At 64.4% G+C, this 57,040-nt stretch carries 54 protein-coding genes (1 of these 54 only partly in view); 35 read left to right on the top strand and 19 right to left on the bottom strand.

What is annotated here, in order from left to right; translation table 11 throughout:
• The first annotated feature begins 5 nt into the window (after window positions 1–5).
• The 6 genes from RBB42_RS11285 (at window position 6) to RBB42_RS11260 (ending at window position 6,840) form a co-directional block, all read left to right on the top strand.
• Window positions 6–1,409 (top strand): nucleotide sugar dehydrogenase, encoded by a 1,404-nt coding sequence (locus tag RBB42_RS11285; RefSeq protein WP_305967813.1) that lies wholly within the window; start codon window positions 6–8, stop codon window positions 1,407–1,409.
• Window positions 1,410–1,461: 52 nt separating this feature from the next.
• Window positions 1,462–2,700: a calcium-binding protein gene (locus RBB42_RS11280; protein ID WP_305967812.1), complete on the top strand. Its 1,239-nt coding sequence runs from the start codon at window positions 1,462–1,464 to the stop codon at window positions 2,698–2,700.
• 127 nt (window positions 2,701–2,827) lie between these two features.
• Window positions 2,828–3,331 (top strand): Lrp/AsnC family transcriptional regulator, encoded by a 504-nt coding sequence (locus tag RBB42_RS11275; RefSeq protein WP_305967811.1) that lies wholly within the window; start codon window positions 2,828–2,830, stop codon window positions 3,329–3,331.
• Between the two features lie 140 nt (window positions 3,332–3,471).
• On the top strand, window positions 3,472–4,611 hold the full coding sequence (locus RBB42_RS11270) for a glycine cleavage T C-terminal barrel domain-containing protein (RefSeq protein ID WP_305967810.1): 1,140 nt from the start codon (window positions 3,472–3,474) through the stop codon (window positions 4,609–4,611).
• Between the two features lie 163 nt (window positions 4,612–4,774).
• The gene (locus RBB42_RS11265; protein WP_305967809.1) at window positions 4,775–6,175 is read left to right on the top strand and encodes a selenium-binding protein SBP56-related protein; all 1,401 of its coding nucleotides are present in this window, start codon (window positions 4,775–4,777) and stop codon (window positions 6,173–6,175) included.
• Between the two features lie 2 nt (window positions 6,176–6,177).
• A complete protein-coding gene (locus RBB42_RS11260) occupies window positions 6,178–6,840 on the top strand; it encodes a hypothetical protein (protein WP_305967808.1) in 663 nt (220 codons plus the stop codon).
• Window positions 6,841–6,917: 77 nt separating this feature from the next.
• Here RBB42_RS11260 and RBB42_RS11255 read toward each other — a convergent pair whose 3' ends face one another.
• Complete coding sequence (locus tag RBB42_RS11255; RefSeq protein WP_305967807.1) at window positions 6,918–7,808, bottom strand: LysR family transcriptional regulator; 891 nt, start codon at window positions 7,806–7,808, stop codon at window positions 6,918–6,920.
• A gap of 98 nt (window positions 7,809–7,906) precedes the next feature.
• Here RBB42_RS11255 and RBB42_RS11250 point away from each other — a divergent pair, with 98 nt between their 5' ends.
• Together RBB42_RS11250 and RBB42_RS11245 are read left to right on the top strand one after the other, a co-directional pair.
• Window positions 7,907–9,466 carry a proton-conducting transporter transmembrane domain-containing protein gene (locus RBB42_RS11250; protein WP_305967806.1) on the top strand — a complete coding sequence of 520 codons (1,560 nt, stop codon included), beginning with the start codon at window positions 7,907–7,909 and terminating at the stop codon, window positions 9,464–9,466.
• On the top strand, window positions 9,463–11,820 hold the full coding sequence (locus RBB42_RS11245) for a YbcC family protein (RefSeq protein ID WP_305967805.1): 2,358 nt from the start codon (window positions 9,463–9,465) through the stop codon (window positions 11,818–11,820). The genes RBB42_RS11250 and RBB42_RS11245 overlap by 4 nt, the downstream gene beginning before the upstream one ends.
• Window positions 11,821–11,856: 36 nt before the next feature.
• On the opposite strand, the gene RBB42_RS11240 is transcribed toward RBB42_RS11245, so the two are convergent.
• The 3 genes from RBB42_RS11240 to RBB42_RS11230 form a co-directional block, all read right to left on the bottom strand.
• Window positions 11,857–12,024 (bottom strand): hypothetical protein, encoded by a 168-nt coding sequence (locus RBB42_RS11240; protein WP_305967804.1) that lies wholly within the window; start codon window positions 12,022–12,024, stop codon window positions 11,857–11,859.
• A gap of 148 nt (window positions 12,025–12,172) precedes the next feature.
• The gene (locus RBB42_RS11235) at window positions 12,173–12,835 is read right to left on the bottom strand and encodes a flavin reductase family protein (RefSeq protein ID WP_305967803.1); all 663 of its coding nucleotides are present in this window, start codon (window positions 12,833–12,835) and stop codon (window positions 12,173–12,175) included.
• A complete protein-coding gene (locus RBB42_RS11230) occupies window positions 12,832–13,518 on the bottom strand; it encodes a GntR family transcriptional regulator (protein WP_305967802.1) in 687 nt (228 codons plus the stop codon). The genes RBB42_RS11235 and RBB42_RS11230 overlap by 4 nt, the downstream gene beginning before the upstream one ends.
• Window positions 13,519–13,685: 167 nt before the next feature.
• On the opposite strand from RBB42_RS11230, the gene RBB42_RS11225 reads away from it, so the two are divergent.
• Genes RBB42_RS11225 through RBB42_RS11190 form a run of 8 tightly spaced genes read left to right on the top strand, consistent with a single transcriptional unit; the run spans window position 13,686 to window position 22,305 of the window.
• Complete coding sequence (locus tag RBB42_RS11225) at window positions 13,686–15,260, top strand: ABC transporter substrate-binding protein (RefSeq protein WP_305967801.1); 1,575 nt, start codon at window positions 13,686–13,688, stop codon at window positions 15,258–15,260.
• Between the two features lie 58 nt (window positions 15,261–15,318).
• Window positions 15,319–16,311 carry an ABC transporter permease gene (locus RBB42_RS11220; protein WP_305967800.1) on the top strand — a complete coding sequence of 331 codons (993 nt, stop codon included), beginning with the start codon at window positions 15,319–15,321 and terminating at the stop codon, window positions 16,309–16,311.
• Complete coding sequence (locus RBB42_RS11215; RefSeq protein WP_305967799.1) at window positions 16,304–17,281, top strand: ABC transporter permease; 978 nt, start codon at window positions 16,304–16,306, stop codon at window positions 17,279–17,281. The genes RBB42_RS11220 and RBB42_RS11215 overlap by 8 nt, the downstream gene beginning before the upstream one ends.
• A 4-nt stretch (window positions 17,282–17,285) precedes the next feature.
• Window positions 17,286–18,461, top strand: coding sequence for an amidohydrolase family protein (locus RBB42_RS11210; RefSeq protein WP_305967798.1), 1,176 nt, complete (start codon window positions 17,286–17,288; stop codon window positions 18,459–18,461).
• The gene (locus RBB42_RS11205; RefSeq protein ID WP_305967797.1) at window positions 18,458–19,888 is read left to right on the top strand and encodes a chlorohydrolase family protein; all 1,431 of its coding nucleotides are present in this window, start codon (window positions 18,458–18,460) and stop codon (window positions 19,886–19,888) included. The genes RBB42_RS11210 and RBB42_RS11205 overlap by 4 nt, the downstream gene beginning before the upstream one ends.
• Window positions 19,885–20,853, top strand: coding sequence for an ABC transporter ATP-binding protein (locus RBB42_RS11200; protein WP_305967796.1), 969 nt, complete (start codon window positions 19,885–19,887; stop codon window positions 20,851–20,853). Before RBB42_RS11205 ends, RBB42_RS11200 begins: the two co-directional genes overlap by 4 nt.
• Complete coding sequence (locus RBB42_RS11195) at window positions 20,850–21,812, top strand: ABC transporter ATP-binding protein (RefSeq protein WP_305967795.1); 963 nt, start codon at window positions 20,850–20,852, stop codon at window positions 21,810–21,812. Before RBB42_RS11200 ends, RBB42_RS11195 begins: the two co-directional genes overlap by 4 nt.
• Window positions 21,805–22,305 carry a nucleoside deaminase gene (locus RBB42_RS11190; RefSeq protein WP_305967794.1) on the top strand — a complete coding sequence of 167 codons (501 nt, stop codon included), beginning with the start codon at window positions 21,805–21,807 and terminating at the stop codon, window positions 22,303–22,305. Before RBB42_RS11195 ends, RBB42_RS11190 begins: the two co-directional genes overlap by 8 nt.
• Before the next feature lie 3 nt (window positions 22,306–22,308).
• On the opposite strand, the gene RBB42_RS11185 is transcribed toward RBB42_RS11190, so the two are convergent.
• From RBB42_RS11185 to RBB42_RS11160, 6 genes are all read right to left on the bottom strand, one after another.
• Window positions 22,309–23,637, bottom strand: a complete 1,329-nt coding sequence (locus RBB42_RS11185) for a TRAP transporter large permease (RefSeq protein ID WP_305967793.1) — start codon at window positions 23,635–23,637, stop codon at window positions 22,309–22,311.
• Entirely contained in the window at window positions 23,634–24,197 is a 564-nt protein-coding gene (locus RBB42_RS11180; RefSeq protein WP_305967792.1) for a TRAP transporter small permease subunit, read from the bottom strand. Before RBB42_RS11180 ends, RBB42_RS11185 begins: the two co-directional genes overlap by 4 nt.
• A 75-nt stretch (window positions 24,198–24,272) precedes the next feature.
• Window positions 24,273–25,325, bottom strand: a complete 1,053-nt coding sequence (locus tag RBB42_RS11175; protein WP_305967791.1) for a C4-dicarboxylate TRAP transporter substrate-binding protein — start codon at window positions 25,323–25,325, stop codon at window positions 24,273–24,275.
• Window positions 25,326–25,367: 42 nt separating this feature from the next.
• A complete protein-coding gene (locus RBB42_RS11170; RefSeq protein ID WP_305967790.1) occupies window positions 25,368–27,749 on the bottom strand; it encodes a xanthine dehydrogenase family protein molybdopterin-binding subunit in 2,382 nt (793 codons plus the stop codon).
• A complete protein-coding gene (locus RBB42_RS11165; protein WP_305967789.1) occupies window positions 27,746–28,246 on the bottom strand; it encodes a (2Fe-2S)-binding protein in 501 nt (166 codons plus the stop codon). Before RBB42_RS11165 ends, RBB42_RS11170 begins: the two co-directional genes overlap by 4 nt.
• Window positions 28,243–29,076 (bottom strand): FAD binding domain-containing protein, encoded by an 834-nt coding sequence (locus RBB42_RS11160; RefSeq protein WP_305967788.1) that lies wholly within the window; start codon window positions 29,074–29,076, stop codon window positions 28,243–28,245. Before RBB42_RS11160 ends, RBB42_RS11165 begins: the two co-directional genes overlap by 4 nt.
• 137 nt (window positions 29,077–29,213) lie before the next feature.
• Here RBB42_RS11160 and RBB42_RS11155 point away from each other — a divergent pair, with 137 nt between their 5' ends.
• On the top strand, window positions 29,214–29,858 hold the full coding sequence (locus tag RBB42_RS11155; protein WP_305967787.1) for a TetR/AcrR family transcriptional regulator: 645 nt from the start codon (window positions 29,214–29,216) through the stop codon (window positions 29,856–29,858).
• A 9-nt stretch (window positions 29,859–29,867) separates the two neighbouring features.
• Here RBB42_RS11155 and RBB42_RS11150 read toward each other — a convergent pair whose 3' ends face one another.
• On the bottom strand, window positions 29,868–30,758 hold the full coding sequence (locus tag RBB42_RS11150) for a DMT family transporter (RefSeq protein WP_305967786.1): 891 nt from the start codon (window positions 30,756–30,758) through the stop codon (window positions 29,868–29,870).
• Window positions 30,759–30,902: 144 nt separating this feature from the next.
• Between RBB42_RS11150 and RBB42_RS11145 the strand changes: the two genes are divergently transcribed.
• Window positions 30,903–31,799, top strand: coding sequence for a LysR family transcriptional regulator (locus RBB42_RS11145; protein WP_305967785.1), 897 nt, complete (start codon window positions 30,903–30,905; stop codon window positions 31,797–31,799).
• Between the two features lie 285 nt (window positions 31,800–32,084).
• On the opposite strand, the gene RBB42_RS11140 is transcribed toward RBB42_RS11145, so the two are convergent.
• Window positions 32,085–32,963, bottom strand: a complete 879-nt coding sequence (locus tag RBB42_RS11140; RefSeq protein ID WP_305967784.1) for a MurR/RpiR family transcriptional regulator — start codon at window positions 32,961–32,963, stop codon at window positions 32,085–32,087.
• 151 nt (window positions 32,964–33,114) lie between these two features.
• Here RBB42_RS11140 and RBB42_RS11135 point away from each other — a divergent pair, with 151 nt between their 5' ends.
• The 11 genes from RBB42_RS11135 to RBB42_RS11085 all read left to right on the top strand — a co-directional run bounded on the left by RBB42_RS11135 (window position 33,115) and on the right by RBB42_RS11085 (window position 44,907).
• Window positions 33,115–33,876 (top strand): N-formylglutamate amidohydrolase, encoded by a 762-nt coding sequence (locus tag RBB42_RS11135; protein WP_305967783.1) that lies wholly within the window; start codon window positions 33,115–33,117, stop codon window positions 33,874–33,876.
• Window positions 33,869–34,465, top strand: coding sequence for a TRAP transporter small permease subunit (locus RBB42_RS11130; RefSeq protein ID WP_305967782.1), 597 nt, complete (start codon window positions 33,869–33,871; stop codon window positions 34,463–34,465). The genes RBB42_RS11135 and RBB42_RS11130 overlap by 8 nt, the downstream gene beginning before the upstream one ends.
• The gene (locus RBB42_RS11125; protein WP_306043684.1) at window positions 34,465–35,787 is read left to right on the top strand and encodes a TRAP transporter large permease; all 1,323 of its coding nucleotides are present in this window, start codon (window positions 34,465–34,467) and stop codon (window positions 35,785–35,787) included. Before RBB42_RS11130 ends, RBB42_RS11125 begins: the two co-directional genes overlap by 1 nt.
• Window positions 35,788–35,837: 50 nt before the next feature.
• On the top strand, window positions 35,838–36,875 hold the full coding sequence (locus RBB42_RS11120) for a TRAP transporter substrate-binding protein (RefSeq protein ID WP_306043683.1): 1,038 nt from the start codon (window positions 35,838–35,840) through the stop codon (window positions 36,873–36,875).
• Between the two features lie 41 nt (window positions 36,876–36,916).
• Entirely contained in the window at window positions 36,917–38,266 is a 1,350-nt protein-coding gene (locus RBB42_RS11115) for a glutamine synthetase family protein (RefSeq protein WP_306043682.1), read from the top strand.
• A gap of 31 nt (window positions 38,267–38,297) precedes the next feature.
• Window positions 38,298–39,680 (top strand): aldehyde dehydrogenase family protein, encoded by a 1,383-nt coding sequence (locus RBB42_RS11110; RefSeq protein ID WP_305967778.1) that lies wholly within the window; start codon window positions 38,298–38,300, stop codon window positions 39,678–39,680.
• The gene (locus RBB42_RS11105) at window positions 39,677–40,822 is read left to right on the top strand and encodes an iron-containing alcohol dehydrogenase (protein ID WP_305967777.1); all 1,146 of its coding nucleotides are present in this window, start codon (window positions 39,677–39,679) and stop codon (window positions 40,820–40,822) included. The genes RBB42_RS11110 and RBB42_RS11105 overlap by 4 nt, the downstream gene beginning before the upstream one ends.
• 165 nt (window positions 40,823–40,987) lie before the next feature.
• Window positions 40,988–42,049 (top strand): extracellular solute-binding protein, encoded by a 1,062-nt coding sequence (locus RBB42_RS11100; protein WP_305967776.1) that lies wholly within the window; start codon window positions 40,988–40,990, stop codon window positions 42,047–42,049.
• Window positions 42,050–42,105: 56 nt separating this feature from the next.
• The gene (locus RBB42_RS11095; protein ID WP_305967775.1) at window positions 42,106–43,197 is read left to right on the top strand and encodes an ABC transporter ATP-binding protein; all 1,092 of its coding nucleotides are present in this window, start codon (window positions 42,106–42,108) and stop codon (window positions 43,195–43,197) included.
• Window positions 43,197–44,054, top strand: a complete 858-nt coding sequence (locus RBB42_RS11090) for an ABC transporter permease (protein ID WP_088714327.1) — start codon at window positions 43,197–43,199, stop codon at window positions 44,052–44,054. The genes RBB42_RS11095 and RBB42_RS11090 overlap by 1 nt, the downstream gene beginning before the upstream one ends.
• A gap of 4 nt (window positions 44,055–44,058) precedes the next feature.
• Window positions 44,059–44,907 (top strand): ABC transporter permease, encoded by an 849-nt coding sequence (locus RBB42_RS11085; protein ID WP_305967774.1) that lies wholly within the window; start codon window positions 44,059–44,061, stop codon window positions 44,905–44,907.
• A gap of 107 nt (window positions 44,908–45,014) precedes the next feature.
• Here RBB42_RS11085 and RBB42_RS11080 read toward each other — a convergent pair whose 3' ends face one another.
• The 7 genes from RBB42_RS11080 to RBB42_RS11050 form a co-directional block, all read right to left on the bottom strand.
• Window positions 45,015–45,218: a formate dehydrogenase subunit delta gene (locus RBB42_RS11080; RefSeq protein ID WP_305967773.1), complete on the bottom strand. Its 204-nt coding sequence runs from the start codon at window positions 45,216–45,218 to the stop codon at window positions 45,015–45,017.
• The gene (gene fdhD / locus RBB42_RS11075; protein WP_305967772.1) at window positions 45,208–46,029 is read right to left on the bottom strand and encodes a formate dehydrogenase accessory sulfurtransferase FdhD; all 822 of its coding nucleotides are present in this window, start codon (window positions 46,027–46,029) and stop codon (window positions 45,208–45,210) included. Before fdhD ends, RBB42_RS11080 begins: the two co-directional genes overlap by 11 nt.
• Entirely contained in the window at window positions 46,026–48,923 is a 2,898-nt protein-coding gene (gene fdhF, locus RBB42_RS11070; protein ID WP_305967771.1) for a formate dehydrogenase subunit alpha, read from the bottom strand. The genes fdhD and fdhF overlap by 4 nt, the downstream gene beginning before the upstream one ends.
• Window positions 48,920–50,428, bottom strand: coding sequence for a formate dehydrogenase beta subunit (locus RBB42_RS11065; protein WP_305967770.1), 1,509 nt, complete (start codon window positions 50,426–50,428; stop codon window positions 48,920–48,922). Before RBB42_RS11065 ends, fdhF begins: the two co-directional genes overlap by 4 nt.
• Window positions 50,425–50,898, bottom strand: a complete 474-nt coding sequence (locus RBB42_RS11060) for a formate dehydrogenase subunit gamma (protein WP_305967769.1) — start codon at window positions 50,896–50,898, stop codon at window positions 50,425–50,427. The genes RBB42_RS11065 and RBB42_RS11060 overlap by 4 nt, the downstream gene beginning before the upstream one ends.
• 89 nt (window positions 50,899–50,987) lie before the next feature.
• Window positions 50,988–51,872, bottom strand: a complete 885-nt coding sequence (locus RBB42_RS11055; protein ID WP_306043681.1) for a LysR family transcriptional regulator — start codon at window positions 51,870–51,872, stop codon at window positions 50,988–50,990.
• A 69-nt stretch (window positions 51,873–51,941) separates the two neighbouring features.
• Entirely contained in the window at window positions 51,942–52,538 is a 597-nt protein-coding gene (locus tag RBB42_RS11050; protein WP_305967767.1) for a TetR/AcrR family transcriptional regulator, read from the bottom strand.
• A 184-nt stretch (window positions 52,539–52,722) separates the two neighbouring features.
• Here RBB42_RS11050 and RBB42_RS11045 point away from each other — a divergent pair, with 184 nt between their 5' ends.
• From RBB42_RS11045 to RBB42_RS11020, 6 genes are all read left to right on the top strand, one after another.
• On the top strand, window positions 52,723–53,271 hold the full coding sequence (locus RBB42_RS11045) for a carboxymuconolactone decarboxylase family protein (RefSeq protein ID WP_305967766.1): 549 nt from the start codon (window positions 52,723–52,725) through the stop codon (window positions 53,269–53,271).
• A gap of 86 nt (window positions 53,272–53,357) precedes the next feature.
• The gene (locus RBB42_RS11040) at window positions 53,358–53,822 is read left to right on the top strand and encodes a nuclear transport factor 2 family protein (RefSeq protein WP_306043680.1); all 465 of its coding nucleotides are present in this window, start codon (window positions 53,358–53,360) and stop codon (window positions 53,820–53,822) included.
• Between the two features lie 11 nt (window positions 53,823–53,833).
• Window positions 53,834–54,430, top strand: coding sequence for a pyridoxamine 5'-phosphate oxidase family protein (locus RBB42_RS11035; RefSeq protein WP_305967764.1), 597 nt, complete (start codon window positions 53,834–53,836; stop codon window positions 54,428–54,430).
• Window positions 54,431–54,503: 73 nt separating this feature from the next.
• A complete protein-coding gene (locus tag RBB42_RS11030) occupies window positions 54,504–55,598 on the top strand; it encodes a helix-turn-helix domain-containing protein (RefSeq protein WP_305967763.1) in 1,095 nt (364 codons plus the stop codon).
• A 184-nt stretch (window positions 55,599–55,782) separates the two neighbouring features.
• On the top strand, window positions 55,783–56,073 hold the full coding sequence (locus RBB42_RS11025; protein ID WP_305967762.1) for a hypothetical protein: 291 nt from the start codon (window positions 55,783–55,785) through the stop codon (window positions 56,071–56,073).
• A 177-nt stretch (window positions 56,074–56,250) separates the two neighbouring features.
• Window positions 56,251–57,040, top strand: the 5' portion of a protein-coding gene (locus RBB42_RS11020) for a cysteine hydrolase family protein (RefSeq protein ID WP_305967761.1). Its footprint extends 59 nt past the window's final position; 790 of the gene's 849 nt are visible here — the first part of the coding sequence; it begins with the start codon at window positions 56,251–56,253; its stop codon lies off the right edge, out of view.

Genomic DNA, 57,040 nt, shown 5'->3' with positions numbered 1-57,040 from the left:
GACAAATGTTGGACACCCTTTCTGAGACTGTGCAGCCAGACGTATCGCAGGGGTTCCAGCCCTACCTGGTGCCGGACAACAAACCCCGTATCAGTGTCGTGGGCCTCGGCTATGTCGGGTCAGTGACCGCCGGATGCCTTGCATCGCTTGGCCACCAGATCGTTGGCGTGGATGTCGATCCGCTCAAGCTCGCGAACATCATGGAAGGCCGGTCGCCGATTCACGAAGCGGGCCTCGACGAACTGCTTGCCGAAGGTGTCAAACGCGCCGCGATCTCGGCCACCAGTGACCTCTGTGCCGCCGTTGCCGACACCGATGCGACCTTTGTTTCCGTCGGCACGCCAACTGCTCCGGATGGCTCCTGTGACTTGCGGTACATCGAAAGCGTGGCCGACACGATCGGTACCGCAATCGCAGCCAAGGAGACCTTCCACGTTGTTGTCCTGCGGTGCTCTGTCCCCCCGGGCACCACGATGAACGTCATGGCGCGCAGGATCGAACAGGCGTCGCGCAAGGCGGCGGGCGTGGACTTCGGCATTGCCTTTGTCCCCGAGTTTCTGCGCGAGGGCGTCGCGGTGGACGACTTCCGAACACCCCCCAAGACGGTCATCGGCGCATCGGACGAACGCTCGGTCGGGATCGTGGCCCGCATCTTCGAGCCGGTCGACGCCAAGCCGATCGTCACCGAGATCGAAACCGCCGAACTGGTCAAATACGTCGACAATGTCTGGCACGCCAACAAGGTCTGCTTTGCCAACGAGATCGGCCGCCTGTCCAAGGCGCTGGACATCGACGGGCGCGACGTGATGGACATTTTCTGCCAGGACACCAAGCTGAACCTGTCGCCCTATTACCTCAAGCCGGGCTTTGCCTACGGCGGTTCCTGCCTGCCAAAGGAAGTGCGGGCGATGAACCACCTGGCGCAGACCCGCAACGTGGACCTGCCGCTGATTGGCAGCTTGGACCAGTCCAACGTGGCGCAGATCGACCGGGCCGTGGCCATGCTTCTTGCCGCGCGGCCGCGCAAGGTGGCCGTACTCGGGCTTGCCTTCAAGCCCGGCACCAATGACCTGCGCGAAAGCCCGATCCTGGATGTGATCGCCCAATTGCAGGCGAAGGGCATCGCCGTCAGCGCTCATGACCACTTCGTGACCTCTGACAATGTCGCCGAAAGCGCGCGCCACGCGGCCTCGACGAAACCGGGGTTGCAAGACCTCTGCCAGCAGTTGCCGCAACTTCTGCACGAAGACATCGGCGACACGCTTCAGGACGCGGACGCCGTGATCGTGACCCACGCCCTGCCGGAATACCGCCAGGCGGCGCAGGACGTGTTCGTTCCGGTCGTCGATGTCGCTCGACTGTTCGCCGGACAGACCGAGCCCGCGAACTGCCAGGGCATCGGCTGGTAACCGGCTTGCGGCCCGTCAGGCAAAGCCGCGCAGTAAATTTCATTCGGAGTAAATGACCATGCCAGCACTCAAAGGCGCCAAGAATCTTGCGAAGTCGATCGGTTCGACGGGCAATGTCCCACGCGGACCAATTCCCGAGCTCGATCTTGCCCCGCCAACCGAAGCTCTCTTGCTGAAATGGGCGCGCTCGCTTGACGCGACCCGTCCCGGCAAAAAAGATCAAGGCAACTCGCTGCCCACGCCGGAGGAGATTCCGCAATCCTTCCTGGATCGCATTTCCAAGATCGGCGCGTCGATTGCCGTCAGCCCTTCGAGCCTGTTTCTGCGCACCGTCGATTTGCACAATGAACCGGTACAGGTTTCGATTGCTGCGAACGGAATAAGCATTGCCGACGACCGAGACCTGTTCACTGCCGAAGACGATTTCGTCTTCTTGTCTTCAACGGAAACGGAACTCGATGCCAGGGGCGGCGACGACACGGTCACCCTGCTTGCGGGGGGCGCGTCCGGGCCCGTCTTCGGCAACTCGGGCAACGACACGGTTCTTGGAAACGCGGCGGACGACAGCCTTTTCGGCGACTCTGGCGAGGATCTCCTGATGGGGGGTGCCGGGGCGGATGAATTGTCGGGCGGCAATAACGCAGACAGCTTGCAAGGCGGCGACGGCGCGGACCTGCTGAAAGGCGGCAAGGACAATGACCTGCTGGAAGGTGGCGCGGGCGAGGATCGGCTGTACGGCGATACGGGGGACGACAGCCTTGATGGCGGTGATGATGCGGACGTGATCTACGGCGGCAACGGCGATGACTCGATCAACGGCGGCGAGGGGGCAGACAGCCTTTTTGGCGGCAAGGACAACGACACCATGACCGGCTCTGCCGGCGATGACCTGCTCAAAGGCCAAAGCGGCAACGACTCCATGAACGGAGGCGATGGGGACGATACGATCATCGGAACCTCCGGAGACGACACCCTGATCGGCGGATCTGGCGCCGACAGCTTGTCGGGCGGCTCCGGGGCGGATTGTTTTGTCTTCGACGCCGGAACGAGCGACGGTTCCAGGGACACGATCGTCGATTTGCGTGCGGACGACCTCATACTTCTGGCCGGTTTCGATGAACTGTCTTTGGCAGCAGATCCCCTGACCCTGCTTGCCGATGCCTTCACCATGCAACCGTCGGGCAATGGCCTCCTGCAACTTGGCGACCTTGATATACTCATTGAGAACAGCAAAATGCTCGACGAAGCCGCCTTCGAAGAGCTTGTGATCGGAGCCATTCAGATCGCCTGACGCGACCGGTTTGGCAAAGGTCGCAATATTGCGGCCGCAGCTCTTGATAAAGACTATATTGTGGGCGTGGCGCCCGGTTCGGACGCCATGCCATGTTCAGTTTCGAAAGAGCGAGGGCGCCCCATCGGTGAAAAAGCTGAGCCTTGATGCCACGGATATTCGCATCCTGAGTGCCGTTCAGCAGCATGGGCAGCTGAGCAAGACACGGCTGTCGGAGATCGTGAACATCTCTCCCACGCCCTGCTGGGCACGGCTCGACCGGCTCAAGGCGGCGGGATACATCCGCGGCTACCATGCGGACATCGCGCTTGACCGGCTGTGCGACGTCACGCAGGTCATCGTGACCGTCTCGCTGACCCACCATCGCAAGTCCGATTTCGACCGGTTCGAGGCTTGGGTTGCCCGCCATGACGAAATCACCGAGTGCATCGCCACAGGCGGCGGCATGGACTACGTCATGAAGACCGTCTGCACGACGCTGGCCGCCTTCCAGGAGTTGATCCAGGACATGCACGACGCCGAACTGGCGGTCGACCGCTACATGACCTACATCGCGACCCGCGTGGTCAAGACCGGGCGCCCGAACATCGCCAGCCTGGCCCGTCGCCAACAGCGCGACCAAACGGTCTGACAGGGGGCGGAAATAAAGCCCGAACAGACCAGACGCAGCCCGTCATTTGGTCTGCGGACCGGTGGCTTTCGCACCTAGATAAGCGTCATCATCAACCGTGTTCCGAGCCGCCAGCCCGGAGACAGACAAGGACGCACGCTATGCACGCAGACGAGTTCGGCTTTGGCACGCAGATCCGCAAATCCCCCTATTTCGACGCCACCGTGCGCTGGGGGGCAAAGGGTTTCTCCGTCTACAATCATATGTATATCCCACGCGACTTCGGCGATCCGGAACAGAACTTCTGGAACCTCGTGAACGATGCGATCCTGTGTGACGTGGCCGTGGAACGGCAGGTGGAAATCACCGGCCCGGATGCCGCGCAATTCGTCCAGATGCTGACCCCGCGCGACCTGTCGAAGATGGCCGTGGGCCAGTGCAAATACGTCCTCATCACCAATGCGCAGGGCGGCATCCTGAACGATCCGATCCTGCTGCGCCTGGCAGAGAACCACTTCTGGATCTCCTTGGCGGACAGCGACATCCTGCTGTGGGCGCAGGGCGTTGCCGTGAATTCCGGTCTCGACGTGCATATCTGCGAACCCGATGTCTCGCCTCTGCAATTGCAGGGCCCCAAGTCGGGCGAGATCATGCGCGCCCTCTTCGGCGACGGCATCATGGATCTGAAATACTACTGGCTGCGCGAAATGGAACTCGACGGCATCCCGCTGATAGTCTCGCGCACCGGCTGGTCCAGCGAACTGGGCTACGAACTGTACCTGCGCGACGGTAGCAAGGGCGACGCCCTGTGGGAGCGGATCATGGCGGCCGGCCTGGAATTCGGGCTGAAACCCGGACACACCTCGTCGATCCGGCGTATCGAAGGCGGGATGCTGTCCTATCATGCCGATGCCGACATCCACACCAACCCGTTTGAACTGGGTCTTGACCGGCTGGTCGATCTCGAAATGGAGGCGGATTTCATCGGCAAGGCCGCGCTGAAACGCATCCGTGACGAAGGCGTCAAGCGGATGCAGGTCGGGCTGATCATCGAAGCCGACCCGCTGCGTGGACCAAACACCACCTTCTGGCAGGTTAACAAGGACGGGGCAGAAATCGGCAAGGTCACCTCGGCGGTCTACTCGCCCCGGCTGGACCGCAACATCGCGTTGGCGATGGTCGCCATCGAACATGCCCACCTGGGGATGCAGGTCGAGGTCGTCCTGCCCTCCGGCCCCAGTGTTGCGACCGTGGTGGAACGCCCTTTCTTCGATCCTAAGAAGTCGCTGGCCGCGGCCTGAGATGACAAGGCGCCGGTTGGCGCCCTGCACAAGGCAAGTTCCCGCCGGGGCCGGACGACGGACCCCGGCAAATTTCTTCGGCGACTCTGCAATTTATGGCAGAGTGATGGCCTGTATTCAGAGGACGCGCATAACGACCAGAATTTCCAAGGGAGGAGAGACCATGAACCTGAGACCGGACCCGACATTCCACGCGACCCCCAGGCTGGCGATGGAGGCGCCGGCCGAGACGCTGGCCTTCACGCTGATGCTGTCGCCCGACGGCAGCCAGCCCGACGGCCTGGCGGTGGTGGACGTGGACCCGAAATCCAAAACCTACGGCGAGATCGTGCACAAGCTGATCATGCCGAACAAGGGTGACGAATTTCACCATTTCGGCTGGAACGCCTGTTCCTCCTCCCTGTCGCCGCTCTCGGGCCACGCGTTCCTTGAACGGCGCTACCTCATCATCCCGGGCATCCGGTCGTCGCGCATCTACGTCATCGACGTGAAAGAGCCGTTGAAGGCCAAGATCCACAAGATCATCGAACCCGAAGAGGTGCTGGCCAAGACCGGTTATTCACGGCCCCACACCATCCACTGCGGCCCCGAAGGCATTTACGTCAGCACCCTTGGGGGCGGTGGCGCGGATGGCACCGACGGCCCTCCGGGCATCTTCATCATGGATTGCGAAACCTTCGAGATCTTGGGCCGCTACGAGATGGACCGCGGCAAGCAGGAAAAGCACTACGATTTCTGGTGGAACCTGCCGCGCGACTACATGGTCAGCAGCGAATGGGGCCTGCCACCGCAGTTCGAGAACGGGCTGGTGGCAGAGGACCTGCTGTCGAACAAGTATGGGCACCAGATCCACTTCTGGAACCTTCGGCAACGCAAGAACGTGCAGACCATCGATCTGGGCGAAAACCACCAGATGGCACTCGAGATCCGGCCCGCTCATGACCCGGCCAAGGACTACGGGTTTTGCGGCGTCGTGGTGGACACGACAAACCTGCAAGGCGCGATCTTCACCTGGTGGCAAAGGGACGACGGAACCTTCGAGGCGAAAAAGACCATCACCATCGACCCGCGCCCGGAAAAGGCGGAAAACCTGCCCCCGCTGCTGCAAGGGTTCGAGGCGGTGCCGCCCCTCGTGACGGATATCGACCTGAGCCTGGACGACAAGTATCTCTATGTCGCCTGCTGGGGCCTGGGCGAAATGCACCAATACGACGTCTCGGACCCGATGAACCCGACGCTGGCCGGCAAGGTCGAAATCGGCGGCATTGCGCGCGGCACTGCGCATCCGAACGGCAAGCCCTTTGCCTACGGGCCGCAGATGGTCGAGATCAGCCGCGACGGCAAGCGGGTCTACTGGACGAATTCGCTCTATTCCACGTGGGACGACCAGTTCTACCCCGACGCGAAAGGCGGGCAGATGGTCATGGCGCATGTGGGTGAAAACGGCGGCCTAACGCTGGCCGAGGATTTCTACGTGGAGTTCCCAGAAGGTTACCGCAGCCACCAGATCCGCCTGGAAGGCGGGGACTGTTCGACCGACAGCTTCTGCTATCCCTCCGCCTGAGAATGGACGGACTGACCACCACAACGGCCCTCTGGGGGGCCGTTGTCGCGTCTGGACTGTACCACGGCGCAAATCCGGGGATGGGGTGGCCGCTGGCCGTCTCCGCCGCATTGATGGATCGCAGCCGGCGCAGCCTGTTGCGGGCATTGGGCGCTTTGGCGCTGGGGCATGTGTTGGCCATCCTGGCGATCCTGTTGCCCTTTGGCGCGCTGATGTTCCTTGTCGAATGGCAGCGGGAAATCCAGATCGGCGCCGCCTGCCTGGTGATTGCCCTGGGCGTCTACCTGCTGATCAGTCCCCGCCACCCCAGGTTCCTGGCCCGCGTGCCCCCGTCGCGGCTGGTACTATGGTCTTTCCTGGCAGCTCTGGCGCATGGTGCGGGCCTGATGCTGGTGCCGATCTATCTCGGGATCTGCCGCACGGTCGAAACCGATTCCGGCCACGCCGCGGCGGCGGACCTTATGACCGGCAATACGGGGGTGGCGGTGCTGGTCGCCCTGGCGCACACGGTCGCCATGTCACTTGCGGGCGGTGCCTTTGCCTTTGCCGTATACCGCTGGCTGGGGCTCAAGGCGCTGTCCCGAAGCTGGTTCAACCTGGACAGGGTCTGGGCGCTCAGCCTTGTGCTGGTCGGAGGAATTTCCCTGCTGACGTTGCAGGGATAAAGGTTCGTGGCCCTGCGCCGTCAGCGCCATCGTTCGGGGTCGGGCCCACTTTTTCTGCCCCCGCGAACACCGGGACCTCACCCCGATGAGCCATCCCCGGCGAGGCCCTCCGATGCGATCAATCGCCCGACAAGCGGATGCGGAAAGGTGCGTGGCGCCGTGACCGCGTAAAAACTCTCGACGATGTCGAGTTCAAACGGGGCGCTGGTCAACAGGCCATGCGCCAGTTCGTCAGCCAGGACAACGGCGGGGGTTATGGCCAGCCCCACGTCGTCACGGGCCAACAGCCGGACCATCGCCATGTCATCGACGATTGCCGCGATCCGGGGCGTGACGCCAAGGCGGGCAACAAGGCTGTCAAATCCCGTGCGGATCGAGCTTTCGGTCGGCAGGATCACCGGTTCCGCGGCCAGAAGCTCTGCCAGCGTCCCATGACCAAGCCGACGCGCGGTTCCATGGATCGCCACGGGCTGTTCGTCGATGCGATGTGCCACAAGGTGGGGAAAGGAGTCGCGCGGCGGCGGGTCCGTCAGCAGGACGACATCAAGCGCCAGATCCTCCAGCGCGCGCAACAGCCGCTGGCTGTTGCCGGACGACAGGACCAGTTCTGCCCCGGCATCGGACAGAACCGGGCGCAGGAACTGCAACTGGAAATTCCGCGACAGGGTCGACAGGGCCCCGACGCGCAAGGGCGCCTTCACCCGACCGGTCCCGGTCATCGTGGCGACAAGGTCTTCGCCGACGTCGAAGATACGCTCGGCATGGTCCAGCGCGATCCGCCCTGCCTCTGTCAGGACCATTGCCCGGCTGGTGCGTTCGAACAGCGCATGCCCGAACCGCTCCTCCAGTTGCCGGATCTGGGTCGACAATGCGGATTGCGAAAGGTTCAGCCGCGCCGCCGCGTGGGTCAGGTTTCCTTCGCGCGCGACGGCCTGAAAATAGTGCAGATGACGGTAGTTCAGGTGCATCCATTCTACTTAATAGAACGCTATGATCCAAACAATATAATTTTTATTATACCGAGAGCCGTCTAGATCGACCGCCGACACGGAATCGGAGGTCCACGATGAGCTACCTGCTTCTTTTCTCTCCACTTGCGCTGGCCGCCGCCGCGGTTGCGATGGCTGTTATGCCGCCTGCCCGCGCCCATTGGCGCCTGCGCCTGCCGGAGATCGCCGCGCTGGCAAGCCTCGCGCTGGCTGTAGCGGCGGCAGTTGACCTTGCGCTGTCGGGTCCCGGCACAACTCCTCTCGTCGGTGTCGAGGGTGTGGGCCTGTCGGCACGGGTCGATATCGTCAGCGTGGCGATGACACTGACCGTTGCCTTCGTCGGCTGGATCGTCCTGCGTTTTTCGCGCGTGGCGCTGGACGGCGAGGCGCGGCAACCCGCCTTCATGGGCTGGATGGCCGCGACCATCGCCTGTGTCCTGCTGCTGGTCGGCGCGGGCAACGTCGTGCAACTGGTCGTCGGCTGGGTCGCGGTCGGGATCACGCTGCACCGCCTGTTGCTGTTCTACCCGGACCGCCCACGCGCCCGGCGCGCCGCCCGCAAGAAAGCGACCAGCGGGCTTGTGTCCAGCGCCGCACTGATAGCGGCGGCCGCCCTGATCGTGGTCAGCTTTGGCACATCGGACATTGCGACGATCAACGCCGCCGCGCGGGCTGGTGAGGGGTCCGGTCCGCTCTGGCTGGCCGCTCTGTTCCTGGCCGCCGCGACCATCCTGAAATCCGCGTTGCTGCCGACACATGGCTGGCTGACAGAGGTCATGGAAGCGCCGACGCCCGTTTCGGCCCTGCTGCATGCGGGGGTCGTCAATGCGGGCGGGTTCCTCTTGATCCGCTTTGCCGACGTGATGCTGGCGGCACCCGGGATGCTGGCCTTCCTGGCCCTTGTCGGCGGCTTCAGCGCAGTGATCGGGGCCGCCGTTGCCCTGACCCAACCCGCCGTCAAGACAGCGCTGGCCTGGTCCACCTGTGCGCAGATGGGGTTCATGGTGCTGCAATGCGGGCTTGCGCTCTTTCCCCTGGCACTGCTGCACATCGTGGCGCACTCGCTGTACAAGGCCCACGCCTTCCTGGCCTCGGGCGGCGCCGTGCGCGAGGTTGCCTCGATCCGCCGCCCCGGCCCGGTCGCCGTGCCCGGTCTTGGCGCCGTTGCAAGGGCATTTGGCCTCGCACTTTGTCTCTACCTCGTGGTCGGGCTGGCCTTCGGGATATTGTCGAAACCGCCGCAGACCGTGGCACTTGGCGCGATGCTGATCTTTGGCGTGGTCTACCTGATGGCCCAGGGCCTGGCCGACCTGGCCCCCCGCGCCCTGGCCTGGCGGACCGCCGCAATGTCGGTCAGCGCGACCATCGCCTATTTTGCGCTGCAACAGGGCGCGATCTGGCTCTCTGCCGGCACCCTGCCTGCCCCGCCCGCCCCTGACGGTCTGGTCTGGGCGACGATCGTTCTGGCCTTGGCGAGCTTTGCGCTGGCCGCCGTGGCGCAGACGACCTTTCCGCTCTGGGCCGGGCATCCGGCCACGGCGGGATTGCGCGTGCACCTGATGAACGGCCTTTACCTCAACGCGGTGTCCGACCGGCTGTCCGGCCGCTGGACGCCCAAGTCCGGAGCAACCCAATGAACGCCCATGTCACCTGGCCCGGCCAGACACTCGAACTCTTTGCCGCCGCAGAAAGCGCAATCCGGCAAATTCCCCCCGCCTTTCCCCTCGATGCCACCGTGGCCGTAAACCCCTGGCTGGGACAGGCCAAGGAGGACCGCAGGGCCGCCGCCGCAAGGCTGGCCCGCGTCGGTGGTGGTCGCATGTTCCTGCCCAGAGAGACGGTGGCCGCGATGATCGACGCAGGAGAGGTCAAGGCAGAGGATCTGCGGACCGCAGAGGCGGCTCATGGGATGGCACCCGGCACCCTGGCAAAAGCGGCACGGCAGACGGCGTCGAAGACCGCCGTGCTGCCCGCGTTGACGGACCTGGCACAGGACGACAGCGGCATCGACTGGCCCGCCTTTGTCGAGGATCGGATCGGGCTTTGGGCCGCGGCACATTTCGATCGCGGCCAAGCCTTCTGGCCTGCGCCCGAGGGCAGGGCATGGACGTCCTGGCGGACTTTCGCCAGCCGGGACCTGACCTCAGAACTGGCCGGGTTGTCGGGCTTTGCCGCGCGCGTTGCAGCGATGCCCACGGATGCGCGCGCGGCCTTTGCCGACGCCTGCATGGCCCTGGGGCTGACGCAGGACGCCGCCCCCGTCTATTTCCACAGGCTGCTGGTAACGCTTGGGGGATGGGCACAATATGCGCGTCATCTTGGCTGGATGGCAGAGCGCGACGGCGGGCGGGACGAAACGCTGTTCGATCTTCTGACGATCCGCCTGGTTTGGGAGGTTGCCTTGCTTGAGCAGGCCGCCGAAACACGGGCGGCGGCCTGGGACCAGGCACTGCAGGACTATGGGCGCCCTCTTGCCATCGACGAGGGCACCACCCTGGAGGCAGCCCTGCAAGAGGCCGTGGACCGGGCCGCGGAACGGCGTCTTGGCGACACGTTTTCGGGGCCAACCCGGGCAGAGCCCGATGCCCGGCCCGCGATCCAGGCGGCCTTTTGTATCGACGTGCGCTCCGAACGCCTGCGCAGGGCGCTGGAGGCATCTGACCCGGGGCTGCGGACCATCGGCTTTGCGGGCTTCTTTGGCCTTGCCGTCAGGCATCACGCCCATGCCTCGGACATTGCCGAGGCCCGGTCTCCGATCCTGCTGTCGCCCGGCGTCACAAGTGCGACCAGCGGCGACGACACCGGCCCCCGCATCCGTTTGCGGGCCGTCCGGGCCTGGGGCCGGTTCAAGCGCGCCGCGGTTTCGGCCTTTGCCTTCGTCGAAGCGGCAGGCCCGCTCTATGTCGGCAAGTTGCTGCGGGACAGCCTTGGCCGCCGGGCATTGCCCAAGGCTGATACGGCCCCGCATCTTGACCTGCCGCTGCCGGCACGCATCGACATGGCCGAAAAAACGCTCAGGGCCATGTCGCTGACGTCGGGATTTGCGCGGCTGGTGCTGATTTGCGGACATGGCGCCACCGTCACCAATGCGCCCCATGCAAGCGCGCTGCAATGTGGTGCCTGTGGCGGTCACGCGGGGGACGTGAACGCCCGGCTGGTGACCTCGCTGCTCAACGATGCCGCTGTCCGCGCGGGCCTGCAGGACCGGGGGATCGAAATCCCCGAGGACACCCGGTTCGTCGCCGGGCTGCACGACACGGTGTCCGACGAGGTTCGCCTGTTCCAAGACGGGCAGCCCGCCGCCACCGGAGAGGACCTGGACCGTTTGAGATCGTTCCTGTCGCGCGCCGCCGCCCTGGCGCGGGCAGAGCGGGCGGCCACGCTGCCTCGGGGTGAGGCCGAAACACTTGCCATGCGTGGGCATGACTGGTCGGAACTGCGGCCGGAATGGGGGTTGGCCGGATGTAAGGCCTTCGTGGCTGCCCCACGCACACGCACCGCCGGACGGGATCTGGACGGGTCCACCTTCCTGCATGACTACGACTGGCGGCAAGATTCCGAGGCCGCGACGCTTGAACTGATCCTGAGCGCACCCGTGGTGGTCGCAAGCTGGATCGCGCTGCAATACAACGGCTCGGCGGTTTCGCCAGAGACATTCGGCGCGGGCAACAAGCTGTTGCACAACGTGGTTGGAGGCATCGGCGTGCTCGAGGGCAATGGCGGCACATTGCGCGTCGGGCTGCCCTGGCAATCGGTACACGACGGGACGACTCTGCGTCATGTGCCCAGCCGGCTGGTCGTAGCAGTCGAAGCCCCCGAAGCCATGATCCAGCAGGTCCTGCACCGGCTACCGGATGTCCGCGCACTGTTCGACAACGGCTGGCTGACCCTTGTCAGCATCGACGGCAAGACAGGCGTCTTCCGGCGCTACGACGGCGGAACCTGGGTTACGGGCGCATCGTCCTTGCCGTCCGTTGCCATTGCTGCGTGACGCTGCAGATCACCGCGCGGGCCGTCCGCGCGGTGATCACAGTCGACTTTTCGCGTCCGAGCCATCGCGAAAACCACACCGGACCGCATGCGCCGATGAGGGCGATTCAAGCCATTTTTTCGGCGCCTCGGCGGGCCGCCCGTCTTGGCTGATGTCGAACAGCGCCCGGACATTTGGGACACTCTGGATGACGAGGATGATCATGCGGCCTGCCACGTCCCGCGGATGACCTCATGGGTGCCTTGAACAGGGTCATGAAATCGGGAACGGGCGCGCACAGGCCCCGGGGCACCGCAACCCGTCCATTCCAGCCAGAAGCGTCGGGAGAAGCAGACCATCGGGCCTGGCGTGATCAGGCCCGCCGCGCCTTGCGTGCGGACAGGACCCCCGCGGCCGAGGGGGTGGGAAGGTCGAAATAATCCAGCGTCCCGGCATACCCATCGCCGCCCATGCGGCCCAGCGCATCCAGCGCCGTATGGGTCGAATAGTAGGTGTCGAGGTCGATGATATCCTCGCGCACATGCGCCATGACGATCTGGCCAAGAATGATCTCGCGCGCCGAGCTGATCTCGATCCCAAGGTAGCGGCGGCATTCGAAGGCGACGGGCGCCTCCTTGATCCGCGGACAGGCGACCATCTCGCCCGGGGCCGCCGTCAGGCCCGCCATCTCCAGTTCATCCACCTCTGGCGCAAAGCCCGCCGCTGTAACGGACATCGCCTCGACATTGGCGCGATCGACGATGTTGACGGTGAAACACTCGGTCATGCGGATGTTGTAGGCGGTGTCTTTGAAACTGCGGTCGGGCTTGTTCTCGACGCCCAGCGCCAGGATCGGCGGATCGGCCGACAGGCAGTTGAAGAAGGAATAGGGCGCCGCGTTCACCACGCCCTGGGGCGAGATCGTCGTCACCCAGGCAATGGGGCGCGGCACGATGGTCCCGATCATGACCTTGTAGGCCTCGCGCGGCGTGAGATCCGCAAATTTCAGCGCGTGGTGTATCCGCGTGTCGGTCACTGTCCGAGTTCCTTGCCATAGTGAGACAGGATCGAAGAGACGCTGTCCGGTTGTTTTTCCAGCTCGGCCCGACCGGCAACCGCGCCAAGGTGGTGATCCATCAGGGTCATTGCCCTGTCCATGTCTGCAGTCCGGATCGCCTCGATGATCTGCGAGTGCTCGTCCACGGCACAGTCTGACGAATGGGTCCGGGCGTACATCGCCATGATCAGGGAGCAGCGCAGCACCACCTCTGACACGTAACGGGACAGAACCGCATTGCCGGTCAGTTCCGCCAGAAGCGTATGGAATTCGCCGGCGAGGCGAATCGACACCGGGCCGTCCTTGCCCTTGACGCTCTGCTCGCTGCGGACGTGCGCCTCCAGCTGGTCAAAGCCGCTTTCCGGCAGCCGCTCGACCAGGATCCGGATCACCTCGCGCTCCAGCGCGCGGCGCACCTCGAAGATCTGCTTGGCCTCTTCCAGCGAAGGTTCGGCGACAAAGGCCCCGCGATTGCGTCGCGCGACCACCAGCCCCTCGTTCTGCAACCGCACCAGAGCGTGACGCACGATCGTGCGCGACACGCCGAACTGTTCGCCCACCGTATCCTCGGGCAGGCGCATCCCTGGCTTCAGGGCCTGTTCGATGATCGCCCGCTTGAGAAGCGTGTGAACGGCATCCGTCAGGGTGGTCTGGTCACTCATGACTCGTCTTCTTGTCTGTTCTTTGTGCACTTGGGATAGCGTATCCACTCAGCTGCGTCAATTGGATACAATTAGCTTGCCAAAATAGAATCAATCCCGCATCAAGAGTATATCGTATCCAATCCTACCGATTCCCAAGTACAATCCAACAACAGGGACCAGACGATATGACGATCAGAAAACTCCTGCTTGCTTCTGCGGCACTTGCTTCTCTCGCGGGCGGTGTGCAGGCCGAGAATGTCCTGAAATGGGGCGCCAATCGCGACATCGGCTCGCTCGACCCCTACTCCTATGGCGACAGCTTCACGATCAACGTGCTGAACCACGTCTACGAGGGGCTCGTGCGCTATGATGCCGACCTCAAGATCGAGCCTGCGCTGGCCGAATCCTGGGAGATCCTCGACGACCAGGTGACATGGCGCTTCAAGCTGCGCGAAGACGTGACATTTCACGACGGCGCGCCCTTTACCGCCGATGACGTCGTCGCCTCGCTGGAACGGGTGAGCCACGAGACTTCGCCGCTCAAGGGCAACCTGCCGGCCTATGTCTCGTCCGCCGTGGTGGATGCCCACACCGTCGACATTACCCTGAACGGCACCTATCCCCTGCTGCTCAACGACCTGACGAACATCCATATTTTCGACAAGGAATGGATGGAGGCGAACGACTCGCTGCTGCCGACCGATATCGGTTCGGGCAAGGAGGGCTATGCCACCTACAATGCGAACGGCACCGGACCCTTCATCGTCGAAAGCCGCCAGCCGGACGCCAAGACCGTCTTTGTCGTCAATCCCGACTGGTGGGACGACCCCCGGCACAATCTCGACCGGATCGAGCTGACGCCGGTGACATCGGCCGCGACCCGCGTGGCCGCCCTGCTTTCGGGCGAGATCAACTTTACCAATGACGCGCCGGTGCAGGATCTTCCGCGCCTCGAAGCGGCCCCGAACGTGAACGTGCTGGAAGGCGTCGACCTGCGCACCGTGATGATCGGCTTTCCCTTCCGCGACACCCTGACAACCGGTGAACCCAACCCGTTCAAGGACAAGGCCGTGCGCGAGGCGCTGTACAAGGCCATCGACCTGGACCTGATCCACCAGCGCGTGATGCGTGGCAAGTCCCGGATCGCGGGCGCAACCGTCGCCCCGCCGATCCCCGGATACGCCGAGAAACTGGATACGGTGCCGGGATACGATCCGGACGCCTCGAAGAAACTGCTGGCCGAGGCGGGCGTGCCCGAGGGGCTGACCTTTGAATTCAACTGCCTGTCCGACGGGCTGGTGAACGAGGAACAGTTCTGCCAGGCCATCGCGTCGATGTGGTCGCGCATCGGGCTGGCGCCCAAGCTGGACGTGGCACCGCGCGCGGTTCAGACGCCCAAGCGCACCCAGGGCAAGACCGACATCTACACCCTAGGCTGGGCCACCCTGCCGATGCTGGACGCCTATTCGCCGCTGCTGCAGATCTTCCACTCCAAGGAAGGCAACTCCGGCGTGTTCAACTGGGGCGGCTGGTCCTACCCCGAGCTTGACGGGCTGATCCAGCAGGCCGGCATGGAACTGGACCTCGACAAGCGCCTGTCGCTGGAAACCGAGGCCCTTGGCATCGTCAAGGACGAGATGATCATGATCCCGCTGCACCAGCAGCCGATGGCCTGGGCCGTGACCGAGGACGTGGCCGAGATGCCCCTGTTCCCCGACAACAAGCCGCGGCTCTGGTTCGCCCGCGTCGCCGAAGACTGATCCGACAGGACGGGCTGCGGGGGGTCTCCCCGCAGCTTCCCACAAGACCGGAGATCCCATGCTCGCCTTCCTTATCAAGCGCACGGCCAACGCCGCCTTCGTCATGCTGGCGGTGGCCCTGCTGGCCTTCATCATCTTCCGGTTTTTCGGCGACCCGGTCGAGATGATGGTCAACGAACAGGCGACACAGGCCGACCGCGCGGAACTGCGTGAACGCCTTGGCCTGAACGACGGGTTCGTCACGCAGTACACGCGCTTTGTGACCAACGCGGTCCAGGGGGATTTCGGCATCTCCTACCGCAACCAGCAGGACGTGATGGTCCTGATCGGAGAGCGGTTTCCCGCAACCTTCGAACTGGTCCTTGTGGCCACGATCATTTCCCTGGTCGTGGGCATCCCGCTGGGTGTCATCACCGCCGTGCACCGAAACTCGCCACTGGCCAACGCCCTGCAACTTGGGTCCATCGTCGGGGTGTCGCTGCCCTCCTTCGTGGTGGGCATCATGCTGATCCTCGCCTTTTCCGTCTCGCTGGGCTGGCTGCCCGCCTTCGGACGGGGAGAGACGGTGGACATCGGATGGTGGTCCACAGGTCTGTTGACGCCTTCGGGCCGGGCGGCCTTGGTGCTGCCGGCGATTTCATTGTCGACCTTCCAGATCACCCTTGTCATGCGGCTGGTCCGGGCCGAGATGCTGGAAACCCTGCGAACCGATTACGTCAAGTTCGCCCGTGCCCGCGGGGTGCCGGTCGGACGGGTCAACTGGGTGCATGCGCTGCGCAACTGCCTGATGCCGGTCATCACCCTGACGGGCATGCAGATCGGCAATCTGATCGCCTTTGCCCTCGTCACCGAGACGGTCTTTCAATGGCCAGGCATGGGTCTGCTCTTCATCCAGGCGGTGACCTTCGTCGATATCCCGGTGATGGCCGCCTACCTAATGCTCGTTTCCTTCATCTTCGTCGTCCTCAACACGGTTGTGGACGTGACATATGCCTGGGTCGATCCGCGCCTGCGCGACGACGCCGCCAAAGCCGGAGGGGCCAATGGCTAACCTGTCCATGACCACCGAGACCGACACAGAGACTGACACAGCCCCCCAACCCGCCCGCAGGGCGAGCCTGGCAGCGATCCGCGACAGCGACCTGTGGTATTCCTTCCGCACCCACCCCAGCGCGGTTTTTGCCGCCTGCCTGCTGGCGCTGGTGGCGCTGACCGCGCTCTTTGCCCCATGGATCACACCGCAGGACCCTTATGACCTGGCCGCGCTGGAACTCTGGAACTCCGAGATCCCGCCGATCTGGAACGAGGCCGGCCAATGGCCCTATATCCTTGGCACCGACACGCAGGGGCGCGACATCCTCTCGGCAATCCTTTACGGCTCGCGGATTTCGCTGATTATCGGTTTTGCCTCGGTCATCGCGGCGCTGTCCGTTGGCCTGAGCCTAGGGCTGATCGCAGGCTATTTCGGTGGCTGGGTCGACAACGTGATCATGCGTCTGGGTGATGTGCTGCTGTCGATGCCCTTCATCCTGATCGCCATCCTGATCACCGCGGTCGCCACCGCCTCCTTGCCGACGGGGCTGAAGGATGTGCTGGCCGCACCGATCCTGATCCTTGCCATCGCCGTGCCAAGCTGGGTCCAGTACGCGCGGACCGTCCGCGCCAGCGCAATGGTCGAGCGCAAGAAGGAATACGTGCAGGCCGCGCGGCTGATCAGGGTGAAACCCTGGCGGATCATGCTGCACCACATCCTGCCCAATTGCCTGACCCCGATCCTGGTCGCGGCCACGCTGAACTTTGGCCTGGCGATCCTGTCGGAGGCGACGCTGTCCTTTCTCGGCGTGGGAATGCCGCCGGATCAACCCAGCCTCGGCACGCTCATCCGGATCGGCAACCAATACCTGTTTTCCGGCCTGTGGTGGATCGTCGTGTTCCCCGCCGTCCAGCTTTGCCTGATCGTGCTGTCCGTCAACATGATCGGCGACTGGCTGCGCGATGCCCTCAACCCCAAACTGAGATGACCCCATGAAGACGCTCAAGAACTGCCGCCCGATGGGTGGCCCCGCAACGGACCTGCACATCGCCGATGGCGTTTTCGTCGAAACCGCCCCCGATGGCGCCGAAACCATCGACTGCGGCGGGCGCATCCTGATCCCGGGCCTGGTCGAGGCGCATACCCACCTGGACAAGTCCCTGCTGGGGATGCCCTGGTATCGCAACGAGGTCGGCCCGCGCCTGATCGACAAGATCACCAACGAGCGCGAGGTGAAGGCCTCGCTGGGGCTTGATCCGCAGGTCCAGTCAGAGCGGCAGGCGATCCTGTCCGTCAGCCACGGCACGACACAGATCCGCAGCCACGTCGACGTCGACACCCATCACGGACTGGCCGGCATCGAAGGCGTCATGGAAACCCGCGACAAGCTGAAGGACATCGTCGACATCGAGATCGTCGCCTTTCCGCAGTCCTCGATGATGCCGCGGCCCGGCACGGTCGAGATGATGGACGAAGCGCTGGCCCTGGGGGCCGATATCGTCGGCGGGATCGACCCCTGCGGGATCGAACGCGACCCAAAGGGTCACCTCGATGCCGTGTTCATGCTTGCGGAAAAACACGGCAAGCCGGTCGATATCCACCTGCACGAACGCGACGCCCTGGGCGGTTTCTCGATGGAAGAGATCATCAGCCGGACCAGGGCGCACGGGATGCAGGGCAAGGTCACGATCAGCCATGCCTTTTGCCTGGGCATGATGGACCGCGCCTATGTGGCCGACCTGCAGGCACAACTGGCGGAAAACCGCATCCACATCATCACCACGGCCCCCGCCTCGGCCCCGGTTCCGGCGGTCAAGGAACTGAAGGCGGCGGGCATCCTGACCGGGTCTGGCTCGGACGGCATCCGCGACACCTGGGGCCCTTACGGTAATGCGGACATGCTGGAACGCGCCATGTTCATCGGCCAGCGCAACAACCTGCGCCGGGATGACGAGGTCGAGCTTGCGCTGGACATCTGTACCTTTGGCGGTGCCGCGATCATGGAAACCAAGGGCTATGGCCTTGGCATCGGCGACCGCGCCGACGCCCTCCTGGTCGAGGGCGAGACACTGGCCGAGGCGGTCGCCCTGCGCGCACCCCGCAAGCTGGTGCTCAAGGCCGGCGCCGTGACGGCACGGGACGGTGCCTGCGTGGTGGCAGCCCCGTGAGCCGGACCTGTCTTTCCGCACGGTGGGTCGTCGGGCACCGGGACGGCGCCCATGTGGTCTTCGAGAACGGCTGTGTCGTGATCGAGGGCACGCGCGTCCTGCATGTCGGCAGCGGCTTCGACGGCGAAGCAGAGACGCACATCGACTATGGCGAGGCGATCCTGTCGCCCGGGTTCATCGACCTCGACGCGCTGTCCGATCTCGACACGACGATCCTGGGCTACGACAACGGCCCGGCGTGGAAAAAAGGCCGGGTCTGGCCGCAAAGCTATGTCGATGCGGGCCCCTACGAGATGTACTCGCCCGGGGAACTGGCCTTTCAGAAACGCTTTGCCTTTGCCCAGTTGATCCGCAACGGGATCACCACGGCCCTGCCCATCGCTTCATTGTTCTACCGCGCGTGGGGAGAAACGGTGGCGGAATTCGAAGCCGCCGCGGCCGCCGCCGAGGATCTGGGGTTGCGCGCCTACCTTGGCCCGGCCTACCGGACCGGCGGGCAGGTCACCGACGAGGCCGGCGCCATCCGCGCGACCTATGACGAGGCGCGTGGCCTGCGGAACCTGGCCGAGGCGGCAGACTATGCGCGGCGGATCGACGGTATCGCGGGCGGGCGTATCCGCGCAATGTTCGCCCCCGACCGGATCGAGACCTGCACCGAAACCCTGCTGCAACGCACCCATGCGATAGCTGCGGAACTGGGCGCACCCGTGCGCCTGCATTCCTGCCAATCGCCGACCGAGATCAGGCTGGTACAGGAACAGCACGGGACTTCGCCCATCGACTGGCTGGATCGTATCGGCGCCATCGGGCCGAACTGGCTGCTGCCGCATGGCACACAGGCGACCGAGCGCGACTTTGACCTGATGGCGGACTACGGGGCGACACTGGTGCATTGCCCGCTTGTCGCCGCGCGACATGGGGGCCTGCTCCGGTCCTTTCCGAAATGCCGCGACAGGGGCATCAACATCGGGCTGGGCACCGACACATGGCCGCCGGACATGATCCTCAACATGCAACTGGGCATGATGACCGCCCGGATGGCCGAGGGCATGGACGCGATCCGGTCCGAGGCGATGTTCGACGCGGCAACGCTTGGCGGCGCGCAGGCGCTTGGCCGGGACGACATTGGCCGGCTGGCGCCCGGAGCCTGCGCCGACATAACCGTGATCGACCTGCGCGGCACCTTGCAGACGCCGGACCCGATCCAGACCCTGATGACATCAAGCTCGGGGCGGGACGTGCGCGACGTCTGGATCGACGGGCGCCGGGTCATGGCCGATGGCGAGATCCCGGGGTTCGACGCGGTGGCGGAAACCGCGCGGGCGCAGGCACAGTTCGACGGCCTGATCGCCAAGTACCCCGACCGCACGGTGAGCCACCCGCCCGTGGCCAAGATTTTCACCCCCAGCTACCGGAGGGCACGATGACCCAACCCGTTCTGGACGTGCAGGGCCTGCGCGTCGAATTCCCGACCCGACACGGCACGCTGACTGCGGTCGACGATATTTCCCTGACCATCGGCCGCGGGGAAATCCTGGGCGTCGTCGGAGAATCCGGCGCGGGCAAGTCGATGACCGGCATGGCCATCCTGGGCCTTCTGGAACCGCCGGGCCGGATCGCTGCCGGCAAGATCCTGTTGTCCGGCGACCGTATCGACACCCTGACCGAACAACAGCTTCAGGCCGTGCGCGGGCGCCGGATCGGGGCAATCTTCCAGGACCCGCTGACATCGCTCAACCCCTTGTTCAAGGTCGGGGACCAGCTGGTCGAGACGATCCGCCTGCACACGCCGATGACCCGCGCGCAAGCCCGCGCGCGCGCCATCGAACTGATGCAAGAAGTCGGCATTCCAGCCGTCGAGGAACGCATCGACAACTACCCGCACCAGTTCTCCGGCGGGATGCGCCAGCGGATCGTCATCGCCCTGGCCCTGTGCGCGGAACCCGAACTGATCATCGCCGACGAGCCGACAACCGCGCTTGACGTGTCGATCCAGGCCCAGATCACGGCGCTGTTGAAACGGCTCTGCCGGGAACGCGGCACGGCCGTGATGCTGGTGACGCACGACATGGGCGTCATCGCCGAAACCGCCGATCGCGTGGCGGTGATGTATGCCGGACGGCTGGCCGAACTTGGCACGGTCGAGAACGTGGTCCGCAGACCGCAACACCCCTACACCGTCGGGCTCATGGGCTCGATCCCCTCTCTGCGCCGGGACGAGACCGAGCTTCAGATGATCCCCGGCGCCATGCCGCGCCTGAACAGCATTCCCCCCGGATGCGCCTTCAACCCGCGCTGCGCACAGGCGGGACCGAAATGCAGCCGGGACATCCCGCGCATCCACGGCGAAGGCGCCGCCTGCTGGCTGGCCCTGGAAGGAGCAACCGCATGACCCGCCCCATTCTCGAAGTCGACGCACTGGAACGGCGCTTTGACGTCTCCGCCCCCTGGCTGAACCGGCTGCTGGAAGGCAAACCGCGCCGCACCCTGCGCGCCGTGGACGGGGTCGATTTCGACATCCTGCCAGGCCAGACACTGGCGCTGGTTGGCGAGAGCGGCTGCGGCAAGTCCACGATCGCCAAGCTGGTCACCGGTTTGCACGCGCCTTCGGACGGCAAGATCCGGTTCAACGGCGATCCGACCAAGATGCAGATGATCTTTCAGGATCCCTTTGCCTCGCTCAATCCGCGCTGGCGGGTGGGGCGTATCGTGGCCGAACCCCTGCGCACCCTGTTTCCCGAAACCACCGACGTGCAGGCTGAGGCCCGGGTGGGAGAATTGTTGAAGACCGTCGGCCTGTCGCCCGCCGATGCGGCCAAGTACCCGCATGAGTTCTCGGGCGGCCAGAGGCAGCGGATCTCGATCGCGCGGGCACTGGCGGGAGAGCCCGAGTTCCTGGTCTGCGACGAGCCGACATCCGCGCTGGACGTGTCGGTCCAGGCGCAGGTGCTGAACCTGATGAAACGACTGCAGCGCGACATGGGGCTGACCTATCTCTTCATCAGCCACGATCTCAGCGTCGTGCGCCACATGGCCGACGTGATCGCGGTCATGTACCTCGGCCGGATTGCCGAAATCCAGCCGACCGCGGACCTCTTCGCGAACCCGCTGCACCCCTACACGCGGATGTTGCTGGACACGATTCCGGATCTGGAGGCCCCGAAACGCGACCGCGCGCCGATGGGAGGAGAAGTCCCCTCGCCCGTGTCGCCGCCGTCGGGCTGCACCTTCCATCCGCGCTGTCCCCTGGCCTTTGACCGCTGCAAGCGTGAACTTCCGAAACGCACCCCGGACGTGCACGACCGACGGGTCGCCTGCTTTGCCGCCGCAGAAGGAAAGACCGATGTATGATCCCGCATTCATGCGCCGCGCGCTGGAGATTTCCGCCGAGGCCCTGACGACCCCCGGAACCGAACCTTTTGGCGCCGTAGTGGTCAAGGACGGCAAGATCATCGGCGAAGGCATCAATCGTTCGGTGATGAACCACGACCCGACGAGCCACGGAGAGACGGAGGCCATCCGCGATGCCGCCCGCAACCTCGGCACCGTCGATCTGCGCGGAACCGCACTTTACACCAGTTGCGAACCCTGCCCGCTGTGCGTGGCCGCCATGCTGATCGCCGGGGTAAGCGAGCTTTACTATGCCGCCGACATGGCGCAGGCCGGGCAGGCGCTGGGACAACTGCCGGAACACGCCCGCTTTCCCATCGACGTCGATCACATGCTGGCCCAATGCGGCCTGCCCGCGCCAGAACGCGACATGCCCAGCGCCCAGCACGCGGCGGACGAGGCCACCGATATCCTGGAACGCTGGGCCGCCAAGGTGGGCGAACCAGGCGCGTGACGCCTAGAGAAACAGGGTCACGGTCGCCGGAAAGAACGCCACGATCACCAGCACCAGCAGCATCACCGCGATGAAGGGCAGCGTGGCGCCGAATATCTGTTCGACAGAGACCGCCGGATTGTTCAGCGTGTTGTGCACCGTAAAGACCGATATGCCGAACGGTGGCGTCAGCAGCCCGATCTCGACCGCGATGACCGTCACGATCCCGAAGTGCATCAGATCGATCCCAAGTCCCTGCGCGATGGGCGCCGCGATCGGCACCATGATCAGCAGGATCGAGGTGCTGTCGAGGATCATGCCCATCAGCAGGATGATCAGGGCATAGAAGAACAGGAAGCCCATCGGCCCGAAACCGGACTCGGTGACCAACCCGGCAATCGCGTTCGGCAGACCCGCGATGGCCAGCATCCGCGAATAGAAGGAGGCCGCCACCAGAAGCAGCAGGATCGAGACCGAGATCACCCCGGTCTGCTTCATCACCTGCCACAGCTTGTGCCGATCCAGGCTGCGCCGCGACAGGGCCACCACCAGCGCCCCGAAGGCACCGACGCCACCGGCCTCGGTCGGGGTGAAATACCCGGTATAGAGTCCGCCCAGGACAAGGATCACCAGAAGGACGATGGGGATCAGCTTGAGCAGCATCCGGTCCAGCGGCATCGGCGTGAACTCGCTGTCCAGACGACGTGCCCGGACGCTGTCCGGGTCTTCCAGGACAAAGCGCGGGAACAGCATGGTGATGCCGATCAGCATGGCGACAAAACCGCCCGCCAGCATCAGGCCCGGGATGATCCCCGCGATGAACATGCCGCCGATGGAAACCTCGGCCAGCACGCCGTAGATGATCAGCAGCAGGCTGGGCGGGATCAGCATGCCCAGCACCGAGGACCCCGCCACGGTGCCCGCCGAAAAGGCCGGGCGATAGCCGTGACGCGTCATCTCCGGCACGGCGACGCGGGTAAAGACCGCGGCCGAGGCGATGGACACGCCGGTCACGGCGGCAAAGATCGTGTTGGCGGCAACGGTGGCGACGCCCAGGCCGCAGACCATGCGTCGCAGCAACTCTTCTGCCACCTCGAAGGTATCGCGCCCGACGTTGGACACGCTGACCAGCAACCCCATCAGGACAAACAGCGGGATCGTGGCAAAGAGGTAATCGGCGATGCCGGAATAGGCGGTCAGCTCCAGCATCCGGAACGCCAGGCCGATGTTGTCGCGGATCAGCCAGATCCCGACAAAGGCCACGCCGAACAGCGCATAGGCGATCTGCATTCCCAGGAGGACCAGCAGGACAAGTACGCCGATCAGGACGAAACCGAAAGCAAGCGTTGTCATGTCGTGCCCCCCATGCGGCGCAGTTCGGCAACCGCGCGATAAAGCGCAGCAAGAACGGCGGTAAAGGCCCCCAGCACGGTGATTGCGCGGAAAGGCCATGTCGGGATGGTCCAGACACCCTGTACGCCAAAGAACTCTGCGCTGTGCCAGCTCTGGATGAATTTCGGCCACGAAGCCCATAGCACCAGCGCAAAGACCACCGCCCCGGCAATGCAAAATACCGCTTCGAGCAGGGACACCGCCGTCGGCGAGGCACGCTCGATCCGTCGCACCAGGAAATCGGCCCGCGTCAGGCGTCTTTGCAGGATGGCGGCGGGCACCTGAAGAAAGACGATGGCCACCACGGACCGCGCCGCGATCTCGGACACGCCGGTGATCGGCATGTTCATGAAGTTGCGCCCAAGCACATCGGCCACGATCAGCAGCATCAGCGCGCCAATGGCGGCCGTGCCGACCGCGGACATGGCCGCCGCGACACCGCCCAGCGCCGCGCCCAGGGGCGCCTCGGAAAAGGACGGGACAAACCCGTCGTCGAACTCGGCCGTGTTGTCTTCGCTCATGCCCCGATCCTGCTTTCAAGAACGCACCCGCCCGGCGCCAGACTGCCGGGCGGGTGCCGTGCCGTCACGTTCCGATCAGAGACCTTCGTCCCAGTCCCGCAAGGGGGTTGCCCCGCGCTCGCGGAGGGCCGCGAAATAGGCCTTGAGCACGGTCTTGCCCGCCTCGCCGGTCTGTTCCAGCCAGGGTTCGACAATGTTGGGCAGGCCGTCGACCCACTTGGCCTTTTCGGCATCGGGCAGCTGGTGGATGGTCAGCCCCGCTTCCTGCATCTCGTCCAGGGCGCGCGCTGCGAGGTCGGCGACATAGTCGCCATGCGCGATCGAGGTCGCCTGTGCTGCCTCGCGGAAGGCCTCTTGCACAGGCGCGGGCAGCCCCTCGTAAAAGTCCTTGTTGGCCGCGATCCCGCCGAAATACATCGAACCGATGCCGACACGGGTCAGCTCCGGGGCGACCTCGTAGACACGGGTCGGCAGGATGCCGGAGGCAAAGGACAGGGTGCCTTCGGTCACGCCGGTCTGGATGTTGGTGTAATAGGTGGTCAGGGCGCCATCCACCGGCGTCGCTCCGGTTTCGCGCAGCCAGTTGGCCGAGGTCCCCGGCGCGTTCAGCTTGCGGTTCTGCAGGTCGTCCATCGAGGAGACCGGGAAGGTGGCGTAGATATCGTAGCTGTCGGTGATCAGAGACGACAGGTGCACCATGCCGTTCTGCGCCCAGCTGTCTTTCAGCTCGGGCAGGTTCTCGGACAGGTCGTCGAAGATCTCGATGATCATGCGGTGATCTTCGGTGGCGAAGGGCGTGAAATAGGTCACGTTCTGCAGGGGCATGTTGGCGCCTTCCCAGACCGTGCCCACCATGCCCACGTCGACGATGCCGTCCATGACAGCCTCGCGCGTGTCGGTGAACTTGTAGAGCGTGCCCGCGTAGCTCTCGACCCAGTTCACGGTGTATTCGTTGCCGCCCTCGGCCAGGATGCGGTTCACCTCTGGCTGAAAGGTGTTCTTCATCGCGTAGACCCAAATGTTGGCCTCCGGGTGCGACGAGCCGATGTTGACGGTGATCGTCTGCTGGGCATAGGCCGTGCCACCCATCAGGATCGCGGTGGCAGCTGCCATTGCGGTGATCTTCATGTGTTTCCTCCCTTGGTCGAGGCGCCTCCTGCGCCTGCTAGTTCAGTCGTCGATCTTGCCCAGGGCACGCAGGACGCGTTCCGGCGTGAAGGGCATTTCGGTCACCTGCGCGCCGAACGGGCGCAGGGCGTCGTTGATGGCATTCATGACGGCGGCCGGAGCCCCGGCGGTGCCGGCCTCTCCGGCCCCCTTGGCGCCCAGTTCGCTTTCGCCGGTGGGGGTCTCGACGTGGCCAATCTGCATGTCCGGCATCTCGCCCGCCATCGGAACCAGGTAATCCGCCATCGACCCGTTCAGAAGCTGGCCGTCCTCGTCATAGTGGATCTCCTCGTAGAGCGCGCCGCCCAGCCCCTGGACGATGCCGCCCCGGATCTGTTCATCCACAAGCTGCGGGTTGATGACGCGTCCGCAATCCTCGACGCACCAGTGTTTCAGCAGGGTGACGACGCCGGTGTCGGTATCCACCTCAAGATAGCTGGCCTGCACGCCGTTGGTGAAGGCAAAGGGATAATCCATGGTGATGAAGTGCCGGGTCTGAACCAGTTCGCGGGGCAGACCCTTGGGCAGGGTGTCGCCCCGGAAATAGACGATGCGGCCCAGTTCCTCGAGCGGCATGCGCGCTTCGCCGCTGTCGGCATCGACCACTTGGCCCGCGCGGATGTCCAGCTTGGCCGCATCAGACTGCAGCATCGACGCCGCGACCTCGAGGATCGACCCTCGCAGCGCGCGCGCCGCCTGCAGCGCCGCCTCGCCGCCGATGCCCGCCCCGCGGGAGGCCCAGGTACCCCCGCCGTAGGGGGTCACCTGCGTGTCGCCGGTGATGATGCGCACCTTGTCCGGGGTCACGCCGACGCCCTCGGCCACCACCTGGCTCAGCATCGCCTCGGTGCCCTGCCCCTGCTCTGTCACACCGGACAGCGCCACGACCGAGCCGTCCGGATCCATCCGCACCGTACAGCCGTCCTGGGCCGAGATCCGCGCCCCGCCAATGCCGTACATGAAGGGCGACGGGTTGGTCAGCTCGATGAAACTGGCGATGCCGATGCCGCGATGCTTCCCTTGTTTGCGCGCCTCTTCCTGGTCGGCACGAAGGGCATCGTAATCAATCATCTCCATGAGCTTGTCCATGGAGGCGTGGTGCGACAGCCCCTCGAACCGCATCTTGGCGGGCGACGTGACCGGATAGGCATCGTCGGCATACATGTTGCGACGCCGGATCTCGACAGGGTCCATGCCGATGGCGGCGGCCGCCATGTCCACCAGTCCCTCGGTGATCGCCGCGGCGATGGGATGACCCACTGCGCGATACTGGCAGGTCGGCGCCTTGTTCTGGAAGACCACCGTGGTCTGCGCGCGGTAGTTCGCGAAATCATAGGGCCCGCCGCAGAGGTTCACCACCTGGTTGCCCTCGATGGCGGAGGTGCGCGGATAGACCGAATAGGGACCGATCCCGGTCCAGTCGTCCACGTCGATGGCCAGGATCTTGCCATCTTCGGCAACGGCGATCTTGGCCTCGATCTCATGGTCGCGGGCATGGATGTCAGAGGTGAAACTTTCCAGCCGGTCGGCGATGAACTTCACCGGGCGCGCCATGACCCTTGCGATCGCTGCGGTCGCCACCTCGTCGGGATAGACGTGCACCTTGATCCCGTAGGAGCCTCCGACGTCGCCGCAGATCACGCGCACGCGGCTTTCGGGAATGTCCAGGTGCGTGGCCAGCACGGTCTGCATCATGTGCGGCGCCTGCGTGGCGTGCCATGCGGTCATCTGCCCTTCGGCCGGGTTCCAGTCGACAAGGATCGACCGCGGCTCCAGCGTGACGCCGGTGTGGCGCGCGGTGCGAAACCGGGCCGAGACGACCTTGTGCGCGGTCGCCATGGCGGCGTCCACGTCGCCTTCCTCGTGGAGGCGGCGAAACGCCAGGTTGTCGCCCAGGTCGGGGTGGATGACCGGCGTGTCCGCATCAAGTGCGGTCATCGTATCGGTCACGGCCGGCAACGGATCGTAATCGACCTCGACCAGCGTGGCAGCCTCTTCGGCAGCGGCACGTGTCGTGGCGACGACGGCCACCACCGGCTCTCCGACCCAGCAGGCGCGCTCCACGGCCAACGCGTGTTGCGGCGGGGATTTCAACCCCTTGAGATGCGCCAGGACCCCCACCCAAGGGGTGCAGACCTCGGCCAGGTCGGCGCCGGTAAAGACCCGCAGCACCCCCTTGAAGGCCTTCGCCGCCTCGGTGTCGATGCCGATGATCCGGGCATGGGCCAGCGGCGCCCGGACAAAGGCCACATGCACCATGCGCGGCAGGGTGATGTCGTCGACATAGCGCCCGCGCCCTTGCACCAGTTTCTCCGCGTTGGGACGCGGCACCGTCTTGCCTATGTACGAATTGGGCCGGTCGGGATTTCCGAATGCGATGGTCATGCCGTCCCCTTTCCGGCGCGCGCCCGCGCCACGTCCTCGACCGCGTCCACGATGGCCTCGTAGCCGGTGCACCGGCAGTAGTTGCCCGACAGGTGTTCACGGATTTCGACGCGCGTGGGGACTCCGCCCTGCGCCAACAAATCCTCGGCCGCGACGATCATGCCCGGTGTGCAAAACCCGCATTGCAGGGCGTTTCGCGCCACGAAAGCCTGTTGCAGATCACGGCTGCTGCCCTGTTCGGTCAGCCCCTCGACCGTCCAGACTTCGGCCCCATCCGCCTGGGCGGCCAGCATGAGGCAGCCGCGCACGGCCTGGCCATCGACACGCAGGGTGCAGGCGCCACAGACGCCGTGTTCACATGAGGCATGCGCCCCGGTCAGGCCAAGCGCCTGCCGCAGGAAATCCACCAGGTGCTGACCCGCCGGAACGCGTCCCTCGACCGGCTCTCCGTTCACGGTCAGCGCGATGTCCACCTTGTCCAAAAAGACTGCCGTCATGCCTGCTTCTCCCGGATCCGGGCCACGGCCCTGCGCAGCAGGACCCCGGCAAGATGTTTGCGATAGGCCGCGCTGGCCTGCGTGTCCGAAGGCGGGGCAAGCGCGTCCTTCAGGGCCGTAACCGCCCCGTCCATGTCGCCCGCATCCAGTGCGGCCATCGCATCCGTTGCCAGCAGGGGCGCCGGACCGACCGAAAACACCACCAACCTGTGCCCTGCTGACCGTTTTACCAGGCACATTCCCGCCAGCGCGTAGTCTCCGCAACGGCGCGCGACCTCTTCGAGAAGCTGCACCTCCCCCTTTTCCGCCTTGGGTATGGTGATGCCGGTCAGGATCTCCTCCTCGGCCAGGGCCGTCGTGAACACGTCCTGAAAGAAATCCTCCGCCGCGATCTGCCGCGTCCCGTCCGGCCCCTCGGCGTGCAGCGTGGCGCCCAGCGCAAGGATACAGGCGGGAAATTCGGCGGAAGGATCGGCATGGGCCAGTGCCCCGCCAATGGTGCCCCGGTTGCGGATGGCCGCATGGGCGATGTGATCGACAGCGGCGGTCAACAGGGGAACATGCGCCCGGATCAACGGATCGGCCCCAATGTCCGCGTGACGCGTCAGTGCGCCGATGCGAAGCACGGCGCCCTCGTCGGCCACCCCGCTCAGCCCGCTGATCCGCGAGATATCGACCAGCATGTCCCCCTCGGACAGCCGCATGTTCATCGCGGCCACAAGACTTTGCCCACCCGCCAGGATGCGGCCCATGCCGTCGGACGCGGCCAGCAGGTCAAGCGCGTGCCGCACGTCCCTGGCCCGGGCATATCCGCCCGCCGATGCCTTCATGGCGATCTCCTCCCCTCTTGTCCTTGCGCCTCTCCCTGACGCAATTGAGCATCTGCTCACTATTGTTGATCGCATGATCTATAAAAAGATGAACAGATCAAGTAAAAACTGCTAAACGGGGTCACAGAGGCAAAACGATGGATGGTCGGTTGGAAAGCGAAAACGCAGAATCCGAGAGCGGAACGGCGCGCCGGCGCCTGCCCCCGAAAGAGCGGCGCGAGCAAATCGTGAACGAGGCGGTGCGCTTTTTTGCCGAGGTCGGGCTAGAGGGCAACACGCGGCAACTGGCCAAGCGCCTGGGCGTCACGCAATCCCTTCTTTTCAATTACTTCGCGACCAAGGACGAACTCTTGGAAGCGGTCTACGAAAAGGTCTACCTGGATCGCCTGTCACCGGACTGGCCCGACCGGTTGACAGATCGCACCGTCCCCCTGCGGGCCCGACTGCTTGCCTTCTACACCGAGTACAGCGGGCTGATCTTCGAACGCGACTGGATGCGGATCTTCATGTCCTCGGGGCTGGCGGGCGCGGTACTGAACCGCCGCTACCTGATGCACCTAGGCGACGTGATTCTCCGCCCCGTGCTGGCCGAAACAGAGGCCCTGGCGCGGGGCGAGACCCGGCCGACGATGGAGGACATCTGGAACCTGCACGGCGGAATCGTCTACATTGGCATCCGGACGCATATCTACGGCATGCCCGGACCCGACGACCCGGAAACCGTGATCGCCCAGTCCATCGACAAGTACCTGCTGTATTTCGGGATCGGGCCGGAGGACTGAGAACCGCCGCTATCCCTGAAGGGCATCCGCCCTCCGTTCGCGCCAGATGACATAGAGACCACTGGCGATGATCACCGCTGCCCCGTAGAACGCGGTGCGGTCTGGCACCTCGCCCCAGATCAGCCAGCCGAAGGCCGTGGCCCAGACAATCGCGGTGTAATCCATCGGCGCGACAATCGCGGCGGGCGCCAGGCGAAAGGCCTGCGTCATCATAGTCATGCCCGCCGTACCGAACAGGGCGATCGCCGCGAACAACCACAGGTCGCCAAGCCGGACCGGCACCCAGACAAAGGGCACGATGAAGGCGCTCAGGAAGGCGCTGGCCCCCGTCAGGTACAAAAGCATCGTCCAGACGCTTTCGCGGGCATCGACCCAACGCGCGCTCAGCATCAGCAGGGCATAAAGGAAAGCAGTCAGGACCGGCAACAGTGAAGCAGGCTGAAAGGCCGAGGCGCCGGGGCGGATGACGATCAGAACCCCGACGAACCCCAGGCAGACTGCCAGCCAACGCCGGGGGCCGACCAGTTCTTTCAGAAAGAGCGCCGAGATGGCCGTGATGAACAGGGGCGCCACAAAGATCAGCGCCGTAGCCTCGGCCAGGTCGAGGTAGAGGAAACTGGTGAAGAACAGTACCGTCGCGGCGATCCAGAGCACCCCCCGGACGAGATGCGCGACCGGCCGTCCGGACCGAAGCGCCCCGGCGCCCCCCATCTTCAGTGTCAGCAGGATGGCAAAAGGCAAGGCGATCACGTTGCGCAGGAACAGGATCTGCACGGGCGAATAGTCTGCAACAAGGAACTTGGCGAGCGCGTCATTGGCGCTGAGACTGGCAACGCCGACGCACATCAGACCGAGCCCGGCCGTGGCACTCCCGCTGGCCTGCCCGATCCGCCCCTGCATGACTCGCCCCCACCTGCCGTCGATTGCACCCATCGCGCCATTCCGGCAGCGCTGGCCGGATCAGGCTAGGCAAATCCGAATTTGCTGTAAAATATATAGAAAGAGCGCCATTCATATAATGGGCATATCAACAGGGGGAAGTGGATGGATCTGCGCCAGATCAGGCAGTTCATCGCGGTTGCGGAGGAACTGCATTTCGGCCGCGCCGCGCAACGGCTGAACATGACTCAACCGCCGCTCAGCATGTCGATCCGCGGCCTTGAGGAGGCCCTCGGCGTGCAGTTGTTCAACCGCACACGCAAGAGCGTTTCGCTGACGGCCGCCGGGGCAATCTGGTTGGACCACGCGCGCCGTGTCCTGGCTGAGGCCGAGCGCCTGCCCGCCATCGCCCGGCGCGCCGCCCGAGGAGAGATGGGGGAACTTCGGCTCGCCTTTGTCAGCATCGCCAGCTACAGCCTGCTGCCGAACCTGGTCCGCCGCTTTCGCGATGCCTACCCCGATGTCCGGGTCGACCTGCGCGAGGCCACCAGCGACATGCAATTCGAGGCGCTGGCCAAGGGCGAGATCGACGCGGGCATCATCATCCGACCCGGCGAGGCATTCCGCCCCTCGCTGTCCCATCGCCCACTGCCCAGCGAAGCACTGGTCGCCGTGGTTCCAGACCGATGGGCCCCGACGGACGCGAATGCCGCCGGATCCGTCGAATTCGAACGGATCGCAGACGCGCCACTGGTCTTCTTTCCCCGCCATGTCGCCCCCGCCTATTACGACGCCGTGGCGGATCATTATGCTGAGCACGGGCGCCCGCTGCGGATTTACCAGGAAGCCATCCAGATGCAGACCATCATCGGCCTGGTCGCCGCTGGCCTCGGGATTTCCCTCGTTCCCCGGTCGATGACCGGGATGAACCGCAGCGGCGCGCATTACCTTGAACTGAAGGGCCATCAGCCACGGATCGACGTCTGCGTGATCTGGAAGGACGGACCCGTCCAACCGGCGCTGACCTCCTTTCTGGCTCTTCTCGACACGCCCCCGGGCTGACGAGCAACCGGGGTCAAATACCCACCGACAAGGCCGAAACCCGCTTGCAAAACACCCGAGGCCGCCGCCCGTGAAAGCACGGTTGGAAAAAGTAATGTCAATCTCGTGACGGTCAGTGACGGCACAAATCGGGAGGACATCATGAAACCCAGACAGCCCCGTCTTGCAGCGCGATTGGCCTTTCGCAGATCGGCTCTGAATTGGACTTGCGCGCCGCGGAGCCGACCGTGACCAAGCAGGAGGCTGAGGTGCCGGGCAGCTGGGCGACCTTGTGCAGGCCGCGCTCTATGTCCCGCCCGGCTTTCGGAACAGCCTTGTCTGCTCGAACAAATTGTCCAACCGTTCGTACCTGTCCTTGGTGTTCGGCCAGGCTTCTTCCTGCGTTGCGGAAATCAGCGCCTCCAGCAACATGAGAGTCGAGACGTTGGAATCCCAGGCCGAGGGGATTTCCACCCAGCAGTTGAAACTGTGCGTCGCGATCTCGGCCACCGGGCTGGACCACTGGTCGGTGATCAGCACCACCTCGACGCCGCGTTCCCGTGCCAGTTCGGCCAATCTCAACAGGTTGGACTCGTACCGTCGGATGTCGAACATCAGCAGCGTATCGCCCTTTTCCATGTCCAGCAGGTAGTGCGGCCAGGTCGCCGAGGACGAGGTCAGGTGGATGACCCGGGGCCGCACTGCCTGCAGGTGGGTAAAGGCATAATCCGCAAGCGCATGGGTGATCCGCCCACCAACGATGAACAACGTGTGATCCGTGTCCGCCAGCAGGTGCGCCGCGTCGTCGAACGCCTCGCTGGGCACGTTGCTGAAAGTGGTCTGGAGGTTCTGCGTCACCGCCTTGGCAAAACGGTTCAACAGGTGCGACTCGGGCGCCTCTGTCGCCCAGTTCGCCCGCCGTTCGGTCGGGCCGGACACCTTGGCCTGCAGTTCCTTAAGCAGCGCCTTGTGGAACTGCGGGAACCCCTTGAACCCCAGTTTCTGCACCATGCGCGCGATGGTAGGTGTCGATACCCCGGTCTGCCCCGCAACGATCGTGATCGAGGCCAGGCCCGCCGCCGGGTAGTTTTCCAACAGGGCGTTGGCAAACTTGCGCTCTGACAACGTCAGGTCCGGATAGTGTTGCCGGATCAATTCCCGGACTGTCGAACTGGGCTGGGTCACGGCTTGTTTCCTTGCATCGCCAACACTGCTTTTTTGTGCGAGGCGCGCCCCGATGCGTGTCAACCGCATGAATCTGCCCGCCGCCTATTGAAGAAATATTGACACAACCCGCACCAATGTGGAGAGTTTTTTTCAGAACAGGGGGACCTGCATGTCGGAAAGTGACCACGGCGGCTGTGAAACCGCCGTCAGCGTGATCAATGCCGAAGGCACGGGCGACGCCCTGCTGCTATGTGAACACGCTTCGGCCTTTATTCCCGAACGCTACGGCGATCTCGGGCTGCGCCCCGAGTGGCGGCAAAGCCATGCCGCCTGGGATCCCGGTGCGCTGGCCCTCGCCCGGATCCTGTCGACCGAGCTTGATTCGCCCCTTGTGGCCGGACGCGTGTCGCGGCTGGTCTATGACATCAATCGCCCGCCAGAGGCCGAGGGCGCGATGCCCGTGCGTTCGGAGGTGGTGGAGATCCCCGGCAACGCAAACCTGACACCCGCTCAAAGGGCCGAGCGTGTCGAGACCGTCTATCGCCCCTTCTGCAAAGCCGTCGACCGGCTGCTGTCAGACAGGCCAAGGGCCATCGTCACCGTGCACAGCTTTACCCCGGTCTACCACGGTGTGGCCCGCGCGACCGAGATCGGCATCCTGCACGACAGCGACAGCCGACTTGCCGAGGTGATGCTGGCCCAGGCGCCCGAAGATCACCGGCAGGTCGACCGTAACAAGCCCTACGGCCCCGAGGACGGCGTAACCCATTCGCTGAAACTGCACGGTATCTCGCGCGGATTGCCCAACGTGATGATCGAGGTCCGCAACGACCTGCTGACCACGCCGGAGGACGTTCAGGCCATCGCGAACGAACTGCTGGCGATGCTGCGCCCGGCTTTGGCGGCCCCCGCGGAGGTGACCGATGCCTAGGATCATCACGGGGTTCGTACATGGCGTCGACGCGATGAACCGCTTTATAGGGCGCATCGCCATGTACCTGATCTTTGTCCTCGTGGGCGTGCTGCTGTGGTCATCTGTGTCCAAGGTGGCTTTCCTGCCCTCGCTCTGGACGCTGGAGACCGCGCAGTTCGTCATGGTGGCCTATTACGTCCTTGGCGGCCCCTATTCGATCCAGCTGGGGTCGAACGTGCGTATGGACCTGTTCTATGGCGGCTGGTCGGTCAAGACCAAGGCCTGGGTCGACGCCTTCACCGTCTTCTTCCTGATGTTCTACCTCGTCGTCCTGCTGTACGGCGCGCTTGGCTCTCTGGCTTACGCGATGGGCTATTTCGGGATGCAGCCGCTAGAGTATTTCGCCGAGTTTTTCGGCGCGCTGTTCACGGGTGGCTTCGAGGCGGCCGGCGAAAAGCTGGGCTATCTCGAACGGTCCTCGACCGCCTGGCGCCCTTTCCTTTGGCCCGTCAAGCTGGTGCTGGCCTTTGGTATCTTCCTGATGCTGCTGCAAACCCTCGCCGAGCTGTTCCGTGATATCGGCCGCATCCGCGGGGTGGAGATCTGATGTCCTACGAAATGATCGCCATCCTCATGTTTTCGGGCATGATGCTGATGCTGCTGACCGGGCAACGCGTGTTCGGCGCCATCGGCTTTGTCGGAGCACTGGCCGGGTTGCTGCTATGGGGGACGGGGGGCGTCGATGTGCCGTTTGCCGCCGCCATGAAGCTGATGAAATGGTATCCGCTGCTGACACTGCCGATGTTCATCTTCATGGGCTACGTCCTGTCGGAATCGAAAATCGCCGACGACCTGTATCGCATGTTCCACGTCTGGATGGGCCCGGTGCGCGGCGGTCTGGCCATCGGCACCATCGGGCTGATGGTGCTGATTTCCGCCATGAACGGGCTGTCCGTCGCCGGCATGGCAATCGGCGCCACCATCGCCCTGCCGGAACTGCTACGCCGGGGCTATGACAAGATCATGGTGACGGGCGTGATCCAGGCGGGCTCGTCGCTGGGCATCCTCGTCCCACCTTCCGTCGTGCTGGTACTTTACGCGATGATCGCGCGGCAGCCGGTGGGACAGCTGTGGCTGGCGGGCGTGATCCCCGGCCTGATGATGGCGACGATGTTCATCATCTACATCTACGTCCGTTGCCGGCTGCAGCCGTACCTTGGCCCGCCCCTGCCCGAGGATGAGCGCAATGTCAGCCGGGCCGAAAAGCTGCGCCTGTTGCGCGCGGGCATCCTGCCGCTGGTGATCTTTGCCGTGATGATGGTGCCCTTCGTCAAGGGGTGGACCAGCCTCGTCGAAAGCTCGGCCATCGGCGCGATGGCGGCCTTCATCGCGGCCATCCTCAAGGGCCGCATGACGCGCGAGGTCTTCGAAACATCGGTGCGCCAGACCCTGGCCATTTCCTGCATGTTCATGTGGATCATCCTCGCCGCACTGGGCTTTGGCGCGATCTTCGACGGGCTGGGCGCGGTGCGGGCGATCGAGTCGCTGTTCACCGAGCAACTTGGCCTCAGCCCCTGGATGATCCTGATCCTGATGCAGCTGTCCTTCATCATCATGGGGACATTCCTCGATGACACTGCCATGCTGGTCATCGTAGCCCCGCTTTATGTGCCACTGGTTGGGGCGCTGGGGTTCGACCTGATCTGGTACGGCGTGCTGTATACGATCACCACCCAGATCGCCTATATGACGCCGCCCTTCGGCTATAATCTCTTCCTGATGCGCGCGATGGCGCCGCCTGAAATCGGCCTCAGGGACATCTATCGCTCGATCATCCCCTTTGCGCTGGTGATGGTGCTGGCCCTGTCACTGGTCATGATCTTCCCGCAGATCGCGCTTTGGCTGCCGGAACTCGTATACGGAAAATAACCCCCCAGAAGCCTCGAAAAGAGGACAGATTTTCAACAAGGAGAACGGACATGACAACTTCGAGAAGAAAGTTCCTGAAAACCGCCGGTGTGGGCGTTGCCGCCGCACCGCTGGCCGCCCCGGCCCTGGCCCAATCCACCATCACCTGGCGGATGCAGACATACGCCGGCGCCGCTCTGGCCGAACACGTCGTGAAACCGGCCATCGACCGGTTCAACGCCATCGCCGGCGACCGGATGCAGATCGAACTGTTCTACGCCGACCAGCTTGTGCCCACGGGCGAGCTGTTCCGCGCCATGCAGCGTGGCACCATCGACGCGGTGCAGTCGGATGACGACTCGATGGCCTCGCCGACCGAGGTCACGGTCTTCGGCGGCTATTTCCCCTTCGCCTCGCGCTACTCGCTGGATGTTCCGGTGCTGTTCAACCAATACGGCCTGAACGAGATCTGGGCAGAGGAATACGCCAAGGTCGGCGTCAAGCACATCAGCGCAGGCAGCTGGGACCCCTGCCATTTCGCCACTAAGGACCCGATCAACAGCCTGGCCGATCTGCAGGGCAAGCGCGTCTTTACTTTCCCCACCGCGGGCCGCTTCCTGAGCCAGTTCGGCGTCGTGCCCGTCACCCTGCCCTGGGAGGACATCGAAGTCGCGGTGCAGACCGGCGAACTGGACGGCATCGCGTGGTCGGGTATCACCGAGGACTACACGGTGGGTTGGGCAGATGTGACCAACTACTTCCTGACCAACAACATTTCCGGCGCCTGGATCGGGCATTTCTTTGCCAACATGGGCCGCTGGGAAGAGCTGCCCGAGGACCTGAAACTGCTGCTGACCACCTGCATGGAGCAGTCGCACTATTACCGCCAGTGGTGGTACTGGGGCGGCGAGGCGCGGCTGCGCGTCAACGGCGAGAAAATGCAGCTGACCTCGATCCCCGATGCCGAGTGGGACCAGGTCGAGGCCGCCGCGCGCACCTTCTGGGACGAGATCGCGGCAGAGTCCGAGACCAAGGCAAAGGTTGTCGAGATCTTCAAGCAGTACAACGCGGACATGGCCAAGGCAGGCCGCCCCTACCGCTACGGCTGACCCCATGCCCCCGGGAGTGTCCGGGGGCATATCCCGGCCCCATGACATTCGATGACCTCAAGGCGCAGGTCTCCTCCGGCGAGGTGGACACCGTCCTGGCCTGCATCGTGGACATGCAGGGCCGCCTAATGGGCAAACGCTTTCACGCCGCCCATTTCGTGAACAGCGCCTGGGAGGAAACCCACTGCTGCAACTACCTGCTGGCCACCGACCTGATGATGGCCACGCCAGAGGGCTATGCCGCAACCTCCTGGGAGAAGGGCTACGGCGACTACGTGATGAAGCCGGACCTGACCACCCTGCGCCCCATGCCCTGGCTGGAGGGCACGGTCATGGTGCTGTGTGACGTGCTGGATCACCACACCCACGAAGAGGTGCCGCATTCCCCCCGCGCCATGCTGAAAAAGATGGTCGCCCGGGCAGAGGCGATGGGGTTCACCCCGATGATGGCGACGGAACTGGAGTTCTTTCTCTTCGAGAAGAGCTTTGACGAGATCCGCAAATCCGGCTTCCGCGACTTGGCGACGCTGTCGGGTTACAACGAGGATTACAACATCCAGCTGACCAGCCGCGAAGAGCACGTCATGCGCCCGGTGCGCAATCATCTCTACGCCGCCGGCCTGCCGATCGAAAACTCCAAGGGTGAGGCCGAGACCGGGCAGGAAGAGCTGAACATCAAGTACGCCCCGGCGCTGGACACCGCAGAGTACCACACCATCGCAAAACACGCGGTCAAGGAGATCGCCCACCAGCAGGGCCACGCCGCCAGCTTTCTGCCGAAATGGCATCATGACAAGGTCGGTTCATCCAGCCATGTGCACCAGTCGCTCTGGCAGGACGGCAAACCCGTCTTCTTTGACGAGAGCGACGCCCTGGGCATGTCGGCACTGATGAAAAACTATGTCGCCGGCCTGCTGAAATATGCGCCCGATTACATGGTTTTCCTGGCCCCCTATATCAACAGCTACAAGCGGTTCCAGGTCGGCACCTTCGCCCCGACTCGCGTGATCTGGTCGATCGACAACCGCACCGCCGGCTTCCGCCTCTGCGGCGACGGATCAAAGGCGGTACGGATCGAATGCCGGGTCGGCGGGTCGGACATGAACCCCTACCTCGCGATGGCGGCGATGCTCGCCGCGGGCCTGAAGGGCATCGAGGACGGGCTGGAACTGGCCCCTGCCTTTTCCGGCGATGCCTACGCGGGCGAAGCGCCCGAACTGCCCACCACCCTGCCCGCGGCGCGGAGCGCGCTGATGCAATCCGACCTGCTGCGCGAAGCCTTTGGCGAAGAGGTGGTCGCCCATTATGCCCGTGCAGCCGAGGTGGAAATCGAGGACTTCAACCGCGTCGTGACCGACTACGAGATCGCGCGCGGGTTCGAACTTACCTAAGGGCCGACCGGCCCGATCCATAGAGGACAGAATGAGCAATACACTGAAATGCATCTCCCCCATCGACGGCTCGGTCTTTGCCGAACGCCCCACGCTGTCGCTGGACGAGGCGAAAACCGCTGCCGCCAAGGGCCGTGCCGCGCAGGCGGCCTGGGCCGCTCGTCCCTTGCAGGAACGGGTCGACCTGGTCATGGCGGGCGTCGCGGCCGTGGGCGCGATGAACGACGAGATCGTCCCGGAACTGGCGCATATGATGGGACGCCCTGTGCGCTTTGGCGGCGAATTCGGCGGCTTTGAAGAGCGCGCATCCTACATGGCCGGGATCGCGACAGAGGCGCTGGCCCCCATCGAAGTGGGCGAGGACGCGACCTTCAAACGCTACATCAAGCGCGTGCCGCTGGGCCTGGTGCTGGTCGTGGCCCCTTGGAACTACCCCTACATGACCGCCATCAACACCGTTGCACCCGCGCTGATCGCGGGCAATTCGGTGATGCTGAAACACGCCACGCAGACCCTGTTGGTGGGCGAACGCATGGCGCGTGCCTTCCACGAGGCGGGCGTGCCCGAGGAGGTGTTCCAGAACGTCTTTCTCAGCCACGACACGACCTCTGACCTGATCGGCGCCAAGGCCTTTGACTTCGTGAATTTCACTGGCTCCGTCGGCGGCGGCAAGGCGATGGAACGCGCGGCGGCAGGCACCTTTACCGGCATCGGGCTGGAACTGGGCGGCAAGGACCCGGGCTATGTCATGGAGGATGCGGACGTCGATGCGGCGGTCGATACGCTGATCGACGGCGCGATGTTCAATTCCGGCCAGTGCTGCTGCGGGATCGAACGGATCTACGTTCATGCATCGCTCTATGACAGTTTCCTGGAAAAGGCGCTGGCCGTGGTCCGCGGCTACAAGCTGGGCAACCCTCTGGACTCTGAGACGACCATCGGCCCGATGGCCAACGCCCGTTTCGCAGCCGAGGTCCGCGCCCAGATCAAGGAGGCCGTCGAGGCCGGTGCGACAGCCCATATTGATACATTCCCCGAGGATGACGGCGGCACCTACCTGACACCGCAGATCCTGACCGACGTGACTCACGACATGCGCGTCATGCGCGACGAGAGCTTTGGCCCCGTGGTCGGCATCATGAAGGTCAAGGATGATGAAGAGGCCATCGCTCTCATGAACGACAGCGATTTCGGCCTGACGGCCTCGCTCTGGACACAGGACGTTGCGCGGGCCGAAAGCGTCGGCGACCGGATCGAGACGGGGACCGTCTTCATGAACCGCGCCGATTACCTCGATCCCGGCCTCTGCTGGACCGGCTGCAAGCAGACCGGGCGCGGCGGCGGTCTGTCCGTCATCGGCTATCACAACCTCACACGCCCCAAATCCTATCACTTGAAGAAGGTGACGAAATGAGCCTGACCGGAAACTGGTCCTATCCCACCGCCATCAAGTTCGGCGCGGGCCGCATCTCTGAACTGCCGGGCGCTTGCGCGCAGGCGGGCATCTCGCGCCCGCTGCTGGTCACGGATCGCGGATTGGCCGACCTGCCGATCACCGCCCAGACGTTGGACGTGCTGGAACAGGCGGGCCTTGGCCGCGCGCTCTTTGCCGACGTGGACCCGAACCCCAACGAAAAAAACCTGGCGGCGGGCGTGAAGGCCTATAACGACGGCGGCCACGATGGCGTGATCGCCTTTGGCGGCGGCTCCGGCCTCGACCTGGGCAAGATGGTCGCCTTCATGGCCGGTCAGACGCGCCCGGTCTGGGATTTCGAGGATATCGGAGACTGGTGGACTCGCGCGAATGCGGATGTCATCGCCCCCATCGTCGCCGTGCCGACCACCGCCGGAACGGGGTCCGAGGTGGGCCGCGCCAGCGTCATCACCAATTCCGAGACGCATGAAAAGAAGATCATCTTTCACCCCAAGGTGCTGCCCGAGGTCGTGATCTGCGACCCGGAACTGACCGTGGGAATGCCGGGCTTCATCACCGCGGGCACCGGGCTTGATGCCTTTGCCCACTGTGTCGAGGCTTTCAGCAGCCCGCATTACCACCCCATGAGCCAGGGCATTGCGCTGGAAGGCATGCGGCTGGTCAAGGAATACCTCCCCCGCGCCTTCGCCAACGGCCAGGACATCGAGGCCCGCGCCCAGATGATGAGCGCCGCCATGATGGGCGCCACCGCCTTTCAGAAGGGCCTTGGCGCGATCCACGCCATGAGCCATCCCATCGGCGCGCATTTCAACACTCACCACGGCACCACCAACGCGGTCTGCATGCCCACGGTGCTGGCCTTCAACGCCGACGCGATCCGCGACCGTTTCGACACGGCGGCGGCCTATCTCGGGATCGAGGGCGGCTTTGACGGATTCCGCGCCTTCGTGCAGGATCTCAACGACGGCCTGAACATCCCGCGCCGCCTGTCCGATCTCGGCGTGACCGAAGAGGCGATCCCGACGCTGGTCAAGGGCGCGATCACCGACCCGTCCTGCGGCGGCAACCCGCTCGAACTGACCGAGCAGAACCTGACCGCGCTGTTCAAGGCGGCGCTCTGACATCTGTCCCGGCGGAATTGCCGCCGGGGCAACCTTCTGGAATCACGCTGATTTCATGTAAACGTCAAACAAGAGGCCCATAAGGTCCAAATCGTCCCGGGCAAGCCCTGCCCTTTTCATCGGCAGACCCCGGGACAGAACCATGACCCGACAGAGGAGAGACCAATGTCCAGAACCATCCTTTTGACCACCACGCTGATCGCCGGGCTGGCCACCACCGCCTCCGCCGACACGCTGCGCCTGTTGACCTGGGGCGGCTACGCCCCCGACGAGGTCATCGAGCTGTTCGAGCAGAAGACCGGACACACCGTCGAGGTGACCAAGTCCAACAACGAGGAAATGATCGCCAAACTGCGCGCCACCGGCGGCGGCGGTTTCGACCTGGTCCAGCCCAGCCAGGACCGCGTCATGGGCCCGCAGATGGAATTCGGCATCTACAAGCCGATCGACATGTCGAAGATCGACGAGTCGCTGTTCATCCCGTCCATGCTGACGGCCACCATGGCCAACACCACCGTGAACGGCGACGTCTACGGCGTGCCCCATGTCTGGGGGACCTCCGGCCTTGTGCTGAACACCGCCGAAGCGGGTGACACCGTCAAGGATTACACGGACCTCTGCGATCCGGCCGTGGCGGGCAAGGTGACCTACCGCCTGAAGCGTCCGACGCTGATCGGCTTTGCCTTCGCCATGGGCGAAGATCCCTTCGCGGCCTACGGCGACGAGGAAAAGTACAAGGAGATCATGGGCAAGGTCGAAACCAAGCTGACCGAGTGCAAAGCCAACGTCAAAACCTACTGGGGTGGCGGCGACGAGCTGATGAACCTTGTCCGTTCGGGCGAAGTCACCGCCTCGATGGCCTGGGACACGGGCGGCTGGAAGCTGAACGACGACAACGCCGACATCACCTTCGTCGCCCCGGCCTCGGGCGCACTGGGCTGGATCGACACCTTTGTCCTGCCCGCCAAGGGCCAGGCAGACGATGTTGCCTATGAATGGATCAACTTTGTCATGCAGCCGGAAATCGCGGCCATGATCACCGCGGCAGCGGGCAACTTTACCGCCTCCGCCGGGGCCGACGAATACGTCGAGGACGGGCTGAAGGCCAAGTACCAGAACAGCTTCCCGCAGGAAGCCATCGACAACATCAAGTGGTATCCGCCGGTGCCCGCCGGTCTCGAAGCCATCGAAGGCGAGGTTCTGGACCGCGTCCAGGCCGCCAACTGATCTGACACGGGCGGCATCCGGTCCTCCGGGTGCCGCCATATGAACGGACTTCCCGCATGACCCCTGATCTCGAATGCGCCGACCTCGTCAAACGGTTCGGTGAAACAACCGCCGTCGACAACGTGTCGTTTTCCGTGCCGCCGGGCAGTTTCTTTTCGATCCTGGGGCCGTCGGGCTGCGGCAAGACGACGATCATGCGGATGATCGCCGGATTTCTCGATCCGACCTCCGGGGATATCCGGATCAAGGGAAAATCGGTTCTGGACACGCCGCCGAACAAGCGGCCCGTGAACATGGTGTTCCAGCACCTGGCCCTGTTCCCGATGATGACCATCGCCGAGAACATTGGCTACGGGCTGCGGCGCCAGAAGATGCCCAAGGACCAGATCGCCCGCAAGGTGGACGAGGCGCTGGAGCGCATCGGCCTGCCGGGGATCGGCGGACGCAAGGTCGATGAGCTTTCGGGCGGTCAGAAACAGCGCGTCGCCATTGCGCGCTGCATGGTGCTGGAACCGGACGTTCTGCTGCTGGACGAACCGCTGGGCGCGCTGGACCTGAAGCTGCGCGAACACATGAAGGTCGAGCTCAAGGCGCTTCAGGCCGCTTTTGACACCACATTTGTCTACATCACCCACGACCAGTCAGAGGCGCTGGTCATGTCCGACCAGATCGCCGTCATGAATGCCGGACGGTTCGAGCAGGTCGGCACCGGGCAGGATTTGTACTATCGCCCCGACACGCCTTTTGTCGCCGGGTTCATCGGGGAATCGAACCGCTGGAAAGGCCGCATCGACCGTGTCGAGGGCGAGGCCCTGCAGATGCGCACCGACAGCGGGCTGGCCATGCGGGCAACAGCCGCGTCCCCACTGGCCGCAGGCGACACGGCAGAAATCTTTGTCCGCCCGGAATCCATCCGCCTGGCCGCCAGCGCCGAGGCGCTTTCCGGTTTCGACAACCAGTTGCAGGGCAAGGTGACAAGCATCCTGTTCAACGGTGCCGCCTCGCGCGTGTTGGTGCAGGACGACGCAGGCGAGACACTGGAAGTCACCCTGCCGCAGTCCGGCGAATTCGCGACGCTGAAACGGGGGGATGCCGTGCACATCGGGTGGGGCGCGGCCCAGGCGACCTGTTTCAAGGGGGCCGCCTGATGCGCGCGCATACCCGGATCGGATTCATCCTGCTGCTGACGCCACTGGTGCTGTGGCTGGGCCTGCTGATCATCATTCCGCATATCGACATGTTTCTCATCTCGATCCGCGAGCGCATCAGCTTTGGCGTCTACGAAACCAGCCTTGCCCAGTACGAGAAAGCCCTGACGGAACCGCTGTACCTGCGCACCTTCTGGCGGACGGCGGTGATGTCGGTCCTGGCCACGGCCATCACGCTGGTGATCGCCTTTCCGGTCTCCTACTACATTGCAAAGATGGCCAAGGGGCGCCTGCAGCAGGTGCTGTTCATGCTGTGCCTCATTCCCTTCTACGTCTCGGAACTCGTGCGCACCTTTGGCTGGATGATCCTGCTGCGGGAAACCGGGCTGGTGTCGAACCTGTTGCAATGGGCGGGTCTGGCCGATCAGCCGGTCGAGATGCTGTATAACGACGCCGCCATGATGGTGGGCCTTGTCTATACCTCGATGCTGTTTATGGTCGTGCCGCTGGTCACGACACTGGAAAGCCTGGACGACAGCGTGATCGAGGCCGGCTATGACCTTGGCGGCAGCGGCCTGTCGGTTCTGCGCGAGATCATCATTCCACATGCCATGCCGGGCATCGTCTCGGGCTGCATCGTCGTCTTCATGCTGTCTCTGGGCAACTACCTGACCCCCACCATGCTGGGCGGCAAGGACAGCCTGTGGTTCACCGAGATGATCTACAACCAGTTCATCGTGCGCTCGAACTGGGAGCTGGGCGCGGCCTTCGGCTTCATGCTGCTGGTGCTGTCGTCGGTGATCGTCTGGGGAATGCTGCGCCTGACCGGCCGCACCCTTCAGGAAACGATGGGATAAGCCGATGATCCCCACCATCCCCCAATCCCGCAGCTTTCGCCTGATCTACGGCAGCTACGTGCTGCTGTTCTTCCTCTACCTCGCTTTGCCGTTGACCGTCGTCGCGGTCTTTGCCTTCAACGATAGCCAGTTTCCCTCGCTCCCCTGGGAAGGGTTCACCTGGAACTGGTTCTTTGGCGACGAGCGTCCGCAGATCGGCGTGTTCCACGAGCGCGGCATCCTGCGCGCCGTGGGAACCTCTGCCTTTGTGGCCATGTGCGTCGCGCTTCTGTCGGTCTGTGTCGGCACCACGAATGCCTTCCTGTTCAACCGGTACGAGTTCCGGGGAAAGGGGCTGCTCTATGTCCTGATGCTGCTGCCTCTGGTCATTCCGGGCATCGTGCTGGGCATCTCCATCCTGGTCTTTTCATCGACCCTGGCGAACGGGATCTGGGACCTGGCGCAGATGGATATTCAGGCGCTGCGGCCCGGTTTGCTGTTGGTGATCCTTGGCCAGTTTTCCTTCATCACCACGATCGCCACGCTGGTGATCACCGCCCGCCTGCAGAAATTCGACCGCACGCTGGAAGAGGCGGCGCTGAACCTGGGCGCCACGCGATTGACCGCGGTGCGCACGATCACCATTCCCTTCCTGATGCCGGCGATGATCGGCGCGGTGGTCGTTGCCTTCCTGATGAGCTTCGAGAACTTCAACACCACGCTGATGCTGGTCGGCTCTGACGCGCCGCTGACCATCGCCATGTTCGACCGTCTGAAAGAGGGGTCAACGCCGCTGCTGAACGCGGTGTCACTGCTCCTGATGCTGGGTTCATCGCTGCTGGCACTGGTGGTGATCCTGTTCCAGCGCCGCTGACCGCGGGCCTGACAGACGCAGCGGCCGCTGTCACGGCCGACAAGATCCGATCCCGGGTCGGGGCTCAGTGGTATGTGCCATCGAGGCCCGCGCACCCCGGAGCAGGCTCATATCTGCGCTGCGGCCCGGACCACCACCTCGTCCAGCCCGTCGCCCCCTTGGGCAACGTGACTGCGCAACTGGTCGCGCATCCGCGGCTCCCAGAAGTCCGATATATGCGCCGCGACCCGCGCGGGGGCATCTTCGTTGGGCTGGGTCTTGAAGAAAGTGGCGATCTGGTTCGCCATGCGGATCATCTTGTCAGGCGACATGCGGTGCCTCGTCTATGATACGGTGCTGATGGGAATAGATGTCGAAACCGCCGCCCCGGGCAAAGGCGGCCAGGGTTATCCCCGCCTCCTGCGCCAGGCGCACGGCGGCGCCAGTGGGGGCGGACACGGCCACAAGGACCGGGATACCCGCCAGCGCGCATTTCTGGACCAGTTCGATCGACAGACGCGATGTCATGACGGCGGCCCCTTGTGTAGCGTCGCCCCCCTCGTGCGCCAGCGCGCCGATGAGCTTGTCCAGCGCGTTGTGCCGGCCCACATCCTCGCGCGCCATGAAGACGCCGCGCCCCGAGGTCATGAAGCCCGCCGCATGGGTGGCGCGGGTCATGTCGTGCAGGCGCTGATGGCGCCGAAGCGCGTCCGTGGCGCGGGCGACCTCGGATACCTCCAGCCGCAGGTCCGAGGTCACCCGAGGCACGCGGCGCAGCGCCTGCTCCAGGCTGTCGATCCCGCACAGCCCGCAGCCCACCGGCCCCGCCATGTAGCGCCGGCGCTCGGACAGCGCGCGGGCGCGACCGTCGTCCAGCAGAAAGCGCGCCTCGATGCCCTGGGCGTGTTCGACGAGTTCGAAATCCTCTACCTGCGACGGGTCGGTGACGATGCCCTCCGTCAGGGCAAAGCCAAGGGCGAAATCCGCCAGGTCGGCGGGACTGGCCATCATGACCGCCTGCGTGGTGCCATTGAAGACCAGTGCCACCGGCACCTCTTCGGGCAGGGTGCGATGGATCGCCAACGTGCCCTCGGACTGGTGCGACCGGCCCGAGGCGCTGACGGTTGCGGCGCGCGCACTCATTCCGCCGCCGGAAGGATACGACGCGACCGTTCGGCCTGTGCGGCGTAATCCTCCTGCCAATCGGTCGGTCCGTTCGACGGCGCGACCTGCACCGCCGTCACCTTGTACTCCGGGCAGTTCGTGGCCCAGTCGGAATAGTCGGTGGTGATGACGTTGGCCTGCGTATCCGGGTGGTGGAAGGTGGTGTAGACCACGCCGGGGCTGACCCGATCCGAGACCTGTGCCCTCAATGTCGTTTCACCCGACCGCGAGGCCAGCCGCACCCAGTCGCCATCTTTGAGGCCGCGGTTCTCGGCATCATGCGGATGGATTTCCAGCACGTCGGCCTCATGCCAGACCACGTTCTCCGTGCGCCGGGTTTGCGCGCCCACGTTGTACTGCGACAGGATGCGCCCGGTGGTCAGCAAGAGCGGGAAACGCGGGCCGGTCTTTTCGTCGGTGGCGACGTATTCGGTGACGATGAACCGCCCCTTGCCGCGCACGAACTCATCGACATGCATCAGCGGCGTACCTTCGGGATGCGCCTCGTTGCAGGGCCATTGCACCGATCCCTGTTCCTCCAGCAGGGCATAGACCACCCCGGCGAAAGAGGGCGTCGTGGCGGCGATTTCCTCCATGATCTGGCTGGGATGGGTATAGGACCAGCCCGCCCCCATCGCATTGGCCAGCAGTTGCGTCACCTCCCAGTCGGCATAGCCGTTCCTGGGTGCCATGACGCGGCGCACCCGGTTGATGCGACGCTCGGCATTGGTGAAGGTGCCGTCCTTTTCCAGGAAGGTCGACCCGGGCAGGAAGACATGGGCGTAGTTCGCGGTCTCGTTCAGGAAGAGGTCATGCACGATGACGCATTCCATCGCCGCAAGGCCCGCGGCAACGTGCTTGGTGTCCGGATCCGATTGCAGGATGTCCTCACCCTGACAATAAAGCCCCTTGAAAGTGCCTTCGACCGCGGCGTCCAGCATGTTCGGGATACGCAGGCCCGGTTCCGGGTCGATCTCGACACCCCAGGCGGTCTCGAAGATGTCGCGCACCTCCGCGCCTTTCACATGGCGATACCCCGGCAGTTCATGCGGGAAGGACCCCATGTCACAGGACCCTTGCACGTTGTTCTGGCCCCGCAGCGGGTTCACGCCCACGCCGGGACGCCCGACATTGCCGGTCAGCATGGCAAGATTGGCGATCCCCATGACGGTGGTCGACCCCTGGCTGTGCTCGGTCACGCCAAGGCCGTAGTAGATCGAACCATTGCCGCCCTTGGCAAAGGTTCGCGCGGCGGCCCGCAGCTCCTGCGCGTTGACGCCGGTCAGCAGGGCGGTCGCCTCGGGCGAGTGACGCGGATCGCTGACGAACTCGGCATAGACCTGGAATTCGTCCCAGTCACAGCGGGTGCGGATGAACGCCTCGTCCATCAGGCCCTCGGTCACGATCACATGCGCCAGCGCGGTGACCACGGCAACATTGGTGCCGGGCTTCAGCGCCAGGTGATGCGCGGCCTCGATATGGGCGGATTTCACCAGGTCGATGCGGCGCGGGTCGATCACAATCAGCTTGGCCCCGGCCCGCAGGCGCTTTTTCAGACGGCTGGCAAAGACCGGGTGGCCATCGGTGGGATTGGCCCCGATGACGATGACCACGTCTGTCTGCTCGACACTGTCGAAATCCTGCGTGCCGGCGGATGTGCCAAAGGTCTGGCCAAGGCCATAGCCGGTGGGCGAATGGCAGACGCGGGCGCAGGTGTCGGTGTTGTTGTTGCCAAAGACCGCCCGGGTCAGTTTCTGCACCAGGTAGGTTTCCTCGTTGGTGCAGCGGCTGGAAGTGATGACACCGATGCTCTTTTTGCCGTGCTTTTCCTGAAGACCGCGCAAGCGGCCCGCGGCAAAGCCCAGGGCCTCGTCCCAGCTGACCTCGCGCCAGGGTTCGTCGATCGAGTCGCGGATCATCGGGTTCAGGATCCGGTCCTTGTGGTTGGCATAGCCATAGGCAAATCGGCCCTTGACGCAGCTGTGCCCCCGGTTCGCCTTGCCGTGCTTGTAAGGCACCATGCGGACCAGTTCATCGCCCTGCATTTCCGCCTTGAAGGAACAGCCGACGCCGCAGTAGGCGCAGGTGGTCACGACCGACCGATCCGGCGTGCCCATCTCGATCACGGATCTTTCCTGCAGGGTCGCGGTGGGGCAAGCCTGCACGCAGGCGCCGCAGGACACGCAATCCGACCCCAGGAAATCGTCATCGGCGCCCCCTGCCGACACACGGCTGTCGAACCCGCGCCCCGAGATCGTCAGCGCAAAGGTACCCTGCACTTCTTCGCAGGCGCGGACGCAGCGGTTGCAGACGATGCACTTGGAGGGGTCGTAGGTGAAATAGGGGTTGCTGTCGTCCTTGGGCAGCCACTCGGGGTTGACCTCGCCAGAGGTGTTGCGGGCCGCGAAATGGTTGGCCAGCCCGCCCTGTTCCGGCGCCTTGTAGCGCACGTCGCGCAGGCCGACGGCCCCCGCCATGTCCTGCAACTCGCAATCGCCGTTGGCCGCACAGGTCAGGCAGTCCAGCGGGTGATCCGAGATATAGAGTTCCATCACGCCCTTGCGGATCTTGCGCACCTTTTGCGACTGCGTGTCCACGATCATGCCCGGCGCCACCGGCGTCGTGCAGGATGCGGGCGTGCCGCGTCGGCCTTCGATTTCCACCGCGCATAGACGGCAGGATCCGAACGCCTCGAGGTTGTCCGAGGCGCAGAGCTTGGGCACCGAAATGCCAATCTCGGCGGCGGCCCGCATGACGCTGGTGCCCTCGGGAACGGTGACTTCGAACCCATCGATGGTCAGGGTAACGGGCGCGCCCTGGCGGGCGGGGGTGCCCATGTCACGGTCGTCGGTCGGCAGGATGAAATCCTTCATTCGGCGGCCTCCTTCTGGCGGGCGAAATCGTCGGGAAAATGAGTGACGGCAGACATGACCGGGAACGGCGTGAAGCCCCCGAGCGCGCAAAGGGACCCGTCCGTCATCGTCTCGCAGAGGTCTGTCAGCAGGGGCAGCGCGGCGGCGTCGCCCTCGGCAATCCGGTCCAGCGTCTCGACACCGCGCACGGCGCCGATCCGGCAGGGCGTGCACTTGCCACAGCTTTCCACGGCGCAGAACTCCATCGCGAAGCGCGCCATGCCCAGCATGTCGGTGCCGTCGTCGAAAACAGTCAGGCCCGCGTGGCCGATCAATCCGCCCGCCTGGTCGAATTCCTCGTAGCCCAGTGGCGTGTCGAATTTCGATACGGGCATATATGCGCCCAAGGGGCCGCCCACCTGCACGGCCTTGACCGGGCGGCCAGAGGCCGTGCCGCCCCCCAGGTCATTGACCACCTCGCCCAAGGATATGCCAAAGGCGGTTTCGAAAAGCCCGCCACGCGCCACGTTGCCCGCGATCTGCAAGGTCACGGTACCGCGTGACCGGCCAAGGCCGAAGTCCGCATAGTGCTGCGCGCCCTTCTCGAAAATCACCGGCACAGTCGCCAGGCTGATGACGTTGTTCACCACCGTCGGACGGCCCAGGAAGCCCTCCAGCGCCGGCAAGGGCGGCTTGGCCCGCACCACGCCGCGCTTGCCTTCAAGCGAATTGAGCAAGGAAGTTTCCTCGCCGCAGACATAGGCGCCCGCCCCCTTGCGGATCTCCATGTCGAAGGCGCGGCCAGACCCCAGAATGTCGTGGCCCAGCACGCCGGCAGCGCGGGCCAGTTCCACCGCACGGGTCATGACGGCGATGGCATCCGGATATTCCGAACGCAGGTAAACATAGCCCTTGGTCGCGCCAACACCCAGCCCGGCGATGGCCATGCCCTCGATCAGGGTAAAGGGGTCGCCCTCCATGATCATGCGATCGGCAAAGGTGCCGCTGTCACCCTCGTCAGCATTGCAGACGATGTATTTCTGCGGCGCTTCCGCGTCATGCACGGTCTGCCACTTGATGCCAGTCGGGAAACCGGCCCCGCCACGGCCGCGCAGGCCGGAGGTTTTTACCTCGTCAACAACCTGCTGGGCCGACAGGTCGAGCGCGATGCGCAGCCCCTTCAGCCCGCCATGTGCCTGGTAGTCGTCCAGCGACAACGGGTCGATCACGCCGACGCGGGCAAAGGTGAGGCGGGTCTGGCGCTTCATCCAGTCCAGTTCTTCGACCGGACCAAGTGCCTTGGCGCTGGTTCCGTCGAGAATGCCCGCCACATCGCCGGGCTCCGCCGGGCCGAACCCGTGACGCACCCCGTCGATCTCGACCTCGACCAGCGGTTCGAGCCAGATCATCCCGCGCGTGCCGGTACGGATGATTTCGGCTTTCGGGTCTGCCGCGCGCAGGGCGGCAACCACATCCTCGGCGCCTAGCGCCTTGGCGGCGCTGTCCATTGGAACGTAGATCTTCATGCGCCCGCCTCCGCCAGCAATCTGTCCAGCCTGTCTGCGTCGATGCGGCCAACAACACGGTCATCCACCATTGCCGCAGGTGCGCAGGCGCAGAGGCCCAGGCAGTAGACCGGCTCGATCGTGACCGCGCCGTTCGGGGTTGTCCCGTGCCAGTCCAGTCCCAGTTTCGAGAGCAGGCCTTCGGCCAGTTCGTTGCCGCCGACGGACTGGCAGGCCTCGGCACGGCAGATCTTCAGCACATGTCGGCCTGCCGGAGCTTCGCGGAAGTCATGGTAGAAGCTGATGACCCCGTGCAACTCGGCCCGGGTGATGTTCAGCGCATCACAGATCTGCGCGTGCGCCTTGGCCGGTATATGACCAAAGCTGTCCTGGATGGCATGCAGCAGCGGCAGCAGCGGTCCTTCGAGGGACTGATGCGCGGCGATGATGAGTTTCAGCTCGGCTGCGTCGTAGTCGGCGCTGGCAGGCATATGGCGATCCTCCTGAATTGGCGCCAACTGGCACGTTCGGAGGGGGGGCCTTCAATAACGCTGTTCCGTCAGTCGATAGAAATTTCCGATCAAACTGGCGGCAGCTTGCGCGCCTCTTTCAATAGCGCATCCAGAACCGGTGTGCGCGGATCCCTGTGAGGCAGGATCAATCCGACCTTGTGATAGCGTCCCGCCCCTTGCAGCGGGACCAGTGAAATATCCTTGCCAGCCGCAAGGAACCGCGCGAGATCTCCGGGCAGAACGGTCACGCATTGCCCTTGGATCACGCTGGCCACCAGAGCGATGACCGAGTTCGTTTCGATGCAAGTGCTGGGCCGGACGCCGTTCTTGGTGAACAGGCGATTGATGATACGCCGGTTCTGCATGTCGGGCGTCAAAAGGGCCAGTTGCACGCCGCTGAGGGCCGACCAGTCGACGCTATCCCGACCGGCGAAATGAGAAGATATCGCGCAGACAAGCATGTAGCTTTCTTCGTACAATTCGGCCGTATCGACACGGCCAAGGGGCTCGTTGTCGAGATAGGAAATCCCGGCGTCCGCCTCGAAATCGTCCAGCAATTGCAGGATCTCGCGCGAGTTGCGGGACAGGATCCGGAACCGGACATTCGGGTGACGGGCCGCGAAGACCGTGCAGAGATGTCCGGCCCAGGACTGGGCGGTGGGGATCACGGCAAGCCGCACTTCACCAGCAAGGCCCGTCCGGCTCATCCGCATTTCGTCCCGCAACTGACGGGCATCGCCGGTGATCCGCTTGGCCCATGTCAGCGCGGTCTGGCCTTCGGGGGTCAGCCCTCCGAATCGCGAGCCTCGATACACCAGCTGGACGCCAAGCTGCTCTTCAAGCTGCTTGATCCCCGCCGACAAGGTGGGTTGCGCGATGTTCATGCGCTCCGCGGCCCGCCCGAAATGGCCTTCACGGGCCAAGGCGATGAACATTTCTAACTTGTCGAGCATGATACCGTTTTCCTATCGTAAACAGCCCTCTCGATCCTGAATTTCGATGAAAAAGTCCAGAGGCGGCGCTCATTCTGCCGGATTGCCGCGCCTTGCCTTGGCGCTTTCGATCAGAACGCGCGCCATCTTTTCGGCGGTGCGGGCCGCCTCGGGCATGTTCCGGACATGCGCCGTGGCAATGGCCCCTTCCTTGAGAAGGGCAAGCTGCTCGGCCAGGCCTTCCGGATCGGGCAAACCCGCATCACGGCAGAGTTCGACGAGGTAGTCGACGATTCGACGCTTGTGCTCCGCCGCCAGACGATGCGCCGGATGGGCTTGGTCCCCGAACTCACCCGCCGCGTTTATGAAGGCACACCCGTAGAAACCCATCCCCTTGAACGCCTTGCCCAAGAACCATGTTTCCAGTGCGGGAAACATCGCCATCAGCCGCTCTTCGGGATCGGTCGACGACTTCTCCATCTCGGCCATGAGCCAGTTGCGAAACCGTTCGTCGCGCAGTTGCAGGGCGGCGAGGATCAATTCGTCCTTCGAGCGGAAGTGCTTGTAGAGGGTCATCTTGGCCACACCTGATTCGCTCAGGATGCGGTCGATGCCGGTCGCGTTGAAGCCGTGGACATAGAAAAGATTCAGGGCAGTTTCGACAAGATCATCACGGCGCGACTTCAAATCGTTCTCTCCAGTTATCAGACAGTTCTGTATATTTATCCTGCTTTTTGAACTCTATTTCAATGTGAAAGCGCTGGAGCCATTTTTCACAGCTTGGTGATAGGGGTTTGACAAATATACAGACCTGTCTGTTTTATGAGTGGCGTTCAAACGCGTTCACTGAAACCACACCAAGAGAGATCCCATGACCCGTATCCCCCTTCCGGCCACCATCGAAGACGCCCCCGCCGCCTCGCGCCCACTGCTCGAGGCGGTCAAGGCCTCGCTTGGTTCGGCACCCAACCTCTTTCGGCTGACGGCCAACAGCCCCGCAGCCCTGGGCGGCTACCTCGAACTGAGCGGCGCCCTGTCCAAGGGAGACCTGCCCGCTGCCACCCGAGAACGCATCGCTTTGGCCGTCGCGCAGGTGAATGGCTGCGACTACTGCTTGTCGGCCCATGCCTTCATCGGCAAGAACATGGCCAAGCTCGACGACGCCGAGATCGTGGCCAACCGCCGGGGCGGTTCGACGGACCCCAAGGCCGATGCCGCCGTCCGCTTTGCCGTGTCGCTGGTCAAGGCGCGCGGCAACGTGATCGAGGCTGAGGTCTCTGCCGTCAAACTCGCCGGCTTCAGCGATGCGCAGATCGTCGAGATCGTCGCCCATGTCGCGCTCAACACGCTGACCAACTACCTCAACGAGGCCTTCGGAACCCCGATCGACTTTCCGGTCGTAAGCTCTGACGCCGCCTGATCCCGCAGGTCCCCCCAGGGCGCCCCGGCACATTCCCTGTCCCTTGTCCCCCGCCGGGGTGCCCACCTTTCCCCGAGGAACCAAAGATGACCCGACCCCCGATCCCCCCATTCAGCAGCGAAACCGCCGCGCAAAAGGTCCGCCTGGCCGAGGATGCATGGAACACGCGCCAGCCCGAAAAGGTGGCGCTGGCCTATACGCCCGACAGCCAATGGCGCAACCGCGCCGAGCGTTTCGAGGGCCGTGACCGCATCGTCGACTTTCTGTCGCGCAAATGGGCGCGCGAACATGACTACCGCCTGATCAAGGAGCTTTGGGCCCATGACGGCAACCGCATCGCCGTGCGCTTTGCCTATGAATACCGCGACGACAGCGGCGCGTGGTTCCGCGCCTACGGCAACGAAAACTGGGAGTTCGCGCCCGATGGCCGAATGCAGCGCCGCGTCGCCTCGATCAACGATCTGCCAATTCGGGAAGATGAGCGCCTGATGCACTGGCCGCAAGGCCCGCGCCCGCAGGATCACCCCGGCCTGACCGACCTGGGGCTATAAGGAGAAAGACCATGGCCAATGCCTATGCCCGGATCGCCTTTACGCCCACCGTGCGTGCGGAACAGCATCAGCACGGCTCGGACGAGATCTACGCGCGCGTCCTCTCCCCCGACCGCAACGATGGTGCCGAACTGACCGAACGCGAAGCCGCCTTCATCAAGGCCCGCGACGGCATGTTCCAGGCCACGGTGTCCGAGACAGGCTGGCCCTATGTCCAGTTTCGCGGCGGCACGCCCGGGTTTCTCAAGGTGATCGACCCGCAGACCGTCGCCTATGCGGATTACAGCGGGAACAAGCAGTACATCAGCACCGGAAACCTGCGCAGGAATGACCGCATCTCGATCCTCGCGGTGGATTTTGCGCGGCGCAAGCGGCTCAAGCTGCTTGGAAATGCCCGGATCACCGAGGATCCGTCGGTGATTGCCCATCTGAATGGTCCGGATGCGCCGCCCGCCGAACGCGCCATCGTTGTCCACGTGGCCGCCTTCGACTGGAATTGCCCGCAGCACATTCCGGTGCGCCGCACCGATGCCGAATACGGCGAGGAAATCCGCCGCTTGCGCGAACGCATCGCCGAACTGGAACAACAGCGCTTTACCAGTCCCTGACCCTGCCCCGACACCGCCCCCGGATCATCCCCGGGGGCGGTTTTCATTTCCCTGCAAAGAATTGGAGCCTGCCATGCCCACCGTCACCGCAGCCTTTGCCCACGCCCTCACCGAGGCCGCCAAACTGACCCTGACCCCGAAGGGGGACATCCTCTCCGGCGGTGTCCAGGTTCACAGGGTGGCCCCTCTCGTGGACGGGCAATTGGACGACCAGAGCTTTTTCGATCTCATCTGCTGGATCGCGCGGCGTCATCCCGACCGCGTCAGCCTGATGGCGGCCTATGCCGATGCAATCCGGATGGATGACCTTGGTGTTCTGGGGCTCGCGCTCAAGACCGCGCCAACCCTGCGCGCCTCGCTGGTGCGGCTGGAACGCTATTTTCGCCTGCTGACGGACACCGCTGTCTACCGGCTGGACACCAGCCTTGCGCCGGCGCGGCTGATGCTCGAAGGAAGGACGCCGGATCACCCGGCCCTCACCCTGCGAAACGAATGCGCGTTTGCCGGGTTTGCCCGCAACGCGCGGGATTTCGTGCGCGACGAGCTACAGCTGGAGTTCGTCACCTTTCGGCACAGCTGTTCCGGCGATCCGGCACGCTACGAGGCACATTTCGGCTGCCCTGTCCTCTTTGGCGCCGACCGCGATTCCATCGCCCTGTCATTACGCTCCCTCGACCTGCCCAACCGTCTCGGAGACGAGGCTCTGTCGGAGTTCATGACGCGGCACCTGGACCAGGAACTGGGCCCCCAAGAAACGGAGCCGCCACTGCGGGCGGACCTGTGCCGCCGCCTGTCCACCGCGCTCAGCACAGGTGTCCCGCGCGCGGCCTGCCTCGCGCGGGATATGGGGATGAGCGAACGGACCTTCTTTCGCCGCCTTTCGGACGAAGGCACCACCTATCGCGACGTGGTCCGCGAGGTTCAGGTCAAACTTGCGCGCGATCTGCTGGAACACAGCGACTGTAGTATTGCCGAGGTCGCATTTCTCACCGGCTTTGCCGAGCAGAGCGCCTTTGGCCGTGCCTTCAAACGCTGGGTTGGGCAGGCCCCGGCGCAGTACCGTAACCGCGCCTGCGACGTGCCGCGCCTACCCCAGGGCGCGGTCATGGCAGGGACTGTCCAAAGGCTGGCAGGCGGGGCCGATACTGTCAGGGCCGGGGCGGTTTAATCTCATTTCATCAACAAGATGAGGCGCCGACCCTCGTAATCGAAATTCGGGGCCAGCGCCCCGGGCAACGCGAACACGAAAGGCCCAAGACATGGAACTGACATCCGCACCGGCCCGCCCGGGTCCCGACGCACAACGCCTTTGCCGCGTAACCGTCATACATGCTCCGCAAGGCTCGCCCAGGATGCGTGGCATCCGCGAGATGACCTCGCTCTTGATCGCGGCCTTGGCCGGCGCCCTGGCCACCGGCGGGCTGGCCACGCTCATCATGATGTCCGCCCCGGCCTATGCCGGCAGCACACCCGAAGGAGGACCGCGACTCCTGGTCCGCCTCCCGCGAACAACCGACGAGGTCGACTGGCGCGCCGAGGGCGCCTTTCCCGAGGACCTGCCCGACCTTGCCCCGCTGCCCGGCCCCCAGGCCCTGACGCCGCCGCCGGTCTGCACCTGCATCCTGCCGCCCGCGGTGGACTGACCCCATTCCCGGGCCGCCCCACCTGGCAGCCCGGTCCCCAAGGACAGCGAAAGATACACGGACCAACGCGGCACACCAAAGGCCGCGACTGGCACCGCCATGCGGCGCCCCCACTTTCGCGGCCCTGGCAGCGCGACCGCGCTGTCCCACCCCGCTCTGACCCAAAGGAGAGAGACCATGAACCACGACGATCACGACATATGCGTATGCAACGTCACGCCCGAACAGGTGGACACGGCACGCCGCCGCCTTTTGGCCGGCGCTGCGGCCACCGGGGCCGCAGCCATTGCCGGCTCTGCCGCTCATGCCGCCACGCCGGAGGCCCGCGCGCTGTATGCGGATCCGGCCGACCCCGGCCTGCCCCAGATCGACATGGACATCACGCCGGGCCGCACCGCGCTGGTGGTGACGGATCCGCAGATCGACTTCCTGTCCGAGGACGGCGTGACCTGGGGCGTCGTGGGCGAAAGTGTGACCGAACAGGGCACCGTCGACAATATCGAACGCCTCTTTGCCGCCGCCAAGGCCGCGGGCATGCCCGTCTTCATCTCGCCCCACTACTACTACCCGCATGACCACAAGTGGCACTTCGAGGGGACGCTGGAAAAGACCATGCACGCCATCGGCATGTTCGACCGTCCCGGGCCGCTGAACCTTGACGGCTTCGACGGCTCGGGCGCCGACTGGATGCCGCAGTACAAGAAATACATCGAGGATGGCGAAACCATCGTCTGTTCGCCGCACAAGGTCTACAGCCCGGCGCAGAACGATCTGAACCTGCAGCTGCGCAAGCGCGGCATCGACAAGGTCATCCTGGCGGGCATGTCGGCCAATCTCTGCACCCAGGCGCACCTCTACGAACTGCTGGAGCTGGGCTACGAGGTTGCCGTGGTTCGGGATGCCACCGCCGGCGCGAAGGTGCCGGAGGGCGACGGATACCTCGCCGCCATCATCAATTTCCGAATGG

The sequence above is a fragment of the Mameliella sp. MMSF_3455 genome, from assembly GCF_030733205.1.
Taxonomy (GTDB): domain Bacteria; phylum Pseudomonadota; class Alphaproteobacteria; order Rhodobacterales; family Rhodobacteraceae; genus Antarctobacter.
This window is presented reverse-complemented; position numbering and strand designations above follow the sequence as displayed.

Coding starts and splice junctions, on each gene's coding strand:
- RBB42_RS11285 (WP_305967813.1), top strand. CDS start 6: ATGTTGGACACCCTTTCTGAGACTGTGCAGCCAGACGTATCGCAGGGG.
- RBB42_RS11280 (WP_305967812.1), top strand. CDS start 1,462: ATGACCATGCCAGCACTCAAAGGCGCCAAGAATCTTGCGAAGTCGATC.
- RBB42_RS11270 (WP_305967810.1), top strand. CDS start 3,472: ATGCACGCAGACGAGTTCGGCTTTGGCACGCAGATCCGCAAATCCCCC.
- RBB42_RS11265 (WP_305967809.1), top strand. CDS start 4,775: ATGAACCTGAGACCGGACCCGACATTCCACGCGACCCCCAGGCTGGCG.
- RBB42_RS11260 (WP_305967808.1), top strand. CDS start 6,178: ATGGACGGACTGACCACCACAACGGCCCTCTGGGGGGCCGTTGTCGCG.
- RBB42_RS11255 (WP_305967807.1), bottom strand. CDS start 7,808: ATGCACCTGAACTACCGTCATCTGCACTATTTTCAGGCCGTCGCGCGC.
- RBB42_RS11250 (WP_305967806.1), top strand. CDS start 7,907: ATGAGCTACCTGCTTCTTTTCTCTCCACTTGCGCTGGCCGCCGCCGCG.
- RBB42_RS11245 (WP_305967805.1), top strand. CDS start 9,463: ATGAACGCCCATGTCACCTGGCCCGGCCAGACACTCGAACTCTTTGCC.
- RBB42_RS11240 (WP_305967804.1), bottom strand. CDS start 12,024: ATGATCATCCTCGTCATCCAGAGTGTCCCAAATGTCCGGGCGCTGTTC.
- RBB42_RS11230 (WP_305967802.1), bottom strand. CDS start 13,518: ATGAGTGACCAGACCACCCTGACGGATGCCGTTCACACGCTTCTCAAG.
- RBB42_RS11225 (WP_305967801.1), top strand. CDS start 13,686: ATGACGATCAGAAAACTCCTGCTTGCTTCTGCGGCACTTGCTTCTCTC.
- RBB42_RS11220 (WP_305967800.1), top strand. CDS start 15,319: ATGCTCGCCTTCCTTATCAAGCGCACGGCCAACGCCGCCTTCGTCATG.
- RBB42_RS11215 (WP_305967799.1), top strand. CDS start 16,304: ATGGCTAACCTGTCCATGACCACCGAGACCGACACAGAGACTGACACA.
- RBB42_RS11210 (WP_305967798.1), top strand. CDS start 17,286: ATGAAGACGCTCAAGAACTGCCGCCCGATGGGTGGCCCCGCAACGGAC.
- RBB42_RS11200 (WP_305967796.1), top strand. CDS start 19,885: ATGACCCAACCCGTTCTGGACGTGCAGGGCCTGCGCGTCGAATTCCCG.
- RBB42_RS11195 (WP_305967795.1), top strand. CDS start 20,850: ATGACCCGCCCCATTCTCGAAGTCGACGCACTGGAACGGCGCTTTGAC.
- RBB42_RS11190 (WP_305967794.1), top strand. CDS start 21,805: ATGTATGATCCCGCATTCATGCGCCGCGCGCTGGAGATTTCCGCCGAG.
- RBB42_RS11185 (WP_305967793.1), bottom strand. CDS start 23,637: ATGACAACGCTTGCTTTCGGTTTCGTCCTGATCGGCGTACTTGTCCTG.
- RBB42_RS11180 (WP_305967792.1), bottom strand. CDS start 24,197: ATGAGCGAAGACAACACGGCCGAGTTCGACGACGGGTTTGTCCCGTCC.
- RBB42_RS11175 (WP_305967791.1), bottom strand. CDS start 25,325: ATGAAGATCACCGCAATGGCAGCTGCCACCGCGATCCTGATGGGTGGC.
- RBB42_RS11170 (WP_305967790.1), bottom strand. CDS start 27,749: ATGACCATCGCATTCGGAAATCCCGACCGGCCCAATTCGTACATAGGC.
- RBB42_RS11165 (WP_305967789.1), bottom strand. CDS start 28,246: ATGACGGCAGTCTTTTTGGACAAGGTGGACATCGCGCTGACCGTGAAC.
- RBB42_RS11160 (WP_305967788.1), bottom strand. CDS start 29,076: ATGAAGGCATCGGCGGGCGGATATGCCCGGGCCAGGGACGTGCGGCAC.
- RBB42_RS11155 (WP_305967787.1), top strand. CDS start 29,214: ATGGATGGTCGGTTGGAAAGCGAAAACGCAGAATCCGAGAGCGGAACG.
- RBB42_RS11150 (WP_305967786.1), bottom strand. CDS start 30,758: ATGCAGGGGCGGATCGGGCAGGCCAGCGGGAGTGCCACGGCCGGGCTC.
- RBB42_RS11145 (WP_305967785.1), top strand. CDS start 30,903: ATGGATCTGCGCCAGATCAGGCAGTTCATCGCGGTTGCGGAGGAACTG.
- RBB42_RS11135 (WP_305967783.1), top strand. CDS start 33,115: ATGTCGGAAAGTGACCACGGCGGCTGTGAAACCGCCGTCAGCGTGATC.
- RBB42_RS11130 (WP_305967782.1), top strand. CDS start 33,869: ATGCCTAGGATCATCACGGGGTTCGTACATGGCGTCGACGCGATGAAC.
- RBB42_RS11125 (WP_306043684.1), top strand. CDS start 34,465: ATGTCCTACGAAATGATCGCCATCCTCATGTTTTCGGGCATGATGCTG.
- RBB42_RS11120 (WP_306043683.1), top strand. CDS start 35,838: ATGACAACTTCGAGAAGAAAGTTCCTGAAAACCGCCGGTGTGGGCGTT.
- RBB42_RS11115 (WP_306043682.1), top strand. CDS start 36,917: ATGACATTCGATGACCTCAAGGCGCAGGTCTCCTCCGGCGAGGTGGAC.
- RBB42_RS11110 (WP_305967778.1), top strand. CDS start 38,298: ATGAGCAATACACTGAAATGCATCTCCCCCATCGACGGCTCGGTCTTT.
- RBB42_RS11105 (WP_305967777.1), top strand. CDS start 39,677: ATGAGCCTGACCGGAAACTGGTCCTATCCCACCGCCATCAAGTTCGGC.
- RBB42_RS11100 (WP_305967776.1), top strand. CDS start 40,988: ATGTCCAGAACCATCCTTTTGACCACCACGCTGATCGCCGGGCTGGCC.
- RBB42_RS11095 (WP_305967775.1), top strand. CDS start 42,106: ATGACCCCTGATCTCGAATGCGCCGACCTCGTCAAACGGTTCGGTGAA.
- RBB42_RS11090 (WP_088714327.1), top strand. CDS start 43,197: ATGCGCGCGCATACCCGGATCGGATTCATCCTGCTGCTGACGCCACTG.
- RBB42_RS11085 (WP_305967774.1), top strand. CDS start 44,059: ATGATCCCCACCATCCCCCAATCCCGCAGCTTTCGCCTGATCTACGGC.
- RBB42_RS11080 (WP_305967773.1), bottom strand. CDS start 45,218: ATGTCGCCTGACAAGATGATCCGCATGGCGAACCAGATCGCCACTTTC.
- fdhD (WP_305967772.1), bottom strand. CDS start 46,029: ATGAGTGCGCGCGCCGCAACCGTCAGCGCCTCGGGCCGGTCGCACCAG.
- fdhF (WP_305967771.1), bottom strand. CDS start 48,923: ATGAAGGATTTCATCCTGCCGACCGACGACCGTGACATGGGCACCCCC.
- RBB42_RS11065 (WP_305967770.1), bottom strand. CDS start 50,428: ATGAAGATCTACGTTCCAATGGACAGCGCCGCCAAGGCGCTAGGCGCC.
- RBB42_RS11060 (WP_305967769.1), bottom strand. CDS start 50,898: ATGCCTGCCAGCGCCGACTACGACGCAGCCGAGCTGAAACTCATCATC.
- RBB42_RS11055 (WP_306043681.1), bottom strand. CDS start 51,872: ATGCTCGACAAGTTAGAAATGTTCATCGCCTTGGCCCGTGAAGGCCAT.
- RBB42_RS11045 (WP_305967766.1), top strand. CDS start 52,723: ATGACCCGTATCCCCCTTCCGGCCACCATCGAAGACGCCCCCGCCGCC.
- RBB42_RS11040 (WP_306043680.1), top strand. CDS start 53,358: ATGACCCGACCCCCGATCCCCCCATTCAGCAGCGAAACCGCCGCGCAA.
- RBB42_RS11035 (WP_305967764.1), top strand. CDS start 53,834: ATGGCCAATGCCTATGCCCGGATCGCCTTTACGCCCACCGTGCGTGCG.
- RBB42_RS11030 (WP_305967763.1), top strand. CDS start 54,504: ATGCCCACCGTCACCGCAGCCTTTGCCCACGCCCTCACCGAGGCCGCC.
- RBB42_RS11025 (WP_305967762.1), top strand. CDS start 55,783: ATGCGTGGCATCCGCGAGATGACCTCGCTCTTGATCGCGGCCTTGGCC.